54 protein-coding genes and 1 pseudogene (1 of these 55 running past the window's edge) are annotated in these 56,365 nt (G+C 67.8%); 14 read left to right on the forward strand and 41 right to left on the reverse strand.

Annotated elements, in window-relative coordinates; all coding sequences use genetic code 11:
* The 6 genes from VA613_RS12355 to VA613_RS12380 all read right to left on the reverse strand — a co-directional run.
* Window positions 1-247 carry the beginning of an FAD-dependent oxidoreductase gene (locus tag VA613_RS12355; RefSeq protein ID WP_324779317.1) on the reverse strand. The gene continues 953 nt to the left of window position 1, outside the view, so the window shows 247 of its 1,200 coding nt (coding positions 1-247); the start codon lies at window positions 245-247; its stop codon lies beyond the left edge, outside the window.
* Window positions 248-297: 50 nt separating this feature from the next.
* Window positions 298-471: a rubredoxin gene (locus VA613_RS12360; protein ID WP_324779318.1), complete on the reverse strand. Its 174-nt coding sequence runs from the start codon at window positions 469-471 to the stop codon at window positions 298-300.
* 47 nt (window positions 472-518) lie between these two features.
* Window positions 519-992, reverse strand: coding sequence for a rubrerythrin family protein (locus VA613_RS12365; RefSeq protein WP_324779319.1), 474 nt, complete (start codon window positions 990-992; stop codon window positions 519-521).
* A 148-nt stretch (window positions 993-1,140) separates the two neighbouring features.
* Window positions 1,141-1,506 carry a YidH family protein gene (locus tag VA613_RS12370; protein WP_324779320.1) on the reverse strand — a complete coding sequence of 122 codons (366 nt, stop codon included), beginning with the start codon at window positions 1,504-1,506 and terminating at the stop codon, window positions 1,141-1,143.
* On the reverse strand, window positions 1,506-2,411 hold the full coding sequence (locus VA613_RS12375; protein WP_324779321.1) for a LysR substrate-binding domain-containing protein: 906 nt from the start codon (window positions 2,409-2,411) through the stop codon (window positions 1,506-1,508). The genes VA613_RS12370 and VA613_RS12375 overlap by 1 nt, the downstream gene beginning before the upstream one ends.
* 106 nt (window positions 2,412-2,517) lie before the next feature.
* Complete coding sequence (locus VA613_RS12380; RefSeq protein ID WP_324779322.1) at window positions 2,518-4,242, reverse strand: chloride channel protein; 1,725 nt, start codon at window positions 4,240-4,242, stop codon at window positions 2,518-2,520.
* Between the two features lie 421 nt (window positions 4,243-4,663).
* Between VA613_RS12380 and katG the strand changes: the two genes are divergently transcribed.
* Window positions 4,664-6,853 (forward strand): catalase/peroxidase HPI, encoded by a 2,190-nt coding sequence (gene katG / locus VA613_RS12385; RefSeq protein WP_324779323.1) that lies wholly within the window; start codon window positions 4,664-4,666, stop codon window positions 6,851-6,853.
* 65 nt (window positions 6,854-6,918) lie between these two features.
* Here the strand turns inward: katG and VA613_RS12390 are convergent, their stop codons facing one another.
* From VA613_RS12390 to VA613_RS12400, 3 genes are all read right to left on the reverse strand, one after another.
* Entirely contained in the window at window positions 6,919-9,288 is a 2,370-nt protein-coding gene (locus VA613_RS12390; RefSeq protein WP_324779324.1) for a glycoside hydrolase family 15 protein, read from the reverse strand.
* A gap of 83 nt (window positions 9,289-9,371) precedes the next feature.
* Window positions 9,372-10,100, reverse strand: a complete 729-nt coding sequence (locus VA613_RS12395; RefSeq protein WP_324779325.1) for an HPP family protein — start codon at window positions 10,098-10,100, stop codon at window positions 9,372-9,374.
* A 19-nt stretch (window positions 10,101-10,119) separates the two neighbouring features.
* A complete protein-coding gene (locus VA613_RS12400; protein ID WP_324779326.1) occupies window positions 10,120-10,467 on the reverse strand; it encodes a TusE/DsrC/DsvC family sulfur relay protein in 348 nt (115 codons plus the stop codon).
* Window positions 10,468-10,569: 102 nt separating this feature from the next.
* Between VA613_RS12400 and VA613_RS12405 the strand changes: the two genes are divergently transcribed.
* Window positions 10,570-11,430, forward strand: coding sequence for a LysR family transcriptional regulator (locus VA613_RS12405; protein WP_324779327.1), 861 nt, complete (start codon window positions 10,570-10,572; stop codon window positions 11,428-11,430).
* A 15-nt stretch (window positions 11,431-11,445) separates the two neighbouring features.
* On the opposite strand, the gene VA613_RS12410 is transcribed toward VA613_RS12405, so the two are convergent.
* From VA613_RS12410 to VA613_RS12440, 7 genes are all read right to left on the reverse strand, one after another.
* Complete coding sequence (locus VA613_RS12410; RefSeq protein WP_324779328.1) at window positions 11,446-12,051, reverse strand: SAM-dependent methyltransferase; 606 nt, start codon at window positions 12,049-12,051, stop codon at window positions 11,446-11,448.
* Entirely contained in the window at window positions 12,048-12,758 is a 711-nt protein-coding gene (locus VA613_RS12415) for a DsbC family protein (RefSeq protein ID WP_324779329.1), read from the reverse strand. Before VA613_RS12415 ends, VA613_RS12410 begins: the two co-directional genes overlap by 4 nt.
* A 30-nt stretch (window positions 12,759-12,788) precedes the next feature.
* Window positions 12,789-13,946, reverse strand: a complete 1,158-nt coding sequence (locus VA613_RS12420) for a UbiH/UbiF family hydroxylase (protein WP_324779330.1) — start codon at window positions 13,944-13,946, stop codon at window positions 12,789-12,791.
* 67 nt (window positions 13,947-14,013) lie between these two features.
* Complete coding sequence (locus VA613_RS12425; RefSeq protein ID WP_324779331.1) at window positions 14,014-15,168, reverse strand: FAD-dependent monooxygenase; 1,155 nt, start codon at window positions 15,166-15,168, stop codon at window positions 14,014-14,016.
* Entirely contained in the window at window positions 15,165-16,466 is a 1,302-nt protein-coding gene (locus tag VA613_RS12430) for an aminopeptidase P N-terminal domain-containing protein (RefSeq protein ID WP_324779332.1), read from the reverse strand. The genes VA613_RS12425 and VA613_RS12430 overlap by 4 nt, the downstream gene beginning before the upstream one ends.
* Window positions 16,456-17,169 (reverse strand): N-acetylmuramate alpha-1-phosphate uridylyltransferase MurU, encoded by a 714-nt coding sequence (murU, locus tag VA613_RS12435; protein WP_324779333.1) that lies wholly within the window; start codon window positions 17,167-17,169, stop codon window positions 16,456-16,458. The genes VA613_RS12430 and murU overlap by 11 nt, the downstream gene beginning before the upstream one ends.
* Window positions 17,170-17,396: 227 nt before the next feature.
* Window positions 17,397-18,404 carry an aminoglycoside phosphotransferase family protein gene (locus VA613_RS12440; RefSeq protein WP_324779334.1) on the reverse strand — a complete coding sequence of 336 codons (1,008 nt, stop codon included), beginning with the start codon at window positions 18,402-18,404 and terminating at the stop codon, window positions 17,397-17,399.
* Between the two features lie 43 nt (window positions 18,405-18,447).
* Here VA613_RS12440 and VA613_RS12445 point away from each other — a divergent pair, with 43 nt between their 5' ends.
* The 5 genes from VA613_RS12445 (at window position 18,448) to VA613_RS12465 (ending at window position 25,882) form a co-directional block, all read left to right on the forward strand.
* Window positions 18,448-20,718: an LPS-assembly protein LptD gene (locus VA613_RS12445; RefSeq protein WP_324779335.1), complete on the forward strand. Its 2,271-nt coding sequence runs from the start codon at window positions 18,448-18,450 to the stop codon at window positions 20,716-20,718.
* Window positions 20,696-22,006 carry a peptidylprolyl isomerase gene (locus tag VA613_RS12450; RefSeq protein WP_324779336.1) on the forward strand — a complete coding sequence of 437 codons (1,311 nt, stop codon included), beginning with the start codon at window positions 20,696-20,698 and terminating at the stop codon, window positions 22,004-22,006. Before VA613_RS12445 ends, VA613_RS12450 begins: the two co-directional genes overlap by 23 nt.
* Window positions 21,981-23,006, forward strand: a complete 1,026-nt coding sequence (pdxA, locus tag VA613_RS12455; RefSeq protein ID WP_407702847.1) for a 4-hydroxythreonine-4-phosphate dehydrogenase PdxA — start codon at window positions 21,981-21,983, stop codon at window positions 23,004-23,006. Before VA613_RS12450 ends, pdxA begins: the two co-directional genes overlap by 26 nt.
* 256 nt (window positions 23,007-23,262) lie before the next feature.
* On the forward strand, window positions 23,263-24,057 hold the full coding sequence (rsmA, locus tag VA613_RS12460) for a 16S rRNA (adenine(1518)-N(6)/adenine(1519)-N(6))-dimethyltransferase RsmA (protein ID WP_324779338.1): 795 nt from the start codon (window positions 23,263-23,265) through the stop codon (window positions 24,055-24,057).
* Between the two features lie 79 nt (window positions 24,058-24,136).
* On the forward strand, window positions 24,137-25,882 hold the full coding sequence (locus tag VA613_RS12465; RefSeq protein WP_324779339.1) for a putative bifunctional diguanylate cyclase/phosphodiesterase: 1,746 nt from the start codon (window positions 24,137-24,139) through the stop codon (window positions 25,880-25,882).
* Here VA613_RS12465 and VA613_RS12470 read toward each other — a convergent pair.
* Entirely contained in the window at window positions 25,861-26,940 is a 1,080-nt protein-coding gene (locus tag VA613_RS12470; RefSeq protein ID WP_324779340.1) for an alkene reductase, read from the reverse strand. The two genes, VA613_RS12465 and VA613_RS12470, sit on opposite strands and share 22 nt — an antisense overlap.
* A gap of 207 nt (window positions 26,941-27,147) precedes the next feature.
* On the opposite strand from VA613_RS12470, the gene VA613_RS12475 reads away from it, so the two are divergent.
* Window positions 27,148-27,750, forward strand: coding sequence for a DUF4202 domain-containing protein (locus VA613_RS12475; protein WP_324779341.1), 603 nt, complete (start codon window positions 27,148-27,150; stop codon window positions 27,748-27,750).
* A 143-nt stretch (window positions 27,751-27,893) separates the two neighbouring features.
* Here VA613_RS12475 and gloA read toward each other — a convergent pair whose 3' ends face one another.
* The 7 genes from gloA to VA613_RS12510 are packed head-to-tail and all read right to left on the reverse strand — an operon-like array spanning window position 27,894 to window position 35,261.
* Window positions 27,894-28,298, reverse strand: a complete 405-nt coding sequence (gene gloA, locus VA613_RS12480; protein WP_324779342.1) for a lactoylglutathione lyase — start codon at window positions 28,296-28,298, stop codon at window positions 27,894-27,896.
* Between the two features lie 5 nt (window positions 28,299-28,303).
* Complete coding sequence (locus tag VA613_RS12485; RefSeq protein WP_324781251.1) at window positions 28,304-29,011, reverse strand: M48 family metallopeptidase; 708 nt, start codon at window positions 29,009-29,011, stop codon at window positions 28,304-28,306.
* Window positions 28,992-29,714, reverse strand: a complete 723-nt coding sequence (locus VA613_RS12490) for a lysophospholipid acyltransferase family protein (RefSeq protein ID WP_324779343.1) — start codon at window positions 29,712-29,714, stop codon at window positions 28,992-28,994. Before VA613_RS12490 ends, VA613_RS12485 begins: the two co-directional genes overlap by 20 nt.
* Complete coding sequence (gmhB, locus tag VA613_RS12495) at window positions 29,711-30,253, reverse strand: D-glycero-beta-D-manno-heptose 1,7-bisphosphate 7-phosphatase (protein ID WP_324779344.1); 543 nt, start codon at window positions 30,251-30,253, stop codon at window positions 29,711-29,713. Before gmhB ends, VA613_RS12490 begins: the two co-directional genes overlap by 4 nt.
* Window positions 30,254-30,263: 10 nt before the next feature.
* Window positions 30,264-32,363 carry a glycine--tRNA ligase subunit beta gene (gene glyS / locus VA613_RS12500; protein WP_324779345.1) on the reverse strand — a complete coding sequence of 700 codons (2,100 nt, stop codon included), beginning with the start codon at window positions 32,361-32,363 and terminating at the stop codon, window positions 30,264-30,266.
* Window positions 32,363-33,286, reverse strand: coding sequence for a glycine--tRNA ligase subunit alpha (glyQ, locus tag VA613_RS12505; protein WP_324779346.1), 924 nt, complete (start codon window positions 33,284-33,286; stop codon window positions 32,363-32,365). Before glyQ ends, glyS begins: the two co-directional genes overlap by 1 nt.
* Before the next feature lie 55 nt (window positions 33,287-33,341).
* Window positions 33,342-35,261, reverse strand: a complete 1,920-nt coding sequence (locus tag VA613_RS12510) for an ABC-F family ATP-binding cassette domain-containing protein (protein WP_324779347.1) — start codon at window positions 35,259-35,261, stop codon at window positions 33,342-33,344.
* A gap of 272 nt (window positions 35,262-35,533) precedes the next feature.
* Between VA613_RS12510 and VA613_RS12515 the strand changes: the two genes are divergently transcribed.
* The gene (locus VA613_RS12515) at window positions 35,534-35,686 is read left to right on the forward strand and encodes a hypothetical protein (protein WP_324779348.1); all 153 of its coding nucleotides are present in this window, start codon (window positions 35,534-35,536) and stop codon (window positions 35,684-35,686) included.
* 23 nt (window positions 35,687-35,709) lie between these two features.
* Window positions 35,710-35,841 (forward strand): hypothetical protein, encoded by a 132-nt coding sequence (locus VA613_RS12520; RefSeq protein ID WP_324779349.1) that lies wholly within the window; start codon window positions 35,710-35,712, stop codon window positions 35,839-35,841.
* Between the two features lie 88 nt (window positions 35,842-35,929).
* Here the strand turns inward: VA613_RS12520 and VA613_RS12525 are convergent, their stop codons facing one another.
* Complete coding sequence (locus tag VA613_RS12525; protein WP_324779350.1) at window positions 35,930-37,213, reverse strand: ATP-binding protein; 1,284 nt, start codon at window positions 37,211-37,213, stop codon at window positions 35,930-35,932.
* Entirely contained in the window at window positions 37,210-37,926 is a 717-nt protein-coding gene (locus VA613_RS12530; RefSeq protein WP_324779351.1) for a response regulator, read from the reverse strand. The genes VA613_RS12525 and VA613_RS12530 overlap by 4 nt, the downstream gene beginning before the upstream one ends.
* Before the next feature lie 153 nt (window positions 37,927-38,079).
* Here VA613_RS12530 and VA613_RS12535 point away from each other — a divergent pair, with 153 nt between their 5' ends.
* Genes VA613_RS12535 through VA613_RS12545 form a run of 3 tightly spaced genes read left to right on the forward strand, consistent with a single transcriptional unit; the run spans window position 38,080 to window position 39,369 of the window.
* On the forward strand, window positions 38,080-38,361 hold the full coding sequence (locus VA613_RS12535; RefSeq protein ID WP_324779352.1) for a hypothetical protein: 282 nt from the start codon (window positions 38,080-38,082) through the stop codon (window positions 38,359-38,361).
* Between the two features lie 33 nt (window positions 38,362-38,394).
* Window positions 38,395-38,976, forward strand: a complete 582-nt coding sequence (locus VA613_RS12540) for a glycine zipper 2TM domain-containing protein (RefSeq protein WP_324779353.1) — start codon at window positions 38,395-38,397, stop codon at window positions 38,974-38,976.
* 33 nt (window positions 38,977-39,009) lie between these two features.
* The gene (locus VA613_RS12545; protein ID WP_324779354.1) at window positions 39,010-39,369 is read left to right on the forward strand and encodes a hypothetical protein; all 360 of its coding nucleotides are present in this window, start codon (window positions 39,010-39,012) and stop codon (window positions 39,367-39,369) included.
* 42 nt (window positions 39,370-39,411) lie between these two features.
* Here VA613_RS12545 and VA613_RS12550 read toward each other — a convergent pair whose 3' ends face one another.
* From VA613_RS12550 to ilvA, 7 genes and pseudogenes are all read right to left on the reverse strand, one after another.
* Complete coding sequence (locus VA613_RS12550) at window positions 39,412-40,158, reverse strand: ferredoxin--NADP reductase (RefSeq protein WP_324779355.1); 747 nt, start codon at window positions 40,156-40,158, stop codon at window positions 39,412-39,414.
* Between the two features lie 146 nt (window positions 40,159-40,304).
* Entirely contained in the window at window positions 40,305-41,735 is a 1,431-nt protein-coding gene (locus tag VA613_RS12555; protein ID WP_324779356.1) for an RtcB family protein, read from the reverse strand.
* A 17-nt stretch (window positions 41,736-41,752) separates the two neighbouring features.
* On the reverse strand, window positions 41,753-42,172 hold the full coding sequence (locus tag VA613_RS12560) for an archease (RefSeq protein ID WP_407702887.1): 420 nt from the start codon (window positions 42,170-42,172) through the stop codon (window positions 41,753-41,755).
* A pseudogene (locus VA613_RS12565) lies at window positions 42,173-43,369 on the reverse strand (multifunctional CCA addition/repair protein); the annotation flags it as partial. It abuts the gene before it with no gap.
* Window positions 43,370-43,384: 15 nt separating this feature from the next.
* Complete coding sequence (locus VA613_RS12570; protein WP_324779357.1) at window positions 43,385-44,422, reverse strand: complex I NDUFA9 subunit family protein; 1,038 nt, start codon at window positions 44,420-44,422, stop codon at window positions 43,385-43,387.
* A 37-nt stretch (window positions 44,423-44,459) separates the two neighbouring features.
* On the reverse strand, window positions 44,460-46,418 hold the full coding sequence (locus VA613_RS12575; RefSeq protein ID WP_324779358.1) for a lytic transglycosylase domain-containing protein: 1,959 nt from the start codon (window positions 46,416-46,418) through the stop codon (window positions 44,460-44,462).
* Between the two features lie 78 nt (window positions 46,419-46,496).
* A complete protein-coding gene (gene ilvA / locus VA613_RS12580) occupies window positions 46,497-48,014 on the reverse strand; it encodes a threonine ammonia-lyase, biosynthetic (protein ID WP_324779359.1) in 1,518 nt (505 codons plus the stop codon).
* 74 nt (window positions 48,015-48,088) lie between these two features.
* On the opposite strand from ilvA, the gene rpiA reads away from it, so the two are divergent.
* Window positions 48,089-48,745 carry a ribose-5-phosphate isomerase RpiA gene (gene rpiA, locus VA613_RS12585; protein ID WP_324779360.1) on the forward strand — a complete coding sequence of 219 codons (657 nt, stop codon included), beginning with the start codon at window positions 48,089-48,091 and terminating at the stop codon, window positions 48,743-48,745.
* A gap of 3 nt (window positions 48,746-48,748) precedes the next feature.
* Here the strand turns inward: rpiA and VA613_RS12590 are convergent, their stop codons facing one another.
* The 8 genes from VA613_RS12590 to VA613_RS12625 form a co-directional block, all read right to left on the reverse strand.
* Complete coding sequence (locus tag VA613_RS12590) at window positions 48,749-48,943, reverse strand: DNA gyrase inhibitor YacG (RefSeq protein WP_324779361.1); 195 nt, start codon at window positions 48,941-48,943, stop codon at window positions 48,749-48,751.
* Window positions 48,940-49,695, reverse strand: a complete 756-nt coding sequence (gene zapD / locus VA613_RS12595; protein ID WP_324779362.1) for a cell division protein ZapD — start codon at window positions 49,693-49,695, stop codon at window positions 48,940-48,942. Before zapD ends, VA613_RS12590 begins: the two co-directional genes overlap by 4 nt.
* A 52-nt stretch (window positions 49,696-49,747) precedes the next feature.
* Entirely contained in the window at window positions 49,748-50,356 is a 609-nt protein-coding gene (gene coaE / locus VA613_RS12600; RefSeq protein ID WP_324779363.1) for a dephospho-CoA kinase, read from the reverse strand.
* On the reverse strand, window positions 50,356-51,207 hold the full coding sequence (locus VA613_RS12605) for a prepilin peptidase (protein WP_324779364.1): 852 nt from the start codon (window positions 51,205-51,207) through the stop codon (window positions 50,356-50,358). Before VA613_RS12605 ends, coaE begins: the two co-directional genes overlap by 1 nt.
* Window positions 51,207-52,430 (reverse strand): type II secretion system F family protein, encoded by a 1,224-nt coding sequence (locus VA613_RS12610; RefSeq protein ID WP_324779365.1) that lies wholly within the window; start codon window positions 52,428-52,430, stop codon window positions 51,207-51,209. Before VA613_RS12610 ends, VA613_RS12605 begins: the two co-directional genes overlap by 1 nt.
* A 9-nt stretch (window positions 52,431-52,439) precedes the next feature.
* Entirely contained in the window at window positions 52,440-54,152 is a 1,713-nt protein-coding gene (gene pilB / locus VA613_RS12615; RefSeq protein ID WP_324779366.1) for a type IV-A pilus assembly ATPase PilB, read from the reverse strand.
* Between the two features lie 98 nt (window positions 54,153-54,250).
* Entirely contained in the window at window positions 54,251-55,549 is a 1,299-nt protein-coding gene (locus VA613_RS12620) for an HlyC/CorC family transporter (protein ID WP_324779367.1), read from the reverse strand.
* 11 nt (window positions 55,550-55,560) lie between these two features.
* A complete protein-coding gene (locus tag VA613_RS12625) occupies window positions 55,561-56,316 on the reverse strand; it encodes a cytochrome C assembly family protein (protein ID WP_324779368.1) in 756 nt (251 codons plus the stop codon).
* Window positions 56,317-56,365: the final 49 nt, after the last annotated feature.

Consider the following 56,365-nt stretch of genomic DNA (forward strand, 5'->3'; position numbering starts at 1 on the left):
TGGCGCCGGCCAGCGCCGCGGCCGGCTTGCCGGCGGCGAGCGCGTTCGACAGCTTGGGCTTGGAGTAGAACGCACCGTCGTCCGCCGTCACGAGGGTGACCGGTACGGCCGCGTCGCGCTTGCGGATCTCCTTCAGCAGCGTGTAGCCGGCGAGGCCGGAACCGACGATGACGATCGGCCGGTCCGGGCTCGGCATCTGCGCCCCCTCCCCGTTCGGGGAGAGGATTGGAGAGAGGGGTGTCGTCATGGGATGCTCCGTTGAATCAAAGGGGGCGACGAACGCCCCCGGTCGTCAGGTCAGGCTGCGGTGACTTCGACCATCTCGAAGTCGGCCTTCGAGACGCCGCAGTCCGGGCATTCCCAGCTGTCTGGCACGTCCTCCCAGCGGGTGCCGGGGGCGATGCCGTGCGCCGGATCGCCCTTCGATTCGTCGTAGAGGTAACCGCAAACGATGCATTGCCAAGCTTTCATGATGGATCCTTTCCCGTATTCGGTGTTCAATCGATGTCGTCAATCGTTCAGGCCGCGATCGCGTCCTTCTGCGCCTGGTAGTGCTTCGCGTGCCTCTCCTCGACCTTGGCCAGCGCGGCGAAGCGCTTGGCAGCCTTGTCCAGGACGGCCTTGAACCTCTCGGCGTGCTCCTTCGATTCCGCGATCTGCTCGTCGATATCGGCGACCACGGCGCTGTTGCCCTCGATCATCGCCTCGTGGCGGAACGTCGGGTACATCTCGGTGTACTCGTGGGTCTCGCCCTCGATCGCGTACTGCAGGCACCTGGCCGGCGTCATGGTCTCGTCGGCGAACAAGAGCTCGGCGTGGCCGAAGGCGTGCAGCATCTCCTGTGCCGCGGTGTCCTCGAACACCCTGGCGGTGGCTTCGTCGCCGGCCTTGCGGCACTGGCGCGCGAACCACAGGTACTTGATGTGGGCCATCGACTCGCCGGCGAAGGCGGCTTCGAGGTTCCGGATGGTCGGGGATTGCGTGTTCTGCATCATGGGCTCCTGTGTTTGATTTGCGTTGTCGATCAAGACAGGAGCGATGTTAGAGATCACAGATTGATTTATCTAACGGATATTTTTGATCGGGACGATTGACGCCCTCGATCACGCGGGTGCGGACTGCCCCGCAGCCTCGCGGCGGCTACAGCTCGGAGAAGAGATAGGTGAGCAACGCGAAACCCAGCACCACGACCGAGAGGTTCATCGCGATGCCCGACCAGGTGCAGTAGCGCGCCGGGATCTCGACCGGCTTGAGCGTCTTCAGCACGCGGCGGAACTGGATGATGGAAAAGCCGATGACCCCCAGCGCCAGCGAGATGAAGGCGATGCCGATCCAGAACGAGGTGTCGCGCCCCGCCTGGGTCGGGTTCTGGCGCAGCACGTGCAGGAACAGACCGAAGCGCTCGAGCACGAAGCCGAACGCCATCAGCGTGAGGCCGGTGCGGTTCCATGCCATCAGCGTGCGTTCGGCGGCGAAGAAGACGCGGGGATCGTTGAGATCGGACATCAGGCAGGCTCCACTTCGGCAGGCAGGCTCGATTTGAGCGTCGCGGCCAGACGCTCGAAGGTTTCCGGAAACGGCGCACGGCGGCGCCACACGAGGCCGATGGTGCGGCCCGGGGCCGGCATCCTGAACGGCCGGATCTCGACGGCCTTGCGGCTGACCCGCGGCGCCGCATCGACCGCGAGCGCCGGCAGCAGCGTCACGCCGAGGCCCATGCCGACCATCTGCCGCAGCGTCTCCAGGCTCGTCGCGCGCACTTCCTCGCGCCGATCCTGCCGTGCCCCGCAGACGTCGAGCGCCTGGTCGCGCAGGCAATGCCCCTCGTCGAGCAGCAGCAGTTTCTCCTTCAGGAGGTCGGTCACCTTCAGGGTGTCGCGCGCCGCCAGCGCGTGCCCCGCCGGCAGGGCCGCGTAGAACGGCTCGTGGAAGACCGGCTCGACGCGCAGCGCGTCGTCGTTCACCGGCAGCGCGAGCAGGCCCGCATCGAGGCTGCCGTCGACCAGGTGCTCGAGAATCTGCGGCGTCATTTCCTCGCGCAGCAGCAGGCGCAGCCCCGGATGCTTCCTGTGCACCAGCGTCAGCGCATGCGGCAGGTAGTAGGGACCGAGGGTGGGGATGACGCCGAGGTGGAGGGTGCGCGCCATCGGGTCCTGGGCATGTTTGGCGAGCTCGCGTATCCGCTCCGCCTCCTCGACGATGTTGCGCGCGGCGGCCAGGATTTCCTTGCCGATCGGCGTCGGCGTGACGCGCTTGAGGCTGCGGTCGAACAGCGTGACGCCGAGGAAGTCCTCGAGCTTCTTGATCTGGGTGGAGAGCGTCGACTGGGTGATGAAGCAGGCTTCGGCCGCCCGGCCGAAATGGCCGTGGTCGGCCAGCGCCACCAGGTATTTCAGTTCCTGCAGGGTCATGCGCGAACGCCCATTTCGTCAGCCATCCGGGGAAACGACACGCAAGACTGTAAGCGCGAGTGCCGCATGCCTGCAAGCGAGACTCGCCGCGCGCGGCGAGACGCACTCACCGCAGGCGCTCGCGGAACGTTTCCTCCTCGAGCAGACCGCGGCTGGGCTTGAGCAGGTCGCGCAGCGACACCATGCCGACGAGATCCATGCTCGCCGCGTCCCTGACGACCGGCAAGCCTGCGGTCTCGAGCTGCGCCATGCGCCCGGCCGCCAGGCGCGCGGTCGCACCGGGCAGCAGCAGATGGTGAGGCTGCAGCGGGCGCAGATGATCGCCGCAGCGCCCGGCGGCGTGCGCGTGCGCAGCGAGGGTCTGGCAATCGATCGTGCCGATCACCCGGCCGTCGCGCGTCACCGGATAGAGGCGGTGCGGGTCGCGCTCGGCGCGGCAGCGCGCGAGGGCGTCGGCGATCGGCGTGTCGGCGTCGATCGCGGCCACGTCGGTGCTCATCAGGTCGCCGACGTGCTGCCGTTCCAGCGGGTCCACGCCATATTCGCGGAAGATGTGGAGGCCGCGGCGCGCGATCTTCTCGGTCATGATCGAACGCTTCATGGTCAGCGCAGTCAGGCCGTAGGCCACGGCGGTCGTCAGCAACAGCGGCAGGAGTGCATTGCTGTCGTGGGTGAGCCCGAAGGCGAAGACGATCGCCGTGAGCGGCGCGCCGAGCGTGCTCCCGAGCACGCCTGCCATGCACACCAGGGCCCACAGGCTCGGCGTGCCGCCGGGCAGATGGGGCGCGAGCAGCACCCCGAGCCCCGCCCCCAGCATCAGCAGCGGCGCGAGCACCCCGCCCGAGGTGCCGGAACCGAGCGCGACGACCCAGATGACCGCCTTCACCGCCAGCAGGGCGACGGCCGCCGTCAGCAGGAACCGGCCGTTGAGCAGGTCGCCGATCACGTCGTATCCGACGCCCAGCGTACGCGGTTCGAAGTAGCCGCCGATGCCGACGACGAGCCCGCCGAGCGCGGGCCACCACATCCAGTGCAGGCGCAGGGCATGGAAGAAGTCCTCGGTCCGGTAGAGCGCCAGCGTCAGCGCCGCCGCCAGTGCGCCGCACAGCAGCCCCGCGATCACGCACGAAGCGAGCGCCGCCGTCGTGACAGGCTCGGTCGACAGCGGGAACATCGGCCCCGGGGCGAACGCCAGATCGCGCAGGAACCCGGCAGTCGCGCAGGCCAGCGCGACGGGGAGCAGGCTGCGGGGACGCAGTTCGAACAGCAGCAATTCGACGGCCAGCAGGAGTGCGGCGACCGGCGTCGAGAAGATGGCCGTCATCCCGGCGCACGCGCCTGCAACCAGGAGTGTCTTCCGCTCGGCGGCGGTCAGGTGCAGGTATTGGGCGAACAGCGAGCCGAGCGATCCGCCGGTCATGATGATCGGCCCCTCGGCGCCGAACGGCCCGCCGCTGCCGATCACGATGCCCGACGAGACCGGCTTGAGCACCGCCACCCGCGCCGACATCCGGCTCTTGCCGAAGAGAATCGCCTCCATCGCCTCGGGGATGCCGTGGCCGCGGATCTTCTCGCTGCCGTAGCGGGCCATCAGGCCGATCAGGATTCCGCCTATCGCCGGCACGCCGATCACCCACGGCCCCAGCGCATGCTGCGCAGGCGTGACGTCGGCCCAGGAAAACCGCTGGTAGAAGAACAGGTTCGTGAAGAAATGGATCAGCGCGAGCAGCGCGGCCGCGGCGAGCGTGCTCAGCGCACCGATGAACATGGCGGCCGCCGACATCATCAGCAGGCGCGGGTCGACCGAATAGTCTCGCTTGGTATGCGTCATCACAGGTTTCCGGTTGGCATGGATCGATACGGGCAGGTACAAACTGAACTGAACCGGCAGGGCCCGCCGTGGTGGGCTGGCGGGAATGCCTCCTGAGCGGCGCGGGCTCGGGCGTGCGAACCGGGGAACCCGCCGGGGCAGTCTGCGCCGGACAGAATATATCACGGCACGATATATATGGTCGCACGCGCCGGCGTCTCGACGTGCGCGTCGCCCCGTCCGCCCCTCGATGCGTTGCGCCGCCCATACGGAGTGCCCGCAACCGTCCCGTGCGAGACGCGTTCTGCGCGGCGCACGTCGGGCACGAGCCATTCGATTTCATCAATCGATTCGTTTCATATTATTCAAGAGACAACGCTTCGCTCATGGTCTTAAATGCAGTCACCCTGCCGTGAAGCCCACCATCGATGGGAGAAGCGCCATGTCCGACAGCAAATGCCCCTTTCACCACGACGCCGGTCATCACAAGGCCGGGCGCGGCACCTCGAACCGCGACTGGTGGCCGAACCAGCTGCCGCTGGAGATCCTGCATCAGCATCCCCCCGCGTCCAACCCGATGGGGGCAGGCTTCAACTACGCCGGGGAATTCAGGCGCCTCGACCTCGCGGCGGTGAAGCGGGACCTCCGCGCGCTGATGACCGACTCGCAGGACTGGTGGCCGGCGGACTTCGGCCACTACGGCCCCTTCTTCGTGCGCATGGCCTGGCACAGCGCGGGTACCTACCGCACCGGTGACGGCCGCGGCGGCGCCGGGCACGGCAACCAGCGCTTCGCGCCGGTCAACAGCTGGCCCGACAACGTCAACCTCGACAAGGCGCGCCGCCTGCTGTGGCCGGTCAAGCAGAAGTACGGCAGGAAAATCTCCTGGGCCGACCTGATCATCCTCGCCGGCAATGTCGCGCTGGAATCCATGGGCTTCAAGACCTTCGGCTTCGCCGGCGGGCGCGAGGACATCTACGCGCCGGAGCTGGACGTGTACTGGGGCAACGAGAACGCGTGGCTCGACGACAAGCAACGCTATTCCGGCGAGCGCGACCTGGAAAACCCGCTGGCGGCGGTACAGATGGGCCTGATCTACGTCAACCCGGAAGGGCCCGGCGGCAACCCCGACCCGGTCGCCGCCGCGAAGGACATCCGCGAGACCTTCGCGCGCATGGCGATGAACGACGAGGAGACGGTCGCGCTGATCGCCGGCGGGCACACCTTCGGCAAGACCCACGGCGCCGGCCCGGCCTCGCACGTCGGCCCCGAGCCCGAGGCCGCGCCGATCGAGGCGCAGGGCTTCGGCTGGACGAGCAGCTTCGGCTCCGGCAAGGGCGGCGACACCCTCTCCAGCGGCCTGGAAGTCACCTGGACCACCACGCCCACCAAGTGGAGCAACAACTTCTTCTGGAACCTGTTCGGCTATGAATGGGAACTCGCCAGGAGCCCGGCCGGCGCGCACCAGTGGGTGGCCAAGGGCGCCGGCGCGACGATTCCGGACGCCCACGATCCGTCGAAGCGGCACCTGCCCACCATGCTGACCACGGACCTGTCGCTACGCTTCGACCCGGCCTACGAAAAGATCTCGCGGCGCTTCATGGAAGACCCGGACGCGTTCGCCGACGCCTTCGCGCGCGCCTGGTTCAAGCTGACGCACCGCGACATGGGCCCGCGTTCGCGCTACCTCGGTCCCGAGGTACCGGCCGAGGAACTGATCTGGCAGGACCCGATCCCCGCGGTCGACCATCCCCTGATCGGCGAAGCGGACATCGCCGCGCTCAAGGCCCGGGTGCTGGCATCGGGCCTGACCGTCTCCGAACTGGTCGCCACCGCCTGGGCCTCGGCTTCGACCTTCCGCGGCTCCGACAAGCGCGGCGGCGCCAACGGGGCGCGCATCCGCCTCGCGCCACAGAAGGACTGGGAAGCCAACCAGCCCGAGCAGCTGGCCCGCGTGCTGGAGAAGCTCGACACCATCCGGCGCGAGTTCGACGCCGGCGCGGCCGGCGGCAAGAAGGTATCGCTCGCCGACCTGATCGTGCTGGCCGGCGCCGCAGGCGTCGAAGAGGCCGCGAGGCGCGCCGGCGTCGAGGTGACGGTTCCCTTCGCTCCGGGCCGAATGGACGCCTCTCGGGAGCAGACCGACGTCGAATCCTTCGCCGTGCTGGAACCGATCGCCGACGGGTTCCGCAACTACCAGAAGGCGCAGTACAGCGTGTCGGCCGAGGAACTGCTGGTCGACAAGGCGCAGCTGCTGACGCTCAGCGCCCCCGAGATGACGGTTCTGGTGGGCGGCATGCGGGCGCTGAACGCCAACGTCGGGCAGTCGCCGCACGGCGTCTTCACGGATCGCCCCGGCACGCTGAGCAACGATTTCTTCGTCAACCTGCTCGACATGCGCACGGCGTGGAAGCCCCTGGCGGGCGAGGACGGGGTCTACGAAGGGATCGATCGCGCGAGTGGCAAACGCCGCTGGAGCGGCACCCGCGTCGATCTGATCTTCGGCTCGAACTCGCAGCTGCGCGCCCTGGCGGAAGTCTATGCCAGTGCCGATGCCCAGGAGAAGTTCGTCAGGGACTTCGTGGCGGCGTGGGCCAAGGTGATGAACCTGGATCGCTTCGACCTCGCCTGAGCGCCCACAGGCGCCGACCCGCCGCCGGCTGATGCTTCGGCGACGGGGTTGCCGACGCGGGCGCCTCAGACGAGCTCGATCGACGCCACCCCGTCATGCCACTGCCCGCTGCGCAGCGCGCGCCAGGTGAAGTCCAGGCGACGGCACCCGGCGAGCCGGGCGGCGTCGAGCTGCACGCCGTGAAGCGCGGCGCCGTGGGCGAGCGTCGGCTCGTCGGCGACCGCGTGCCAGCCGTCGAATCCGACGTGCACCATCGCCGGCTCGGGCAGGATGATCCACACGCCCGTCCCCGGCTGGCGACGGGTGAGCGGCGCGCCGCGGGTCCAGATCGTCCAGGCCGCTTCGGGCCGCACGCCACGATAGCGGGCCCAGACCGTTTCGAGGCGATCGATCGGCCGCCCTGCCGCGCGCGACGCCGCAAGCTTGATGAATTCGGCATGCGCCCACGCAAGCGGCATGGCGCCGCCGGTCGGCTCGCCGGGCCGGAACCCGGCGCGCGGCCGATCGTCCCAGACCTGTTCCGGGATCAGGCCGCGCCGCGCCATCGCGGCCATGGCCCGCAGATAAGGCAGCGGGTCGCGCCCGGCCGCGAGTTCGTAATGGCCGCGTTCGCCGGTCAGCAGCGGCCAGCCCCGCCCGCGGCCGGCCCCGTCGAACGGGCGCCCGTCCTGATGTTCGCCATAGCCGTCGCCGTTGTAGCGGTGCCAGACCGGGCCGTAGGGCGTATCGGTCTTGAGCAGCGCGTCGACCAGCTTCAGCGAATCGCACACCAGGCGATCGTCGGCGCGCCGCAGCCCCAGCCGCACCAGCTGCAGGAAGTCGGTGGCGACCTGCTCGCTCGCCGGAAGCGCGAGGTCGTAGCTGTGGTTGTTGATCGGCAGGGCGCGCTGCATGGCGCGGTCGTCGCAGAGGATGGCGGTCGGCGCCTCGCGTATGTAGTAGGCGGGCGCGCCGTGCCGCGCCCCGAGTTCGGTGTCGCGCACGACGCACCAGTCCTCCAGGCGCGCATTCCAGAAATCGGCGACCGCGAGCGGCAGCGCACGCTCCGGCTCGGGCAGCAGGGCCGCGCCGGCGACCAGCGCGGCGATGCAGACCGCCATCGTGAACGGATTGACGCCCGCGTCCTCCTCCCAGCGGTCCTGCGGGCTCGCGGGGCCGTTGAGGATCAGGAAGGCGAGCGCGCGGCGGACGCTGTCGGCGACCCGCATGCCGCCCAGCGCGTCGCGTGCGGCCAGGCTGGACGCGAGCAGCACCGGAAACGCCGTCTCGTCGAGCTGGATTCCGGCCCAGTAAGGCTTGCCGCCGAGCCACTGGTTCTGGTTCCAGTGGCCGTCGGCGTGCTGCGTCGCCATCAGGTAGCCCGACACCGCCCGCGCTTCGCCGGCGCACCCCAGCACCAGCAGGGCCTGCGCCGATTCGACCAGATCGCGCGGCCAGACCAGATGGTAGCCGCCGCGCTCCTCGCCCTGGTCGCCCCAGGGCACCGACAGGCTCGCCACCATCGCGCCGAGAAAGGTCTTGTCGCTGTGCGTCTTGAGCACCTGCGCCGAATGCGCGTACTGGGGACCGAGTTCCTCCGGCAAGCCGAGATCGCGGGCCGGGCGGCAGGCCTGCAGCCAGCCCGCCCAGGCCGCCCGTTGCTGGCTGAAGGTCTGCTCGAAGGGTTGCAGCAGCGCCGATCCGGCCAGCGTCGCGGCCGCGTGCTTCGACGTCGCGAGGCCCAGCGCCAGCGTCGCCCGCCGGGCCACCTCGGCCATCAGCGCCACGTTGCCGGGACCCGCTTCGGCATACTGCCAGGTCATGCGACCGTTGGCCGCGAAGTCCTGCCAGCCGTCGGAAACGCCGACATAACCGGCCGAGGCCGCGCCCAGGGCATCGCCGCCCTCCGGCGTCGCGCCGGCCAGCGCCAGACCGAACGGGCCCTGGCGCGCCCACAGGACGCCGCGGCCCTGATGCGTCGCCGCCGCCGCCTGGTTGCGCCAGCCGGTGCCACCGATGTGCGGCGCAAGCAGGACGTAGACGCGCAGGTCTGGAGAGGCCTCGAGTTCAAGGTCGATCAGCAGCGCATCCCGCGCGGGGTCGGGGCACAGGCGCAGGGTGAGCGTGAAGCGCGGGTGACGGTGGACGACGGTCGGCAGCGGGACGCCCGGCGCGGGAAGGCTCAGTTCATAGTCGCCGTGGCGCTTGACCTCGACCCAGAAGCCCTCATCGTCGGCGACGATGAAGCCGAGGTCGCGCACCTGCGGGATATCGATGCGCGGGTGGTAGACCTCGTTGACGATCCCGTGGCCGAGGGTGAACCACAGCCGCGACGATCCCAGCGCCGTGCCGACCAGATCCTTGTCGGACGCGGTCCAGCTCGGCGCAATGCCGGGTGCGCCGGGCGCGTGGCCGGCAGCCGACAAGGGGCGAAGGGGGCTGGGGAGTGATGGCATCGCGCGGCCGCCCTCCTGCGCGGCTGCCTCGCTGGCAACACCTTCACTTTAGCCAACTCGGGCAGGCCCGCGAGGGCCTTGCTTCAGGCCGTCTCGCTGGCCGGGGTGGCGGTCTGCAGTGCCGCCTCGTCGGCAGAGACGTGGTGCCCGAGCGCCAGCGCGTAGATGCGCTGGAGGTCTTCCTCGCTGACGTCGATGAAGGTATCGAGCTGGCTCAGCGCATACACGAGATCGCTGTGCGGAATCATGGCCTTCTCCTCCACCTCGGGATGGGCGGGATCAGGCGCGGCCCCCGCGGTCTTGCGGTGCCATATTTGCGGGTAGCGGCGCCAGGCGAAAGGGTAGTTGTACGCGATCGCCACCGCGAGCAGCACCGCCACGTTCAGCAACACGGGGTTGAACACGTAGCCGTAGCCCAGCGCATGAATCGCGTCCCCGCCCATCACCGCATACAGCGCCGTGGCCCCGCCGGGGGGATGCAGGCAGCGCAGCGCATACATGGCGAAGATCGCCATGCCCACCCCCATCGCCGCGGCCAGCAGCGGATCGCTGTCCGCCAGCCAGCGCGCCGCGGTCACGCCGGCAATGGCCGAGACGAGGTGCCCACCGAACACGGCCCAGGGCTGCGACATCGCACCGTGCGGCGCCGCGAAGAGGAGGACGGCCGAGGCGCCCATCGACGCGACGACGAGGCCGCCGGCATAGGCACCGAGGTAGATGTGGCACACCCACACCACCGCCAGCAGGCCCAGCAGCCCACCGACGGCCGATACCCAGTGCTCGCGCTCCGAGACGACGTAGGCAATCTTCATATCGCTGCGTCCCTTTCCGTCACACGTCGAGCATCAGCTTGAGCGGCTTGCGCATGCCGGCAAGGCGGCAGGCCTGCTGGCCGTAGCCGCGCGGAAACAGCTGGTACAAGGCCTGCTTGGCCGCGCGCTTGTCGCCGCCGCTGCGCGCGAGGTGCTGGATCACCTGCCGGGCTTCGGGCACGCTTTCCGTCTTGGCGTAACTGGCCCGGATGAAATCGATCACCTGCCAGTGGGCGGGCGTGAGGGACAGCCCGTCTTCGGCCGCAAGCAGGGACGCGAGCGCGGGATTCCAGTCTCCCGGCTCGAGCAAAAAGCCTTCGTTGTCGCAAGGGGGCATCAGGCTGTCCAGTTCGGCTCGGCGATTCATGGCAGGCTCCGGTTGGATGACGAGGCCTAGTTTAGGGATCTCTTATATATCCATCCAACGATAAATTTTGGTGTCTAATATCGGTCATACCGATATGAGCCCATGGACACCGAACTCGCCCGCACCTTCCTCGCCGTAGCCGCCACCGGCAACTTCGTCGCCGCGGCAAACCGCCTCCACGTGACCCAGTCGACCGTCAGCGCCCGCATCCATTCGCTGGAGACGACGCTCGGCGCGCGCCTCTTCCACCGGGGCCGCAACGGCGCCGAACTGACGCCGTCCGGCAAGCGCTTCCTGCGCCACGCCAAGCATCTGGTGCGTACGCTGGAACAGGCGCTGCACGACGTCGGCCTGCCGCAGGGCTTTCGCGACGTGTTGACGCTGTCGGGGCGCATCGCGCTGTGGGAGGGCTTCCTGCCCCACTGGGTCGACTGGATGCGGAAGGCCGCGCCGGACATCTCGCTGCGCCTGGAGATCGGCTTCGAGGAGGACATCATGCAGAGCCTGATCGAAGGCACCGTCGACATCGGCGTGCTGTATACGCCGACGTCGCGCCCCGGGCTGGTGGTCGAGCCGCTGTTCGACGAGACGCTGGTGCTGGTGACGAACGACCCCGCCCGCGGCTGGCCCGATGACGGCTACATCCACATCGACTGGGGCCCCGAGTTCCACGCGCAGTTCAGCGACCATCATCCGGACGCGCCGCCCCCCACGCTGGTCGCCAACATCGGCTGGCTCGGCGTACAGCAGCTGTTGACCTATGGCGGCAGTGGCTACTTCCCCGAACGGCTGGTGCGCCACTACATCGAGGCCGGCCAGCTGTGGGAGGTCCCCGACAATCCGCAGTTCAAGCTGCCGGCCTACATGGTGTTCCCGCGCGACGGCGAGGGCGACACCCCGACGCTCTCCATCGGCCTCGAAGGCCTGCGTACGCTGGCGCAGGAAGAGCAGCTGCGCAAGTAGCGCGCCCCCTCGTCGTCAGCGCTTCCTGGCCACCAGGTCGATCAGCGCCGACATGCCGTGATGATGGCTGCCTTCGCTGATGAAGGACTCGTGCTCGCGCAGGTGCAGGATGTCCCAGTCGGCGAACCACTGGCGCAGCAGTTCGGCGGTGTACATGTTGGCCGCGCTCGGCGGGCCGCCGGTACCGAACTCCACCTGCTTCGGTGTGTAGCCCTGCAGGACGAGCACGCCGCCGGGCTTGAGGCAGCGCCGGATGCCCGCGATGATGCGGTCGCGCTCGGGGGGCGGCGCGAACTGGATGAAGATCGCCGCCACGAGGTCGTAGGCAGCCTCGGGCCAGTCCCAGGAAAGAATGTCGGCCTGTTCGAATTCGAGCGCCACGCCCCGTTCGGCCGCGAGCTTGCGCGCCTTGTCCAGCGCGGCCGGCGAGAAGTCGACCGCATGCACCCGCGCCCCCTGCTGCGCGAGCCAAACGCCGTTGCGGCCCTCGCCGTCGGCGATCGCCAGGGCGCGCATGCCGGGACGCACGTACGCTGCCTGGCTCGCGAGAAACACGTTCGGCGCCGTGCCGAAGATGTAGTCCTCGGTCGCGTAGCGCGCCTCCCAGAAGTCGGCGCTCATTTCGCGTTGGCGGCGAGCAGGCGCTCGAGCTGTGCGGCCGGCACCATGCCGGGAACCCGCACGCCGTTGGCAAAGATCAGGGTGGGCGTGCCCTGGACCCTCAGCTTGCTGCCGAGCGCGATCGTGGCATCGACCGGATTGGCGCACTTGCCGTCGTTGCTCGGCACGGTGCCGCGCGTGATGTAGTCGTTCCACGCCTTGTTGCGGTCGGGCGCGCACCAGATCTGCTTCGACGCCTGCACCGCCTTGGGATGAAGGCCCTCAACCGGATAGAGGAAGGTGTAGACGGTGATGTTGTCGACCTTGGCGAGCTCGGCCTCGAACTTGCGGCAGAACGGGCAGTCGACGTCGGAGAACACCACCAGCTTGCGCGCACCGGTGCCCTTGACGGTCTTCAGCGCATTGTTGAGGGGAAGCGTATCCCACTTCACCGCCTGCAGCTCGTTCAGGCGCGCCTGCGTCAGGTTCGTCCGGCCTTTGAAATCGATGACGTCGCCGGCGAACACGTATTGCGCCTTGTCGTCCATGTAGATCAGTTGTCCGTCGAGATACACCTCGAACAGCCCGCTGTACGGCGTCTTCTTGACGGAGGCGATGGTGGCCCCGGGAAACTGCTGCGCGAGCGCCTTGCGGATGGCGGCTTCGTCGGCCTGCGCGGATGCGGCGAAGAGCAGGCTCGCGGCCAATGCCAGGGAAGTGAATTTCATTCGAGACTCCAGTAGGAAAAACAGAAAAGCTCAGGCCATGGCCTCGCGCACCAGCGCGGCCTTGAGCGGCGGCAGACGGTCGACGATGCGCATCCCGGCGTTGCGCAGCCAGCCCGCATGATCGTCGGCGAACAGATGGTGCAGCCCGTGCGTGACGGCCTGCATGCGCTGCACCGGCTCGGCGCGCTCGCGCGCGTAGGCCTGCAGCACGCGCATGTCGCCGCAGTGCGCGCGCCGATGCCGCGCCAGCACCGCGACGAGCGCCTCGGCGTCGCCGAAGCCGAGGTTCACGCCCTGCCCCGCCAGCGGATGCACGCCGTGCGCCGCATCGCCGATCAGCGCGACGCCGGGGGCGACCGGACTCGCCACCCGGATGAGGCGCAACGGGAACGCCGCCGCCGGCGTCAGCGGGCGCAGGCTGCCCAGCCGGTCGTGGCCGGCGGCGCGGACCTTTTCCGCCAGCGCCGCGGCCCCCAGGCGCACCAGTTCGTCCGCATGTTCAGTCCCGGTAGACCAGACCATCGACATGCGGTTCCCGTGCAGGGGCAGCCAGGCCAGGATGTCGCCGCCGAGGAACCACTGATACGCCGTGCCACGGTGCGGACGCTCGCACTCGAAGTTCGCCACGACGCCGCTCTGGCCGTAGGGAACCAGCGTCGACGCGAGCCCGGCCCAGTCGCGAATGCGCGATGCCGCGCCGTCGGCGCCGACGACCAGTTCGGCACGCAACACCGTGCCGTCCGCCAGGGTGATCCGGGTGTCGTCCCCGTCGCGCGTGAGCGATTCGATCGCGGCCGGGCAGAAGCGGTCGACGCTGCCGTCGGCCTCGATCGCCTGCCACAAGGCGTGCTGCAGACGCCCGCTTTCGAGGATCGTCGCCAGATGCGGGACGCCGGCTTGATAGGCGTCGAGCCGCACCGCGCCCGTCGTGTCGCCGGCGACGTCCATCCGGTACACCGGCTGAATGCGCGCGGCGTCGAGGCGCTGCCAGGCTCCGGTATGCTCGAGGAAGCGCTGCGGCGCGGGGCTGATCGCATAGATGCGCGTGTCCCAGGTCGCGTCGGGCAGCGCCGGTACCTGGCGTTCGATCAGCGCGACGCGGAAGCCCTGCCTGCCGAGCGCCAGCGCCGCGGCCGCGCCGACGAGCCCGGCGCCGACGATGACGGCCTGATAGCGTTCGTTATTCATATACAGGCGCGACCTTTGCCCCCTCGCCCGCAAGCGGGAGAGGGTTGGGGAAAGGGACGAAGCCAGCTCATCCGCGCGCCCCGAACATCATGCGCCGCGCAACGAAGGCCTTCAGCGGCGGCACCGCTTCGAGCGCGAGCAGCCCGAGGCCCCGCGCATGGCGCAGCGGCGCGAAATCGTTGGAGAAGGTCCGCACCAGGAAATCGGTGAAGCCGAGGCCGCCGAGCACGTCGGTGCGCCGGCCGCGCGCATAGGCGGCGAGCATCGCCGCGCTGCCGAGCGCCTCGCGCGGCGTGTCGCCGACGAGGCTCGCGAGCTCCCAGGCATCGCGCAGGCCGATGTTGAAGCCCTGGCCCGCGACCGGGTGCAGCGTCTGTGCCGCGTTGCCGATGCGCACCACGCGGTCCGCGGCCTCGCTGCCGGTCCAGGCGAGCCGCAAGGGAAAGGTCTTGCGCGGACTGGCGCCGAGGAACAGCCCCATGCGCCCGCCGAAATGCCGGTAGAGTGCCGCGAGGAATTCGCCCTCCGGCAGCGCGGCAATGCGCTGGGCGTCGGCATGGCTTGCGGTCCAGACCAGCGCGTAGCGGTCGCCCTTGGGCAGCAGCGCCGCGGGGCCCTCGGGCGTGAAGCGCTCGAAGGCGCGGTTGGCGTGCGGCAATTCGGTCTGCACGTCGCACACCACGGCCGTCTGATCGTAGTTGCGTTCGAACTTCGGCTGGGGCGCCTCGTCGCCGCGACCGCCGTCGGCGACCGCCGCCAGCGGCGCGACGAGCGTGCGGCCGTCGGCGGTGTGCAGCCGCGCGGCATCGGCGGACGACTCGACGCGATCGACCGCGACGCCGTATTCGACGGCGATGCCGGCATCGCCCAGCGCGTGCTTCAGCGCGGCGGTGAGTTCGGCATAGGGCAGTACGTAGCCCAGGGCCGGCACGCCGAGTTCGTCGGCCGCGAGCCGCGTCACGCCGAGCGCGCCGCGCTGCGAGATGTGGATGCGGGTGATCGGCGTGACGTCGGCCAGGCGCGTCCACACGCCGAGGCGTTCGAGAATGAGACGCGAGCCGTGTGCCAGCGCCAGGGTACGGGTGTCGCCGCGTGCGTCCGCGGACTGCGCCTCGAGGACGCGCGCCGCCACGCCCTGCTGCGCGAGCGCCAGCGCCAGCACCGCCCCGACCGGGCCGGCGCCGACGACGAGGAGGTCGCCCGTGTCTTGCGCAGCCGTCATCCGTGCATCCACGCCTCGATCTCCGCGACCGTCTTCGGCGGATTGGTCAGCACCTCGCAGCCGGAGGCAGTCACCACGACGTCGTCCTCGATGCGGATGCCGATGTTGTGGAAGGCATCCGGCACGTCGTCCGCCGGGCGGATGTAGAGGCCCGGCTCGACCGTCAGCGTCATGCCGGGCAGCAGCGGGCGCCACGCGCCCTTGATCTTGTAGTCGCCGGCGTCGTGCACGTCCATGCCGAGCCAGTGGCCGGTGCGATGCATGTAGAAGCGGCTGTATGCGCTCGATTCGATGAGGCCGTCGACCTCGCCCTTGAGCAGGCCGAGATCGACCATGCCCTGCGTCAGCACGCGCACCGCCGCCTCGTGCGGGCTGTTCCAGTGGTTGCCGGGGCGCACCGCGTCGATCGCCGCGGCCTGCGCGGCCAGCACCAGTTCGTAGGCGTCCTTCTGCGCCGCGCTGAAGGTGCCGTTCACCGGAAAGGTCCGGGTGATGTCGGCGGCGTAGCTGCCGAACTCGGCGGCCGCGTCGATCAGCAGGAGGTCACCGTCGCGCATCGGCTTGTTGTTGAACACGTAGTGCAGCACGCAGGCGTTGGCGCCGCTGGCGACGATCGAGGTATAGGCCGGCGCCTCGGCGCCGCCGCGGCGGAAGGCGGATAGCAGTTCCGCCTCGATCTCGTACTCGTGACGCCCGGGGCGCGTCGCGCGCATGGCGGCGCGGTGCGCGCCGGTGGAAATTTCCGCGGCGTGGCGCATCAGCGCGAGCTCGTGGCCGTCCTTCACCAGCCGCATCTCGTCCAGCCAGACGCGCGCGTCGACCATGCGGACCGGCGCGTGGACGCCGCTGCGCGCCTTGCCGCGCACCGTATTGAGCCAGCCCATGACCTGCGCATCCCACGCGGCTTCGCGGCCGATGATGTAGGCGAGCTGCGGCTGGTTCTCGAGCAGCTTCGGCAACTCCGCATCGAGCGCGTCGAACGCGAAGGCCTCGTCGAAGGCGAAGACCTCGCGTGCCGCGGCCGGGCCGTAGCGGAAGCCGTCCCAGATCTCGCGTTCGTCGTTCCGCTCGCGGCAGAACAGGATGTGGCGCGGCTGGTCACCCGCAATCAGAACGACCACCGCTTCGGGCTCGGCAAAGCCGGTCAGCCAGTAGAAATAGCTGTCGTGCCGGTAGGGGTAATGCGTGTCGCGGTTGCGCGCCACCTCGGGCGCGGTGGCGATGACCATCACGCCCTCGCCCATCTCGTCGATGACCCGCTGACGGCGGGCGCGGTAGATCGCGGAATCAGCTTGCATGCTCGTGTCTCAGTTCGTCATCCAGGGCATCCAGGCGCGCCGGCGTGCCGACGTCGACCCAGCGCCCGCCGAAATGCTCGCCGGACACGCGCCCGGCGTCGATCGCGAGCCGCAGCAGCGGTGCCAGCGGCGCCTTCTCGCCGGCCGGCGTATGGGCGAACAGCGCGCGGTGGTAGGCGCCGATGCCGGCAAAGGTCAGCCGCGCGGGGTGCGGCGTGAGCGGCGCGTCGGCGTCCTTCAGGCGGCCGCGGTCCAGCACGAAGTCGCCCTGCGGATGGTGCGCCGGATTGTCGACCAGCACCAGGTGCGCCGCGTCGCGCCCCGCCGCCAGCAGCGCCAGCGGCTCGGCAAGCCGCGAAAAATCGTATTCGCAGTAGATGTCGCCGTTCACCACGGCGAACGCGTCCGCGCCGATGAGCGGCAGCGCCGTGGCGATGCCGCCGGCGGTCTCCAGCGCGCTCGCCTCGCGCGAATACTCGATCGACACCCCGAACGCCGCGCCGTTCCCCAGCGCGGCCTCGATCTGCTCGCCGAGGTGGGCATGGTTGATGACGATGTGGGTGAAGCCTGCCGCACGCAGGCGCTCGATGTGCCAGACAATCAGCGGCTTGCCGCCGACCACCAGGAGCGGCTTGGGCGTGCGGTCGGTGAGCGGGCGCATGCGCTCGCCGCGGCCCGCTGCCAGGATCATTGCCGTTTTCATGTTCCCCTCTCGCCCTCTCGCCCGCCCACCCCTCACCGCCCACCCCTCACCCCTCACCGCCCACCACTCACCCCTCACCACTCACCACTCACCACTCACCACTCACCACTCACCACTCACCACTCACCACTCACCACTCACCACTCACCACTCACCCCTCACCGCTCACCGCTCACCGCTCACCACTCACCACTCACCACTCACCCCTCACCGCTCACCGCTCACCGCTAGAACGTATACCCCACCTTCACATCCCGATTCTCCAATCCATCCAGCAGGAACAGCATCGGCTTCAGCTCGTCGTAGCGCTCGCACACCTTGCGCAGGTAATGCATGACCAGCGGCATGTCCTTGAGGTAGCCGTCCTTGCCGTCGCGGTGATACAGGCGCGCGAAGATGCCAAGCACCTTGATGTGACGCTGCGCGCCCATCCATTCGAAGTCGCGCCAGAAGTCGCCGAAGTCCTGCCGCACCGGCAGGCGGGCCGCACGCGCCTTCTCCCAGTAACGGATCACCCAGTCGAGCTGCTGTTCCTCGTCCCACTGGATGTAGGCGTCGCGGTAGATCGACGCAAGATCATAGGTGATCGGGCCGTAGACGGCATCCTGGAAGTCGAGAATGCCCGGATTGGGGTCCGACACCATCAGGTTGCGCGAATGCCAGTCGCGGTGGACAAAGACCTGCGGCTGAGCCAGGTTGTTGGCGAGGAGGCGCTCGAACACGGTCTCGAGGACGGCCTTCTGCTGCTCCGTCATCGCGACGCCGAGGTGTTTCGCGACGTACCACTCGGGGAACAGCATCAGCTCGCGGGTCAGGAGCGCACGGTCGTATTCCGCCAGCACGCCCGGGCGGCTCGCCTGCTGGATGCGGATCAGCGCGTCGTTCGACGCCAGATAGAGCTCGCGCGCGACGCCCCGATCGGCGGCGGCTTCGTCGAGCGCCGACAGATAGGTTGTGCTGCCGAGATCGGTCAGCAGCAGGAAGCCCTGCTCCAGATCCTGCGCCAGCACCTGCGGCACGTGCACGCCCGCGTCGCCGAACAGCCGGGCGACCGCGATGAAGGGCCGGCAATCCTCGTGCGCCGGCGGCGCGTCCATCACGATATAATCGCGGCCTTTGGCAGAGACGCGAAAATAACGGCGAAAGCTGGCGTCGGCCGACGCGGGGGCGATATCCAGGGAATCCCCCCCCAACTGTCGGGCGGCCCAGTCCTGTAATGCCTGCAAACGTTCCACTGCGAACCTGCTCCGAATAACGAACCTGCGGATTTTACAACGCTTGTCCACCCTGCCCGGCTTTACGCTCGTCGCGCTGCTGCTGACCGCCGGTTCCGCGGCCGCGGACGGGCTCGTCCTCAAGAAGGACGTCGAGCTGAAGGGATCGACCGCCGCCGGCAAGGAAGGACCGCTTTTCCTGACGGCCGACCGCATCGAGACGACCGCCCCCAACGTCGTCGAGGCGACCGGTGACGTCGAGGCCCGGCAGGCGGGACAGAATTTCTACGCCGACTGGCTGCTCTACGACCTCACGCAGGACCAGGTCCGGGCGCGCGGCCATGTCCGCCTGGAACAGCCGGCCCTGGTCGTGACGGGGGATTCGCTGAAGTTCAACCTCGGCGACTACAGCGGCGAGCTCGTTCAGCCGGTCTACCGGTTCACGGCGCAGCCCGGACGCACGCGGGCCGGCCGTGCCGACGAGACCGTCACAGGCGCCGCACCGGTGGCGCCCCCTCAGCCCGGGCGCGGCCATGCGGATCGCATCGACTTCCTCAACGAGCAGCAGTGCACGCTGAAGCATGCGATCTATACGACGTGTCCGATCGGCAACGACGACTGGTTCCTCAAGGTGGGGGACCTCGACATCGACCGCAACCGCAACGTGGGAACGGCGCGCAACGCCTCGCTGCATTTTCTCGGCGTGCCGATCCTGTACACGCCCTGGGTCGATTTCCCGCTCGACAATGCGCGCAAGACCGGCGTGCTGACGCCGACCATCGGCACCACGCAACGAAGCGGCCTCGACATCCTGCTGCCGTACTACCTCAACCTGGCGCCGAACTACGACGCCACGCTCTATCCGCGGCTGATGTCGAAGCGCGGGATGCAGCTCGGTACCGAATTCCGCTATCTGCTGAGCGATTTCCATGGCGTGAACCGCTTCGAGTACCTGCCCAACGACAGCGTGGCCAACCGCTCCCGCTGGAGCGTCGCGCTCAACAACATCTACCGCATCAGCCCTGCGACCGAGGCCGGCATGCTGTTCAATCGCGTGTCCGACGACGACTATTTCCGCGACCTTTCCAACCTGCTCGCCGCGACGTCGACCACCCACCTCGACCACGAGGCCTGGCTGACCACCCGCCATCCCAACTGGACCGCGGAACTGCGCGCGCAGAGCTTCCAGACGCTGCAGGATTCGACCTCGTCCACCCCGATCCTGGAGCCTTACGCGCGCCTGCCGCAGGCGCTGCTCGGCGTCAACAAGGTCTTCGGCAACGGACTGGAATTCCACCTCGCCAGCGAGGCGACGCGCTTCGCCCACCCGACGCTGGTGGAGGGCACGCGGGTGCTGGCCTATCCCACGCTGCGCATGCCGCTCACCAATTCCTTCGGCTACCTCACGCCGCAGATCGGCTGGCACAGCACCTACTACGCACTCGACAACTCCGCGCCGTCCCAGCCGCAGCACGTCACCCGCAACCTGCCGATCCTCAGCCTCGACAGCGGCGTCACCTTCGAGCGCCCGTTCCGCTTCGCCGACCAGGATTACCAGCAGACGCTGGAGCCCCGCGCCTACTACGTCTACGCGCCCTACCGCGACCAGTCCAACATCCCGGTGTTCGACACCGCGCTGCTCGACTTCAGCTACGCGCAGATGTTCACCGAGAACCAGTTCATCGGCGGCGACCGCGTCAACGACGCCAACCAGCTGACGCTCGCCGTCACCAGCCGCTTCACCGAAGCCGCCAGCGGCCTCGAGCGGCTGCAGGTCACGCTCGGCCAGCGCTACTACTTCAGCACCCAGCAGGTGACCCTCAATCCCGGCGACCCGGTGCGCACCAGCAACGCCACCGACCTGCTTGCAGCCGTCAGCGGCCAGATCACGCGCGCCTGGCGCATCGACACCGCCTGGCAGTTCGACACCCAGACCGGCGCCACGATCCGCCAGAACCTCGCCGCCTCCTATCGCCCCGGCCCCGGACGCGTGCTGAACCTCGGTTACCGCTTCATCGACCAGACCACGGAGCAGGTCGACATCTCCGCGCAATGGCCGCTCGGCCACCGCTGGTACGGCATGTTCCGCTACAACTACTCGTTCAAGGACGCCAAGCTGGTCGAAGGCCTGGCCGGGTTTGAATACAATGCGGGGTGCTGGTCGCTGCGCGGCGTGCTGCAACGCCTTGCCACCAAGGCCGACCAGTCCACCGAGGCGTTCTTCATCCAGCTCGAATTGAACGGAATGGGCCGCATCGGCTCCAACCCGCTCGACGTTCTGAAACACTCTGTTCCCGGATACAGGCCTAGCAATGAACTTGTTCAAACGCCCTGAATGGCGCTGCCCGCAGTGGGCCCTGGCGCTGCTGCTCGCCGTGTCGACCCTGGTGCCGGCCCATGCCGCCGTCCAGGACCTCGACCGCATCGTCGCCGTCGTCAACGACGAGGTCATCACCCGCCAGGAACTCGCGACGCGCTACGACGAGGTGGTGCGCAACCTCGAGCGCCAGAATACGCCGCTGCCGCCGCGCGACGTGCTCGAAAAGCAGTTGCTCGAGCGCATGGTCACCGAGCTTGCGCTGCGCCAGCACGCCAAGGCCACCGGCATCCGCATCGACCCGACGCAGGTCGAGCGTGCCCTGCAGCGCATCGCGGCGCAGAACCACCTCGACATGGCGGGCCTGGCCGCGGCGCTGGCCAAGGAAGGACAGAGCCTCGACGGCATGCGCGCCACCATCCGCAATGAGCTGCTCATCGCCCGCGCGCGCGAGCGCGACGTCGACAACCGCATCACCGTGAGCGACGCGGAAATCGACGGCTACCTGCAGACGCAGGCCCGGCAGGGCGTGGAGACCGAATACAACTTCGCGCACATCCTCGTGGCCGTTCCCGAGAATGCCACGCCCGAACAGATCCAGGCGCGCCGGAGCCGCGCCGAGAACATCCTCGCGCAGCTCGCCAAGGGCGCCGATTTCGGCCAGCTCTCCGCGAGCTATTCCGACGCGCCCAACGCCTTGCAGGGCGGCGTGTTCGGCTGGCGGGCCAGCGGCAAGATCCCGACGCTGTTCGCCGACGCGCTCAAGCAGCTGCAACCGGGGCAGGTCAGCCCCATCCTGACGAGCGGCAACGGCTTCCATATCCTCAAGCTGATCGACAAGCGCGGGCTCGACGCCACCCTCCAGGTCACGCAGACGCACGTCCGCCACATCCTGATCAAGACCAACGAGCTCACCTCGGAGGCCGACGCCCGCAACCGCCTGCTGCAGCTCAAGGAGCGCATCGAGAACGGCGCGAAGTTCGACGAACTGGCGCGCCTGCAGTCCGAGGACGGCAGCGCATCCAAGGGCGGCGATCTCGGCTGGGTGAACCCGGGCGACACGGTGCCGGAATTCGAGAAGGCCATGAACGCCCTGAAGCCGGGCGAGATCAGCGATCCGGTGCACACGCCGTTCGGCTGGCACCTGATCCAGGTACTCGACCGGCGGACCCAGGACGTCACGCAGGAGCGCCAACGGCTGCTCGCGCGCCAGGCGATCCGCGAGCGCAAGGCGGACGAAGCCTTCCAGGACTGGGTGCGGCAGATCCGCGATGCGGCCTATGTGGAAATCCGCCCCATCGACTGAACCTTCGAGCCCGCGCGAGACCGTGCCCCTGCCGCTGATCGCGGTCACCGCGGGCGAGCCTGCCGGCGTCGGCCCGGACCTCTGCGTCGCCCTGTCACAGCAGGCGCTGCCCTGCCGGCTCTCGGTTCTCGGCGATCTCGAGGTGCTGCGCAGCCGGGCCGCCCGGCTCGGCATCGCGGTCGAATTCGAGGCCGGCGACGCGGTCCCGGCGCATCGTCCCGGCGCCCTGCACGTCCGCCATATCCCGGCCGCCTCGCGCGTGACGCCGGGTACGCTGGACAGTGACAACAGCGCACACGTGCTGGCGCTCCTCGACGCCGCGCTCGCAGGCTGCATGAACGGCTCGTACGACGCGATGGTCACGGCCCCCGTGCACAAGGGCGTCATCAACGACGCCGGCTTCGCCTTCACCGGCCACACCGAATATCTGGCCGACCACAGCGGCACCGGGCGGGTCGTGATGATGCTCGTGGGCGGCGGGCTGCGCGTCGCACTCGCCACCACCCACCTGCCCTTGCGCGATGTGGCGGATGCGATCACCGCGCCGCTGCTGGCGGAAGTCATCCGCATCCTGCACGCCGACCTGCAGCGCAAGTTCGGCATCGCGGCGCCACGCATCGCCGTCGCGGGGCTCAACCCGCACGCCGGCGAAGCCGGCCACCTGGGGCGCGAGGAAATCGACATCATCGCGCCCGTGCTCGAACGATTGCGCCACGAGGGCATGGATCTCGTCGGCCCGCAACCCGCGGACACGCTCTTTTCGCGCATCCGCCACGAACCCTGCGACGCCGTGCTGGCGATGTATCACGACCAGGGCCTGCCGGTGCTCAAGTACGCCAGCTTCGGCGCCGGCGTGAACGTCACGCTGGGCCTGCCCTTCATCCGCACCTCGGTCGACCACGGCACCGCGCTCGATCTCGCAGGCAGCGGGCGGGCCGAGGTCGGCAGCCTTTTGGCCGCGATCGAGATGGCGCTGGAGATGGCGAGCAGTGAGCGGTAAGCAGTGAGCCGATAAAAGCGCCATCCCACTCACCACTCACCACTCACCACTCACCACTCACCACTCACCACTCACCACTCACGACTCACCACTCACCACTCACCGCTTACCGCTTACCACTCACCGAGAACCCTATGCCCCCCTCTCCCCGACCCTCTCCCCCAAGGGGGCGAGGGGGCAAACGTGATGCCCAGACCGAGCGCTGCGCTTGCCCTCTCCCCAACCCTCCCCCCAAATGGGGGAGGGAGCGAAAGTGATGCCCAAAACGGTTAACCACATTCCCCGCAAGCGCTTCGGCCAGAACTTCCTCGTCGACCAAGGGATCATCCATGCGATCGTCGAGGCCGTCCGCCCGCAGCCCGGCGAGACCGTCGTCGAAATCGGCCCCGGCCTCGGCGCCCTGACCCGCCCCCTGCTGGAGCGCCTGCCGCACCTGCACGCGGTCGAGCTCGACCGCGACATCATCGCGCGCCTGCAGAAGGCGTGGCCGGCCGAGCGCCTCACGATCCACGCCGGCGACGCGCTGAAATTCGACTTCGGCAGCCTCGGCAACGACGTCCGCGTGGTCGGCAACCTGCCGTACAACATCTCCAGCCCGCTGCTGTTCCACCTGATGGCCTTCGCGCCACACATCCGCGACATGCACTTCATGCTGCAGAAGGAAGTCGTCGCGCGCATGGTCGCCGCACCGGGCGGCGCCGACTATGGCCGGCTGTCGGTCATGCTGCAGCGGCGCTTCCACATGGCGTGGCTGCTCGACGTGCCGCCCGGCGCGTTCGAGCCGCCGCCCAAGGTCGACTCCGCCGTGGTGCGTCTGATCCCGAAATCCGCATCTGAAATCGTTCCGCTCGACGAGGCGCTGTTCGCCAGGGTGGTCGCGACGGCGTTCTCGCAGCGGCGCAAGACGCTCCGGAACACCCTCGGCGCCCTGATGCGGGCGGAGGATCTTGCCGCGCTGGGGATCGATCCGGGCCTGCGCGCCGAGGCACTGCCGCTGGCCGACTACGAAGCCATCGCCCGCCATCTCGCGGCCCGGGCGCCCGCCGCCTGACGCCTGCGCGGACGCCGCCGACCTGCCTCAAGATTCGGACACCGCTATCCGTTATGGGGTGGGTCCTTCAATCATCGCTATGAACATCACGCCTGCGGGTGCGCCGACGCCAAAAATGCCATTCCTCGAGCCCGACATCGAGCGTGCGCTGCTCCGCGCCTACATCGACAGCGCGAACGACGGCATTTTCGTGCTGTGCGACGAGATGAAGTTCCACGTCGCGAACCCGGTCCTGGCGCAGTGGCTGGGAATGAGCGAGGCCGAGCTGACCGCCCATGGCCAGCGCATCCCGATCACCGACCTGTTCGGATCCGCCGCGACCGCATCGCAATTCCGTCATCAGTTTGCCGCTGCGGCCCAGGGACAGGCAGTGCGCTTCGAAGTGGAAATCCGGCCGCCACGCGGCGACACCCGCTGGGTGGAGATCGGCATGAACCGCGTCCACCTGGAAGACGGCGAGTTGGTGATCGGCATCGTGCGCGACACCACCGAACAGAAAATGCTGCAAACGGCACTGCAGCACCTTGCCAGCCACGACGACCTGACGGGACTCTTCAACCGCCGCGCGTTCCGGCAACGGCTGCGCACGCTGGTCAACGCGCAGCACGCCGGCGCCGTGCCGCATGCGCTTCTCTACGTGGATCTCGACCAGTTCAAGGTCGTGAACGACACCTGCGGCCACGCGGCCGGCGACGAATTGCTGCACCAGATCGGCATGCGCCTGAAGAAGCTGGCCGGCTCCGCCGATCTCGTCGCCCGCCTGGGGGGCGACGAATTCGGCCTGCTGCTGCACGACCGCCCGATCGAGGAGGCGATGAAGGTGGCGCGATCGCTGTGCGAGGACGTCGCCGCCCATCGCTTCACCTGGGATGGCCGGCCCTTCGAAATCACCGCCAGCGTCGGCGTCTGCGCGATCAATCGCGACATCCCCTCGGCCGAAGAGGCCTTGAGCGCGGCCGATGCCGCCTGCCACGTCGCCAAGGATCAAGGACGCAACCGTGCCCAGCTGTATTCCGAGGGCGCCGCCAGCAAGGACAAGCGCCAGGAAATGGCCTGGGTCGCCCGCTTGCAGAAGGCGCTGGAGGAGAACCGCTTCCAGATCTGGCACCAGCGCATCCTCGGTCTCCGCGACACGGACGACGCCGACGGCGTGCATGTCGAGATGCTGCTGCGCCTGGTCGACGAGAACGGCGAAATCGTCGCACCGGCTCGCTTCTTTCCCGCCGCCGAGCGCTATGGCCTGATGCCCGCCATCGACCGCTGGGTGATCCAGCATCTGTTGCTCGGCGGGGAATGCGGCCGTCCGCATCAAGGCATGCCGGCGCATTGCGCGATCAATCTGTCGGGGGCCAGTCTCAACGACGACCGCTTCCTCGTCTTTCTTGAAGACGCCCTGAGGCGCACCGCGATTCCCACCACCGCACTCTGTTTCGAGATCACCGAGACGGTCGCGGTGGCCAATTTCGCCCGCGTGCGCGAGGTGATGCAGCGTCTCCAGAATTTCGGCTGCCGGTTCGCGCTGGACGATTTCGGCAGCGGCATGTCCTCGTTCAGCTACCTGAAGAACCTGCCGGTCGATTCGCTCAAGATCGACGGCGCCCTGGTCCGCAACATCGTCGAGGATGCGGCGGACCTCACGATGGTCGAGGCGATCGCGCGGATCGGCCGCGCCCTCGGCCTGCGAACGGTCGCCGAATTCGTCGAGAGCGACGCAATCCTCGAGAAGCTGCGCGCCGTCGGCGTGGACTATGCCCAGGGGTATGCGATCCACCGGCCGGCGCCCCTGGCCGCGGATCCCGCTCCTCAGCCAGGCAGGAAGGGATAGTCCGTATACCCTCTTTCTTCGCCGCTGTAGAACGTCTGCCCATCCGGGGCATTGAGCGGCGCACCGCGGCGAAAGCGCTCGACGAGGTCGGGATTGGCAAGCAACAGGCGGCCGAAGGCGATGGCGTCGGCGGCACCCGCGCGGATTTCCACCTGCGCGGTCGCGAAATCGTAGCCGTTGTTGAGAACCAGGTTGCCGACGTAGAGCGCACGCAACCGCGCGTAGTCGAAGGGCACCCACTGCTCGCGCGGCGCGCCGCCCGTCCCCTGCAGGATGTCCAGGAACGCCAGCTTCAGGGGGTTGAGCTGCGTCACCACATACTCGAAAGTGGCCTGCGGATCGTCGTCGGCGATGTCGTTGAACGTCGTCACCGGGGACAAGCGCACACCGACGCGGTCATGGCCGACCGTCCGGCAAACCCCCTCCATCACCTCCAGTAGCAGGCGCGCCCGGTTTTCCTTGCCGCCACCGTAAGCGTCGCTGCGCCGGTTGGTCGACGAACGCAGGAACTGGTCGAGCAGATAGCCATTGCCGGCATGCACCTCGACGCCGTCGAAACCCGCCTCCATGGCGTTGCGCGCGGCGCGGGCGTAGGCTTCGACGACGCCGGGCAGTTCCGCGGTTTCCAGCGCGCGTGGCGTGACGAAGTCCTTCATTGCCGTGCCGGTATAGACCTGCCCCGCCGGCCGGATCGCCGACGGCGCCACCGGCCGCCCGCCGCCCGGCTGCAGGTCGGGATGCGAGATCCGCCCCACGTGCCACAGCTGCAGTGCGATGCGGCCGCCTGCGCCGTGGACCGCCGCGGTCACCGCCTTCCAGCCGGCGATCTGTTCGGGCGTGTGAATTCCCGGCGTGCGCGGATAGCCGTGGCCTTCGGCGCAGATCGGCGAGGCCTCGGTGAGGATCAGCCCGGCCGATGCGCGTTGACGGTAGTATTCCGCGACGAGCGGCGTCGGTACGTTGCCGGCACCGGCCCGGTTGCGGGTCAGCGAGGACATGACGATGCGGTTGGGAAGCTCGATGGCGCCGAAGCGCGCAGGCGAGAAGAGATCGCTCATAGACGGTATCCTTGTGAGGGCGCCGTGGGGGCGCGCGAGGGGTCAACGTGTGCCCGATGCGACCCTCCGCGATTCCGCGAGTTCCCGCCGGATCCCGACGGCGCGCTGCGCCTTGCCCGCAATCGCGCGCACGCGCCCCAGGCTCCGCCGAGTGCACCAGACAAGGCCGCATCGCCGGGACAACTGAATCCACCTTCAAGGACACGCATGATCGAGAACCGCGAACGCTTCGAACGCACCCTGGCCCTGTTCGATGCCGCCAATGCCGAGGATCCCAACCTGGACGAAGGCCAGCCGAAGGAGCTCCTGTACGGCCGGCGCATGTCGGAGATGCTCGCCCGCTTCGCGCCGGACGCCTCAGAAGCAGCGCAGCTGGCCGTGCGCGCCCAGCACATCCGGCGCTGGACGGTGCCGCGCAGCAGCTATCCGATGAACAAGGAGGGCTATCACGCGTGGCGCACCGGCCTCTATACCTTCCACGCCGACACCGCCGGCGAACTGATGCGCCAGGCCGGCTACGACGAAGCCATGATCGAACGCGTGAAGAAGGCGGTCGGCAAGCGCGGCATCAAGGTCAATCCCGATTCGCAGATGCTGGAGGACACGGCCAACCTCGTCTTCATCGAGCACTACATGCTGGCCTTCGCGCAGAGCAAGCCCGAGTACGACGAGGAGAAATGGCTGCAGATCATTCGCCGCACCTGGGGCAAGATGTCGAAGTCCGCGCAGGATTTCGCGCTGGCCGGCAGGATCCGGCTGCCCGAGCCGCTGGTGCCGCTGATTACGAAGGCGGTGAGCGGTGAGCGGTGAGCGGGGAGCGGGGAGCGGGGAGCGGGGAGCGGGGAGCGGGGAGCGGGGAGCGGGGAGCGGGGAGCGGACAGGATTCTCTGCTGACCGCTGACCGCTGACCGCTGACCGCTGACCGCTTACCGCTTACCACTTACGCTTGCCACTCACCCCCCACTCCACCCCGCCGTGCCCTTCTGGATGAACTCGATCGGGTAGCCGTCGGGATCCTCGATGAAGGCGATCACGGTGGTGCCGTGCGACATCGGCCCGGCCGGGCGCAGCACCTTGCCGCCTTTGGCCGCGGCTGCGTCGCACGCGGCGTAGGCGTCGTCGACCTCGATCGCGATGTGGCCGTAGCCGCTGCCGACCTCGTACTTGTCGACGCCCCAGTTGTAGGTCAGCTCGAGCACCGCCGTCTTGTCCTCGGTATCGTAGCCGACGAAGGCCAGCGTGAACTTGCCGCCGGGATAGTCCTTGCGGCGCAGGAGCTTCATGCCGAGGACGTGGGTGTAGAACTCGATCGAGCGGTCGAGGTCGCCGACGCGCAACATCGTGTGCAGGATACGCATGTTGATCAAACCTGAAACAGGGAGTGCCCCATTTTGCGCAACTCGGCACGCCTTGCCAATGCATCGGGGCACAGTTGGGCGACCTGCGCCCAGAAGCGCGGCGAATGGTCGAGATGGACGAGGTGCGCCAGTTCGTGTGCGGCGACGTAGTCGATCAGCGCCAGCGGCGCCTGCACCAGCCGCCAGTTCAGGCGGATGTGGCCGCGCCGCGTGCAGCTGCCCCACTGCGTCTGCGCGTCGGACAGGGCGAAGCGGCTGGGCGCGCGCCCCAGCCGGCGTGCGATGCGCGCAAGCCGCCAGGCCAGCAGACGTTCGGCGCGGGCAAGCAACCAGTCGCGCACCAGTTCCCCGGCATCCGCATCCAGCGGCGCGTACACACGCAGCGTGTCACCGTCCCGCCGCACCTCGTGGAAGAGCGAGTGCCGGACATCGAGCCTGAGCCGGCGCCCCAGATAGCGCAGTTCGTTCGCGGCCCCCGATTCCGCCCGCTGCATGCCCGCGTGCATGCGTGACCAGGCGCGCTGCAGCCAGTCGCGCTGCTGCCGCACGTAGGATTCGATCTCGGCACGGGGGGTCCAGCTCGGCGCATGGATGCGCACTTCCTGCGCGGTGACGGTCAGCCCGAGCGTGCGGCGACGCCGCGAACGGCGCAGCTGATACGGAACGGCAGCGTCGCCGATCTGCAGGACGCCGCTATTGGTGTGCGGCAGCAGGGGGGAGCCTCGCCATCTCGGTTTCGATCCACTGCTCGACGGCGCGCGTCAGCTCGGCCGCCGTCTTGCCTTCGGTCGGGATCGCCGGCCCGATGCGCACGGTCACCGTGCCTGGCCGCTTGACGAAGGCATTCCGCGGCCACACCTCGCCTGCATTGTGCGCGACCGGCACGATGGGCGCTCCGGTTTCCGCCGCCAGCCAGCTGCCGCCGATACCGTAACGCCCCTTCTCGCCCGGCGCGACCCGCGTGCCTTCCGGGAACACCAGCACCCAGAAGCCCTGCGCGAGCTTGTCCTTGCCCTGCCTGACGATCTGCTTCAGCGCCTCGCGCCCGGCGCTGCGGTCGATCGCGATCGGATTGAGCAGCCGGAAGCCCCAGCCGAAGAACGGCACTTTCAGCAGCTCCTGCTTGATGACGGGGGACACCGGCGGAAACAGACAGAGGAACGCGACCGTTTCCCAGGCCGACTGGTGCTTGGCGAGGATGATGGCGGGCTCCTTTGGCAGGTGCTCCAGCCCTTCGACGACGTAACGGATGCCGAGCAGCTGCTGCGCGAGCCAGATCACGATGTGGTTGTAGCCGGTGATGAGCCGGTAGCGCGCATGGGCGGAGAACGGAAAGCTGAACAGCGCCACCATGCTGAAGAAGATCGTCAAGGCGGTCTGCAGGACCGCGAAGATCGCCGAGCGGACCCAATTCATGCGGCGGCCTTGAGCAGGTGGTCGACGGCCTCGCTGAGGTCGGCGAACACGGGCGTGCCCTCCGGAAAACCGCCTGCCGCCAGCGTCTTCTCGCCCTTGCCGGTGCGCACCAGCATCGGCCGCGCGCCGACGCTGGCCGCGGCCAGCAGGTCGCGCAGCGAGTCGCCGACCGCCGGCACGCCGTGCAGGTCGCGCCCGTAGCGCGCAGCGATCTCCTCGAACAGGCCCGATTTCGGCTTGCGGCAGCCGCAGTTCATGTCGGCCGCATGCGGGCAGTAGAAGACGGCGTCGATGCGCCCGCCCGCCTGCGCCACCGCCTTGTGCATCTTGGCGTGGATCGCATTGAGCGTCGCCATCTCGAACAGCCCGCGCGCCAGTCCCGACTGGTTGGTCGCCACCACCACGCGCCACCCCTCGCGCGTCAGCCGCGCGATCGCCTCGAGGCTGCCCGGGATGGGCCGCCATTCGTCGGGCGACTTGATGAACTGGTCGGAGTCGAAATTGATGACGCCGTCGCGGTCGAGAATGATGAGCTTCATGCGCGAAAGTTTACGCTGCCAGACGCGACAAGTCCGCCACCCGGTTCATGGTCCGGTGCAGCTGGTTCAGGAGCGCAAGCCGGTTCGCCTTGAGCGCGGGATCGTCGGCGTTGACCATGACGTGGTCGAAGAAGGCGTCGACCGGCGTCTTGAGGGCGGCGAGCTTCTGCAGCGAAGCCGTGTAGTCCCCCGCTTCGAAGGCCGCGTCGGCCTGCGGGGCGATCTCGCCGAGCGCGGCGAACAGCGCCTTTTCCGCATCCTCGACGAAGCGCGCCGGGTCGGCTTTGTCGCCCACTTCGCCTTCGGCCTTTTTCAGGATGTTGCCGACGCGCTTGTTGGCGGCGGCGAGGCTCTCGGATTCGGGCAGTGCCGCAAACGCACGCACAGCAGTGAGCCGTTTCGGAATGTCGCCCAGGCGTTGCGGACGCAGACTGACGACCGCATCGACCTCCTGTGCCGAATAGCCCTGCTCGCGCAGCATCCCGGAAAGACGCTCAAACATGAATACGGCAACCTGATTCGCATCGTCTTCGGAGAAACCGCGAATGCCCGCCGCCACGAAGAGAAGTGCATCAAGATTCAGCGGCAGGTCGCGTTCGATCAGCATGCGGATGACACCCAGCGCATGGCGCCGCAGCGCGAACGGATCCTTGTCGCCGGTGGGTTTCTCTCCGATCCCGAACATCCCCACCAGCGTTTCAAGTTTGTCGGCCAGCGCCACGCACACGCCGACGTCACTGCGCGGCAGTTCGTCGCCAGCGAAGCGTGGTTTGTAGTGGTCCTCGATTGCAAAGGCGACGTCGTCGGACAGACCATCGTGCTGCGCGTAATAACGCCCCATGATGCCCTGTAGCTCGGGAAACTCACCGACCATATCGGTAAGCAGGTCTGCCTTGGCCAGTTTCGCGGCCATGCTGACCGCCGATTCGAGCCGCTCGTCTCCGAGCATCGCCGCAATCCCGACGGCAATCAGCTCAACCTTCTGGCTGCGCTCACCCTGGGTACCGAGCTTGTTGTGATACACAACTTTCGCCAGCCCCGGCACCCGATCCGCCAGCGTCTTCCTGCGGTCCTGGTCGAAGAAAAACTTGGCGTCGGCCAGGCGCGGACGCACCACGCGCTCGTTGCCGCCGATGACCGCGGATGCATCGTCGGGCGAGATGTTGGAAACGATCAGGAAACGGTTGGTCAGCCTGCCCGCCGCGTCGAGCAGCGGGAAATACTTCTGGTTCGCCTTCATCGTGAGGATCAGGCATTCCTGCGGCACCTCCAGGAAAGCCTCCTCGAACTGGCCGACGAGCACGTTGGGGCGCTCGACCAGCGCCGAGACTTCGTCCAGCAGCGCGTCGTCCTCCACCGGCGTGAGGCCGAGCGGCGCAGCGGCGGCCTCGAGCTGACGCACGATCTCGGCACGACGCTCGGAGAAACTGGCAATCACGGCGCCCTCGGTCGCCATCTGCAGCGCGTAGCAATCGGCGTTGGTCAGCGCGACGGGATTCGCGCGCGCCTCGAAGCGGTGTCCCTGCGTCATGCGACCGGCCTCGAGACCCAGCACCGACACCGGCACGACGTCGGCGCCGTGCAGCGCGACGAGACCATGCACCGGGCGCACGAAGTTGACCGTGCTCCAGCCGTCGGCCAGCTGATAGGTCATCACCTTGGGAATCGGCAGCTTCGCCATCGCGGCCTCGATGGCTTTTTGCAGGCCTTCGGCCAGCGCGACGCCCGGCGCGACGCTGTCGTGGAACAGCGCCTCGTTCTTGCCTTCGCCTTCGCGACGCAGCGACGCGACCGCGGATGCGTCAGCGCCCAGCGCAGCGAGGCGCTTCAGCAGCGCCGGCGTCGCCTGGCCGTTGGCATCGAGGCCGACCGACGCCGGCATCAGCTTGGTCGACACCGGCTTGTCGGCGGCGCGCGCCAGCACCCCGTGGACGTGGGCGCCGAGCCGGCGCGGCGAAGCGAAATTCACAACGGCCGCGCCCGCTTCGGCGAGGCCCTGCGCGACCAGGCTTTCCGCAAGCGCGGAGGCGAAGGCCTCGCCCAGCCTCTTCAGCGCCTTGGGCGGCAGTTCTTCGGTGAACAGTTCGACGAGGAGGTTTTGCGCGCTCATTACGCGGCCTCCTTCTTGGCCAGCATGGCCTGCACGTCCTCGGCCCAGTCGCGCGGCGCCATCGGGAAGCCGAGCCGTGCGCGGCTGTCGAGGTAGCTCTTCGCCACGCTGCGCGCGAGGTTGCGGATGCGCCCGATGTAGGCGGCGCGCTCGGTGACCGAGATCGCGCCGCGCGCGTCGAGCAGGTTGAAGGTATGTGCCGCCTTCAGCACCTGTTCATACGCCGGCAGGGCCAGCTGCGCGGCCATGAGTTCCTGCGCCTTCTTCTCGTGCGCGCCGAACGCCGTCAACAGGAAGTCGACGTCGCTATGCTCGAAGTTGTAGGCGCTCTGCTCGACTTCGTTCTGGTGATAAACGTCGCGGTAGGTCAGTCCCTCGGTCCAGGTGAGGTCGTAGACGCTCTCGACGCCCTGCAGGTACATCGCCAGCCGCTCGAGGCCGTAAGTGATCTCTCCGGTAATCGGCTTGCAGTCGATGCCGCCGACCTGCTGGAAGTAGGTGAACTGGGTGACTTCCATGCCGTTCAGCCACACCTCCCAGCCCAGCCCCCAGGCGCCGAGCGTGGGGTTCTCCCAGTCGTCCTCGACGAAGCGGACGTCGTTTTGCTTGAGATCGAAACCGAGTGCCTCGAGCGAGCCGAGGTAGAGCTCGAGGATGTCGGCCGGTGCCGGTTTCAGCACCACCTGGAACTGGTAGTAATGCTGCAGGCGGTTGGGGTTGTCGCCGTAGCGGCCGTCCTTGGGACGGCGGCTGGGCTGCACGTAGGCGGCCTTCCACGGCTCGGGCCCGAGCGCGCGCAGGAAGGTCGCGGTGTGCGAGGTGCCGGCGCCGACTTCCATGTCGTAGGGCTGCAGCAGCGCACAGCCGCGCTCGCCCCAGTAGCGTTGCAGGGTGAGGATGATGTCCTGGAAGGTGGGTTTCACGTCGTCTGAACGGCTTGTCGGGAAAACCGCGATTTTAGCGTGGTTGGCGGGATTTCTAGGCGCCGGCGGCTTCCAGCGCCTCGATTTCGGCCGACAATTCCAGCCAGGCCTCCTCCTCGCGCGCCAGTTCCTCGTTGAGCTGCGCAAGCGTCCCACCGGCCTCGGTGATGGCCTCGACCGACAGCGTGCCCGACAGGCGCGCCTCCAGCGCGTCCTTTTCCGCGTGCAGTTCCGCCATGCGCGCATCGAGCTTGTCGAGCTTCTGGCGCAGCGCCTTGAGCCGCCCCGCGGAGGGCGGGCGCCGCGGCGCGGGCGGCGGCGCGGCCGGTTTGGCCGCCATCTCGACCGCCTTCAGGCTGTCGCGCACGCGCTTCGCTTCCTCCAGCAGGTAGCGCTGGTAATCGTCGAGGTCGCCGTCAAAATCGGTGACGCCGCCGCGGCTCACCAGCCAGAACTCGTCGCACACGGCGCGCAGCAGCGCGCGGTCGTGGCTCACGAGCATGAGCGTGCCTTCGAATTCGTTGAGGGCGACCGCCAGCGCCTCGCGTGTGGTGAGGTCGAGGTGGTTGGTCGGTTCGTCCAGTAGCAGGAGATTGGGCCGCTGCCATACCAGCATGGCGAGCACCAGCCGCGCCTTCTCGCCGCCGCTCATGGTGCCGACTGGCTGGGCGACCATGTCGCCCGTGAACTGGAAGCTGCCGAGGAAGCTGCGCAGGTCCTGCTCGCGGGTGCTGAAGGCGCCGCTCGAATCAACGGCGACGGTGTCGCGCGCGAGGCGGATCATGTGGCCGAGCGGGGTGTCGTCGGGGCGCAGGACATCGAGTTCCTGCTGGGCGAAGTAGCCGATGTTGAGGCCCCTGCCCTCGACGATCTCACCGGAAATCGCCGGCAGCACGCGAGCGATGGTCTTCACCAGCGTCGACTTGCCCTGGCCGTTGGCGCCGAGGATGCCGATGCGCTGGCCGGCGAGCACGGAACGGTCGACGTGGCGCACGATGACGGTGTCGCCATAGCCGGCGGCGACGCCGTTCAGCGTGAGCATGGGGTTGGGCAGCGCCTGCGGCTCACGGAATTCGAACGTGAAGTCGGCGCTGGTGAGCACCGGCGCGAGCTTTTCCATGCGCTCCAGCGCCTTGACCCGGCTCTGCGCCTGCTTGGCCTTGCTCGCCTTGGCCTTGAAGCGGTCGATGAAATCCTGCAGGTGGGCGATCTTGTCCTGCTGGCGCGCGTAGGCGGCCTGCTGCAGCAGGAGCTGCTCGGCGCGCGTCTCCTCGAAGGTGCTGTAGTTGCCGCCGTAGCGGGTGAGCCGGGCGTTGTCGATGTGCAGCGTGACGTTCGTCACCGCGTCGAGAAATTCGCGGTCATGGCTGATGACGATCAGCGTGCCCGGATACTTTTTCAGCCAGGCTTCCAGCCAGACCAGGGCGTCGAGGTCGAGGTGGTTGGTCGGCTCGTCGAGCAGCAGCAGGTCAGACGGGCACATCAGCGCACGCGCGAGCTGCAGCCGCATGCGCCAACCGCCGGAGAAGCTGTCCACCGGCCGATCCAGCTCGCGCACCTGGAAGCCGAGGCCCAGGATCAGCGCCTGCGCACGCGCCCGCGCGTCGTGCGATCCCGCGTCGTGCAGCGCCGTGTAGGCGTGCGCCATGCGTTCGCCGTCGCCGCTCGCCTCGGCCGCAGCGACCTCGCGCCGCGCCTCGGCCAGCCGGGTGTCGCCGGCGATGACAAAATCGGTCGCCGAGTCGGCCGTTTCCGGCATGTCCTGCGCCACCTGCGCCAGCCGCCACTGCGGCGGCATCGAAAAGTCGCCGTGGTCCTCGTGCAGGCTGCCGTTGAGCAGCGCGAACAGGCTCGACTTGCCGGCGCCGTTGCGGCCGACCAGGCCGACTTTCTCGCCGGGATTGACCACTGCCGAGGCGTCGTCGAGCACGAGCTTGGCGCCGCGCCGGAGGCTGAGGTTCTTGAGGAGGATCATGCGGAGGAAACCTGCGACATACGCCCGCGCGGGCCAAAGCGGGATTCTACCCGAGCACGTCAGCCGTCCCGCGTCGCGCCGCCGGGTGTCCGGCGCTTCGACGCGGGGTGACGGTTTTCCGTCAACCGCCCGCGTCGACGCCGACCGCCAGCCTCACGAGGAAATTTCAAGCAATTGTTTCATATGGAATTTTTCTCGCATCCGGGCGCGCATGACGGGTGGCACAGGCATTGCACGTAGTGAGGCAAGCAACCCGCGACAAGGAGTCCATCATGAAACTGCAATTCGGCCAAAACCAACTGGTTCTCGAACTCAGCTCCTCGCCCTTCGCCTGGTTCCACGGCCAGACCGAACGCATGAGCCTCACCAGCCTGTCGCTGCTGTTCGTGCAGTTCTCGCTGTTCGCACGCCAGCCCGCCGCCTGATGCAAGTCGGAAGGACCACCAGCGTGAGCATCAACCTGTCCCGTTCGCCGCTGGGCTTCTTCAGCGGCAGCACCTGCCGCATGTCGATGTTCAGTCTCACGCTGCTGTTCATCGAGTTCAGGGTGCTGCGGCGCACGTCGGTGCACTGCACCTGAGGCCCCGGCCAACCCGGCGTCTCCCTCTCCCCACCCCTCTCCCGCCAGCGGGCGAGGGCGCGAACCAAAGCTGCGCCGCCCGGAATCATCAACGGCGAATTTCCAGCACCGCCTCCAGCCCGCCGTGCGGGCGGTTGTGCAGCAGCACCTTCAAGCCATTCGTCTCCGCCAGCTGGCGCACGATCGCCAGCCCCAGCCCGGTCCCGCCGGTTGCCTGCGAGCGTGACGTCTCCAGCCGGTAGAAGGGCCGGAACACCTTTTCCAGTTCGTCGTTCGGGATCCCCGCACCGGAATCGCGGACGATGACCCGCACCACGTCGTCGGCGCATGCCAGAACGAGCTCGACGGGCGTGCCGCCGCCATAGCGCTGCGCATTCTGCACAAGGTTCGACACGATCTGCCGCACCGCCAGGCGCCCCGCCACGACCATGCAGGGTGCGGCGCCGCTCCAGGCGATTCCGGCATCGCTCGCCGTTTCCTCCAGCAGGCCCGCGAGATCGAAGCGCGCCTTCGGCTCCGCCTGGGTCGTGCGCGCCAGTTCGAGGTAGCCGGTAATCAGCTTGTTCATTTCGGCGAGATCGCCGACTGCACGATTGATCCGCGCCGGGCTCGGGTCGTCTCGCAGCATTTCCAGGTTGAGCTGCAGGCGCGTCATCGGCGTGCGCAGATCGTGTGAAATCCCCGCCAGCAGCGTCGTCCGGTTGTCCAGCAGCGCCCGCACCTCGGCCGCCATCGTATTGAAGCGACGGGCCAGCTCGGCCAGTTCGGCCGGGCCGGTTTCCGGCAGGGGCTCCGGCAGCTCGCCGGCGCCGACCTGCCGCGCCGCGGCAGCGGCGCGCCCCAGCGGAACGGTGAGGCGGCGCACCAGAAACACCGCGGTCAGCAGGCTCAGCAATGCGCCCAGGCTGATGACGGCGATGGCGGCGAGCGGCGGCTTGACCGCGTAGCGATCGGGAAAGAAGCCGACATGCAGGTCGTGCCCGCCCAGCGGGATGTCGAGCCAGACCGCCCGCGTCCCCGGCACGCCGTGCAGCACCACGTCGTCATTGATGCGGCGGCCCAGCGCTGCCTCGATCTGCGCGCGGAAGGCGAAATGCGGCGCGTCCGCGGTCGCTGCGACGCCCTGCGCCGTCAGGCGCAGGCCATGGCGGCGCGCCAGTTCGCGCTCGAACGCCGCGCGCGTCGGCGGCGGCAGCTCGACCCAGGTCTGCGCCGAAAGGACGATCAGTCCGGCGAGATCGTCGGCCGAACGCTCGGCGACCGGGACGATGAGCGTGCGGTAAACGACCCAGAACGCCGCGGCCTGGAACACGACGAAGGCGAGCGCCAGCGTCAGCGCGGTGCGCGCGAACAGCGAACGGGGCAGCTTCACCCTTTGCCCTGCGGCACGAACAGATAGCCCTGCCCGCGCTGCGTGCGGATGTAGGCCGGATTCGCCGGGTCGTCCTCGATCTTCTTGCGCAGCCGGTTGACCCGCACGTCGATGCTGCGGTCGAACGGGTCGCGCTCGAATCCCCGCAGCTGGTCCATCAGCCAATCGCGCGAGAGCGCACGGTTGGCGTGGGTGACGAAGATCTCCAGCAGCTCGTATTCGCCCCCGGTGAGCGGAATTTCGGCATCACCACGGGTCAGGGTGCGCGCATCGAGATTGACGCTGAACGGGCCGAAGCGGACGAGCCGCGGGTTTTCCCCTCCAGCCGAGCCAGGCGTGCCGCGATCCTGGCGCCGCAGCACCGCCCGGATGCGCGCCAGCAGTTCGCGCGGATTGAAGGGCTTGGGCAGGTAGTCGTCCGCGCCGACCTCGAGGCCGATGATGCGGTCGATGTCCTCGCCCTTGGCCGACAGCATGAGGATGGGCGGGAAACCGGGCTGGGCGCGCAGCCGCCGTGCGACCGAAAGGCCATCCTCGCCGGGCATCATCCAATCGAGCACCAGGAGGTCGGGCAAGCGCGCGGCCAGCAGGCGTTCCAGCCCTGCCGCGTCGGCCGCGGTCTCGACTGCGTAGCCCTGGCTCGTGAGGTATTCGGCCACCAGCTCGCGGATGCCCGGATCGTCGTCGGTCACGTAGATGGTGTGCGTTTCCATGCGCAAACTATAGCAGCGCCATTGCGCGCCCCTTACCCATCCCGTTACACACTGTTACAAAATCACGCCTGCGCGAAACAGTGCGCTTACTTTCCTCAACCACACTGCGAAGCGTGGCCGGCCGACCCGCCGCCCACGGAAATGGAGACCACGATGGACACACGATGCACGCGGATTGTCGGGCTGGCCGCACTGGGACTGGTGATCGCCGCCCCGGTTCAGGCAGCGCCGCATTTCACCGACCCGATGTTCCTCGTGGCTGCGCGTGACCGCGGCGAAGAGATTCGCCAGGACCGACGCGACGAGCGGCGCGATGAACGCCGCGGCCTGCGCCGCGACGTCGAACGCGAAGGACCGCAAGGCTACGGCTACGGCTACGAGCGGCGCCAGCAGCAGCGCTTCGAGGACGACCGCCGCCAGCGTGACCGTCGCTGACCGCCCCCTATTCGAGGCAACCAGGAGAGAAGCATGAAAGTCCGCACTGTCAAACACGCCGCCCTGCTCGCCGCCTTGCTCGCAGCGAGCGGCACGGCCCTCGCCAGCCCGGGCTGGGGCGACGGGTTCACCGCACGCGCCCGGGTGATTTCGAGCACGCCGATCTACGACACGATCAACGAGCCACACCGCGAATGCTGGACCGAAACGGTCGGCTACGAGACCCGCAGCTATCGCGACGGCAGCGGTGGCGGCGCGATTCTCGGCGCCATTGCCGGCGGGCTCCTCGGCTCGACCGTCGGCAAGGGCGACGGCAGGGTCGCCGCCGCCGCGGTGGGCGCCGCCACGGGCGCCGTGGTCGGCGACCGCTGGAACGGCGGCGGCACGCGCTACGAAGAAACGCGCCCGCGCCAGGTCGAGCGCTGCCGCGTCCGCGACGACTACCGCCAGGTGATCAGCGGCTACGACGTGCGCTATCGCTTCCAGGGCCGCGTCTACGCCACCCAGCTGCCGTACGATCCGGGAAGGTGGCTGACGCTCAACGGGAATTTCGATGTGATCGACGACCCGCGTGACGGGCGCCGGGACGACCGTTACAACCGGTGGGACAACTGACGTCCTCGTCGCGAACCTGAAAGGAGACGAATCATGTTGCGCAAACTGCTGACCGCTGCCGCCCTGCTCGTTGCGTCAGGCGCGAGCTTCGCCCATGGCGGCGACTATGGCTACGGCCGCGTCATCTCGGTCGAACCGAGTTTCACGATCTCGTTCGGCACGCGCGCGCCGGACGGCTTCCGGGTGCTCTACGAATCCGGCGGCTACCGCTACTGGACGCATACGCCCTACTATCCCGGGCGCACCATCGTGGTTCCTGCGCCCTACCCTGTGGAGCGGGTCTATTACGGCGGCTACCGGCGCGATTGGGATGACCGCCGCTGGGACGACCGGGGCTGGCGACGCGAGCGCTGGGAGCATCGCCACCGCCATCATGACGACGACGATGACTGAACCCGCGATGCCCGCCGGCCATAGCGGCGCCTCGCGCCCGAATCACTCGTGGTGAACGACGAAGGCGAGTTCGGTGGTGAAATTGCCGATGCCGCGGTGGTTGGTCAGGGTCCAGCCGGCGTCCTTCAGGTGATGCGTCAACTGACGCGTCATCTCCGGATTGCCGCAGATCATGACGCGGTCGTGCGCGGGGTCGGGGGCAGGCAGGCCCAGGCGCCGCGACAACTCGCCGGAGCGAAACAGATCGCCGCCGCGTTCCGGCGTCGGGAAAGCTTCGCGCGTGACCGTCGGGACGTAGCGCAGCTGCGGGTTGGCGAGCGCCTCGATCTCCGATCGATACGCCAGCTCGGCGACCGTACGGACCGAATGCACGAGCACCACGCTCTCATAGTGCGCATAAAGTCGCGGGTCGCGGATCAGGCTCATGAACGGGGCAAGCCCGGTGCCGGTCGCGAGCATGTAGAGGGTGCGTCCGGGCAGTACGTGATTGCGCGTCAGCGAGCCGGTCGCCTTGCTGTTGACCCACACGCTGTCGCCGGGGCGGATGTTCACGAGATGGCTGGTCAGGGGCCCGTCCGGCACGTGGATGCTGAGAAATTCCAGATGGTCATGGGCCGCCGTCGACACGATCGAATACGCGCGCGCCACCAGCTTCCCTTCACGCTTCAGGCCAATGGTGACGAATTCGCCGTTCTCGAACACGAAATCCTGCGGCCGGCTGAGGGTGAAGCTGAAGGTCCGCTCCGACCACGGCCGGACCGATTGCACGGTTTGTTCGCTATAAGGCATGGGATGTCCTGACGTCTGAAGGGCGATCCCGGCAACGCGGGACGCGGTTGCGCACCTGCCGGACTTGAGCGGTTCGACGCCGCGCCACGGCGACAGTTCCACCCCGCCGCACGATTCCCCTTCTCGGGTTGGGGCGACCGTCCTGCTCACCCCTTGATGCAGACCAGCGGCTTCAGCTTCGCGACCTTGCGCGCCAGACCTGCGCGATCGGCTGCGTCGACGACCGCGCTGACGTCCTTGTAGGCGCCCGGCGCCTCCTCGGCCACGCCGCGCAGCGAGGGGCTGCGGATCAGCACCCCCTGGCTCGCCAGTTCGTCGACCAGCGCACGGCCGCGCCACTGGCGCGTTGCCTGATGGCGGCTCATCGCGCGCCCGGCACCATGACAGGCCGAGCTGAAGGCGCGCGTCCTGCCCGCCTCGGTGCCGACCAGGATGTAGGACGCCGTTCCCATGCTGCCGCCGATCAGCACGGGCTGGCCGACATCGCGAAGGTCGGCAGGCAGCGTCGGATGCCGGGGGCCGAAGGCGCGCGTCGCCCCCTTGCGGTGGACGTAGAGCTGGCGCGTGCGGCCGTCGACCGTATGCGGTTCGAGCTTGCAGGTATTGTGCGAGACGTCGTAGATCAGGCCCAGGTGCGTGCCGGGAAAGACATCGGCAAAGACCTCGCGTGCAAGATGGGTGATGACCTGCCGGTTGGCGAGCGCGCAGTTGATGGCCGCGCGCATGGCACCCAGATAGGCCTGCCCGAGCGGTGACTTGATGGGCGCGCAGGCGAGTTCGCGGTCGGGGAGCTCGATGCCGAAGCCCGGCGCGGCGACCACCATCTGCCGCAGGAACTCGGTGCCGATCTGATGCCCAAGCCCGCGCGAACCGCAGTGGATGCTCACCACCACCTCGCCGACGCGCAGCCGCAAGCGGTCGGCCGCCTGGCTGTCGTAGATTTCGGCGATTTCCTGCAGTTCGAGGTAGTGATTGCCGGATCCGAGCGTGCCGATCTCGTCGCGCTGGCGGCGCTTGGCATGCTCGGAAACCTCGCCCGGCTCGGCGCCCGACATGCAGCCGTGCTCCTCGATGCGCTCGAGGTCGGCCGCGCTGCCATAGCCACGCTCGACCGCCCAGCGCGCGCCGCCGCGCAGCATCGCATCCATCTCGTTGGCGTTCAGGCGCAGCTGGCCGGTGCTGCCGACACCGGCCGGAACATGCGCGAACAGATGGTCGGCGAGACGCTGCTTGCGCGGTTCCACCTCGGCGGCCGTGAGTCCCGTATGCAGGGTGCGCACGCCGCAGGAGATATCGAAGCCCACGCCGCCGGCCGACACGACGCCGCCCTCGTCGGCATCGAACGCCGCCACGCCGCCGATCGGGAAGCCGTAGCCCCAGTGCGCGTCGGGCATGGCGTAGGCCGCCTCGACGATGCCCGGCAGCGTCGCGACGTTGGTGAGCTGTTCCAACACCTTGTCGTCCATCTCGCGGATCAGGCCCGCATCCGCGAAGATCACCGCCGGCACGCGCATCCCGCCGACGGGCTCCACGCGCCATTCGACTTCCGACACCTGGCTGAACCGGGCAAGGTCCATCTCGGCCCCCGTATCTTCTAGACGTCCACCACGCACTGGGCGAGCCAGCGATCCGACTCGTCCTCTCTGACTCTCAGCTCAGTATAGGTGGCGCCCTTGATCTCGACGGCCGGCTGGTGCCGTGCCGGATCGACCGTCTCGCCCCACGCGGTGCCGTGCAGGCGATGGCCTTCGAGGTTCACCTCGAAGCGGGCGAACAGCATATGGCGCGCCGCCATTTCGAGGACCAGCGCATTCAGCCAGTCGACCAGCAGCATTTCATTGTCCGGGGCTTCACACTGGACATCAACCGCCTCCCTCGGCACCACGCCGGCCGGGTCGGTCACCACCGCGGTCATCGCCAGCGCGGCCTGTTCGAACGCCGCGGCGAGCGTCGGCCCGATGCCGCGCACCCCGATGTCGGCCCCGTGCGGGAAATGTTGCCAGTGCGGCCGCAGTGCGCCAACCGCCTCGGCCCGCGCCTGGAACACGGCCTCCCGGATGTGCGCAGGTGCGACGCGCTTCGCCACGGCACCCGCATCGACTGCCTGCGCCGCACGCAACGCCTGCCGCAGATGATCCAACGCCGGGAAAGGCCTTTCCTCGTAGCCCGGCCGCCCGCGAAAATCGCACTCGCACGCCTGCAGGAATTCCTCGAAGCGCGCTGGCCGGCGAAACGCATCGACACGCTCAAGCAGTTCGACGAGCGTGCCGGGGCGCAGCTCCAGCGCACGGTGCACCATGCCATGCTCGCGCGCGACCGCGACGGCGAGCTCGCGGCATTCGGCCGGCACGCGAATGCGATCGCAGAGCGCGCGCACCAGGTCGACGGCCCGGGCTTCGTGGCCGACATGACGGGGCCAAAGCTCCGGTGGCGTCGCCCCCTTGCCGAGATCGTGCGTCAGCGCCGCGAAGCGGACCGGGAGGCTCAATCCCTGCTGCGCGGCCCAGTCGACGACACGCATCACGTGCACGCCGGTATCGATCTCGGGATGGTGCTGCGCGGGCTGCGGCACTCCGAACAGGCGATCGATCTCGGGAAACAGCCGGGCCAGCGCGCCGCACGCGCGCAGCGTCTCGAACATGCGCGAGGGTCGCGCCTCCATGAGCCCGCGCGCGATCTCCTGCCAGACGCGCTCCGGCACCAGCGCGTCGACTTCGCCGTTGTCGACCATCTGGCGCATCAGGGCATGCGTTTCGGGCGCGACCGAAAAATCGGTGAAGCGCGCGGCAAAGCGAGCCACCCGCAGGATGCGCACGGGATCTTCGGCGAAGGCTTCACTGACGTGACGGAACACCTTGTCGGCCAAATCCTGCCGGCCACCGTAGGGATCGACGAGCGTGCCGTTCTCGTCCTCCGCGATCGCGTTGATGGTGAGATCGCGCCGGCGCAGGTCCTCCTCGAGCGTGACGTCCGGCGCGGCATACACGGTGAATCCCTTGTAGCCGCGTCCCGATTTGCGCTCGGTACGCGCAAGCGCGTACTCCTCGCGCGTCCGCGGATGCAGGAAGACAGGGAAGTCCTTGCCGACCGGGAGAAACCCTTGCGCAACCATGTCGTCCGGGGTCGCGCCGACCACGACGTGATCGCGATCGGCCACTGGCAGTCCCAGCAACCGGTCCCGCACGGCGCCGCCGACGACATAGCTCTTCATGGCGGCGCGATGGAATTACCGGTGTGCGCTCTCGCGATAGTCCTCGTACCGGGCGCGCGGCGTGTCGGCACGCAGGTACTCGGGGGCGATCGCCTCGAGCGAGGCCGGCTGGAAGGCAAACACCGCGGGCCAGCCGCCGCTGCACACGTTGTCGGTGGTCATGGCGTAGTAGTTGTCGCGCGTCATCAGCTTCCTGCCAGGCTTGAACTCGAGCGCCCATGCCTGGAAGTACGACATCCAGGGGCCGAGCGCGACGATGCTGCGCTTCTTGCCGATGACGTTGCCGACGTAGGCCACGAGTTCGCCCAGCGTGTAGGTCTTAGGGCCGCAAAGCGGGTACGTCTGGCCGAAGGTGGCGGGGTTGTCGAGGCTGTCGGCGAAGGCGTGCGCGACGTCTTCCACGTAGACGGGGGCGAAGCGGCTCCCGGCTGCCGCGAGGGGCACGACCGGAAAGGTCTTGAGCAGGCGCGCGAACATCGACAGGAAGGAATCGCCCCGGCCGAATATCACGGACGGGCGGAAGATCGTGACGTCGAGGCCGTAGCCATGGATGAACTTGGGGCCGTTGAGGTACCAGTTCTCGTGCTCGCTGTGGCGCATGCCCGCCTCGCGCACCAGCGCTTCGCCGATGCCCTTGGAACGCTGGTAGGCGGAGCGTGAATTCGGATCGGCTCCCAGCGCGCTCATGTGCAGCAGGCGGTGCACGCCCGCCTCGCCCATGGCGTGGATGAGCTTGCGCACCAGCTCGACATGGACCTTCTGGAAATCGCCCCGCCGCGCGCTCGGCAGGTCGATGCGGCCGACCTTGTCCTCGTGGAGGATGCCGACCAGGTTGATGACCGCGTCCATGCCGCGGAAATTCTGGATCAGGGCCTGCTGGTCGTGGACGTCGGCCTCGACCACCTCCACCGTCGGCAGCAGGATCAGTTCCTTGGCCATCTCGCGGCGGTGGGAGAGCACGCGAACGTGGAGCCCGCGCGCGGCGAGCTGGCTGACCAGCTGGGTGCCGACGAAGCCGGACCCGCCGAGGATGCAGATGCGTTGAATCTTCATGTCAGGACTGGAAACGGAGTGGGAAGCAAGGCGGATTCTAATCGTCCGGCTGTTCGACTTCCAGCGAGGTATCCGGCTCCGTCGCCGGTACGGCGATCTTGCGCGCCGGAATCATGCCCAGCCGGTCGGTCAGCAGCGAGGACGGCTGGCCGAAGCGGGCAGCATAGTACATGGCGTTGCTCATCACCTTCTTCACGTAGTCGCGCGTCTCGGCGAACGGGATGGCCTCGATGTAGACGGCGGCCTCCATGGGCTGCGTGCCGCGCCAGCGCTGGGCTCGCGCGGGGCCGGCATTGTAGGCTGCGGTCGCCAGCACGGGCGAGCCGTCGAGCGAGGACTGCACGTGCTTGAGATAGTAGGCGCCGAACTGGATATTTGTGGCCGGGTCCCGCATCTCGTCGACATGGAAGCGCCGGATGCCGAGCCGCTGGGCGATCCAGCGTGCGGTGGCCGGCATGATCTGCATCAAGCCCGAGGCGCCGACGCTTGAGCGTGCCACGTTCACGAAGCGGCTCTCCTGCCGCATCAGGCCGAAGACCCAGGCCTCGTCGATGCCGTTTTCGCGCGCGGCCTTCTGCGCCTCGGCGCGATACGGCGCCAGGAAGCGCAACTCGAAGTCGTGCAGTTCGCGCGTCCGCTCCGCCGTCTTGATCGCGCAGTCGTACCACCCTGCCCGCCGGGCGAGTTCGGCAGCCGCCAGCAGCTGGATATCCGAGAATTCGCGCGTCGCCCAGTCCCACTCGAGGGTGGCGTCGTAGCGCAATCCCAGTTCATGCAGCGCCATCGCACGCACGATGCCCGCCTGCCGGGCGACGGCGGCGATATCGTCGCCCCCCGCCTTGATGTTGATGGCCGGCGCCTGCATCACCGGCCCCAGCTCTTCCTGCGCGAGCTGCCCGTAGTAATGATGCTCGCGCGAGAGCGGCAGCAGCAGCGCATTCGCCGCCGCACGCCGGCCGTTTTCCAGCAGGGCGCGTGCCAGCCAGTAGCGCCAGGCCGGCTGCTGGCGGGTGGCGTCGCCCATGCTCTCGATGGCGCGCTGCACCGTTTTCCAGTCCCCCGCCAGCAGGGCGGCGCGCACCCACCATTCACGCTGGAAGTCGCTCACCGCGACGTCCCCTGCCTGCCGGAACCAGGTCAGCGCGCCGGCCTCGTGGCGGCGCGCGGCCCAGGTCGCAAGCCGCGCCCAGGCGGTGCGCAAATCGTCCGCATTGAGCTGGGAGGCGAACTTGCGCAGGGCGCGCTCGGCCGCCGCGGAGTCGCGACGCGCCAACTGGTCGAGCGCGTAGAGCGCGATCTCGCGATCGCCCCGCTGCCCGAGGTCGAGGCTTGCGCCGTTCAGCAGGCGCGCGGGGTCGCGGGTGGCCTGATCCAGCCGCACAGGGGATAGCCGCTGCGCCTCCGGCAGTGCGCTCGCAACGGACTTGGCCACGCCCGGGTTGCCGGCTTCCAGGGCCAGCCGGATGCGTCGCCAGATGTCGGCCTCACCGAGGAGGCCGGCCTCCATCAGCTGCTGAAACAGCGGGCTGCAGGCGGATGGCATGTCGCGTCCCGTGTACCACAACGCGATTGCCTCCTTCTCGTGGCTGCGATTCCCCAGCGCCCATTCCGCCCGATAGGCATAGCAGCGCAGCATGGTGTCCGGCTTGACGAGGCGCACGTACTCGCCGAGGTACGCCGGCCACGCCTGGCGCGCGCCGAGCGACTTCAGCCAGTCGGCGCGCACGGCCTCGGCCAGGCGGCTGCCCGGGTAGCGCGCCAGGAAGTCGGCGATGCGCGCATCGTCGGTGCGGCCCGACAGCATCAGCTGCCAGTATTCGACATAGGGCGCCAGGACATGGTCGGGGGGAACGTCGCGTGCCGCCCGTGACAGTTCGGTGGGCTTGCGGGCGGCATAGGCCTCCTGCGCGCGCTGCACGGCGTCATCGCCCGGCGCCGCCCACACGGCCGTCACACTCATCACGGCCAGCAGGAAAAGAAGAACGGATCGAAGCATGGTGCGAGGGTAACATGCGCCCGCCATGCCGCCCGGGACAGGCAGCGGCGGCGGGGCCTTGCGGCGCGGGTGCCGGCTTCAGTGCAGGAACAGCCGGTACGCCGGATTGCGGGACTCGTCCCAGTAGCGGTAACCGAGTTCGTCGAGGAAGGTCCTGAACGCCGGCTTTTCCTTGTCCGGCACCTGGATGCCGACCAGCACCCGGCCATAGTCGGCGCCATGGTTGCGATAGTGGAACAGGCTGATGTTCCAGCCGCGGCTCATGCTTTGCAGGAACTGCATCAGGGCGCCCGGCCGTTCAGGGAATTCGAAGCGGTAGAGGGCTTCGTTGACGACTTCCGGCGCGCGGCCGCCGACGAGGTGGCGCACATGCAGCTTCGCCATTTCGTTGTCGGTGAGGTCGATCGCCTCGAGACCGTGGCGCTGCAGCAGCTCGACTACGCGCGCACTTTCGCCTGCACCGGGAACCGACAGCCCGACGAACACGCGCGCCACCTTGGGGTCGGAATAGCGGTAGTTGAACTCGGTGATGTTGCGCGCCCCGAGCAGGGCGCAAAACGCCTTGAAGCTGCCGGGGGTTTCCGGAATGGTGACAGCCAGCACGGCCTCGCGCTTCTCGCCCAGTTCGGCGCGCTCGGCGATATGGCGCAGGCGGTCGAAATTCATGTTGGCGCCCGACGCGATCGCAACGAGCGTCTTGCCCCTGAGCCTGTCGCCGGCGATTGCGGCCTTCATGCCCGCAATCGACAAGGCGCCGGCCGGCTCGAGGATGGAACGCGTGTCCTCGAAGACGTCCTTGATCGCCGCACAGATCGCATCGTTGTTGACGCGGATGATTTCGTCGACGTAGCGCTGCGACAGGCGGAAGGTTTCCTTGCCAACCTTCTTCACCGCGACCCCATCGGCGAAGATGCCGACGCGCGGCAAGGTGACGCGTGTGCCCTTGCAGAGCGAGCGCGCCATCGCGTCGGCGTCGTCGGGCTCGACGCCGACGATCTTGATTTCGGGCCGCAGCCGCTTGATATAGGCGGCGATGCCGGCGATCAGGCCGCCGCCGCCGACCGGCACGTAGACCGAGTGGATCGGCCCCGGGTGCTGGCGCAGCAGTTCCATCGCCACGGTACCCTGGCCTGCGATCACGTCGGGATCGTCGTAGGGATGGACGAAGGTCGCCTTGGCTTCCTTGGCGATCTGGTTGGCGTGGGCCCAGGCATCGTCGTAGCTGTCTCCATGCAGGATGACCTGCGCGCCGCGCGCGGCCACGGCGTCGATCTTGATTTTCGGCGTGGTCACCGGCATGACGATGATGGCGGTCGCGCCGAGTTTTTGCGCCGCCAGCGCCACGCCTTGCGCGTGGTTGCCGGCCGACGCCGCCACGACCCCGCGCGCAAGCTGTGCCGTCGTCAATTTCGCCATCTTGTTGTAGGCACCGCGACACTTGAACGAAAACACCGGTTGCAGGTCTTCGCGCTTCAGCAGGATGCGGTTGTTGAGGCGGGACGACAGATTGTGCGCCTCGTCGAGCGGCGACTCGATCGCCACGTCGTAGACGCGCGAGGTCAGAATGCGTTCGAGGTAATCGTCAGGTTGACTCATGGCGGCGGGGGCGTTTGTAAAAAAGGGGCGATGCCGCTATCTTAGCGGGCTGCATCCAAATCGACGAAACGATCATGACTCAGGACGAAATGAAGCAAGCCGTGGCGCGTGCTGCGGTGGATTATGCCAAGGGCGGCATCATCGGGGTAGGCACCGGCTCGACCGCCAACCATTTCATCGACGCGCTGGCCGAGGTGAAGGGCCGCATCGACGGCGCCGTCGCCAGCTCGGAAGCGACCGCCACGCGCCTGAAGGGCCACGGCATCCCGGTGCTGGACCTGAACAGCGTCGGCGAACTCGAGATCTACGTCGACGGCGCCGACGAGATCACCGAACACTTCGCCATGGTCAAGGGCGGCGGCGGCGCGCTGACCCGCGAGAAGATCGTGGCCGCGTGCAGCAAGCAGTTCATCTGCATCGCCGACGAAAGCAAGCTGGTCGGGGTGCTCGGCACGTTCCCGCTGCCGGTCGAGGTAATCCCGATGGCGCGCTCCTACGTCGCGCGGGAACTGGTGAAGCTGGGCGGCCAGCCGCGTCTGCGCGAGGGCTTCACGACCGACAACGGCAACCTCATCCTCGACGTGCACGGCATGTCCATCGTCGACCCGGTATCGCTGGAAACGGCAATCAACCAGATCGTCGGCGTGGTAACCAACGGCCTGTTCGCGCGCCGTGGCGCCGACGTGCTGCTGCTCGGCACGCCCTCCGGCGTCAAGACCTACAAGAAATAATCCTCACTGCGACTGCGGGGGCCCGTCTTCGGGCTCCTGCTCCTCCGCCGGCACCCGGTATTTCTCGGTTGCCCACTGCCCCAGATCGATGAGCTTGCAGCGCTCGCTGCAGAACGGCTTCCATTTGCTTTCCGCCGTCCACGGAACCGCCGCACCGCACGTCGGGCAGGTCACGACGGGCGGCTTGGCCGGCTTCACAGGGTGCAGAAGGTCAGGTCGAAATCGACCGACACATCGGCGCAGGTCCGCATCGCCCCCGGTCCCGCATGCACGAACCGGATGTTGAGCATGTACTTGTTCGCGGACATCTCGGGCACGCAGGGCAACTCGTCGACGAGCGTCACGCGGATGAGCTGCGGGTTGCGCGATTCGAGCATGCGCTGGTAGGTGCCGTTCTTCGCATGCTGGAGTTCCGGCTGGCCGCTGTCGCGCAACAGGCCCAGCACGATGCCGACCGCGGAACGGATCGAGGAAAACGGTGCCAGCCACTGCTGCAGCTGCCTGACGCGCACGTCCGCAGCCTGGTGCAGCCAGTAATGGTAGGAGGGCAGGTCGAACTCGCACATACCGCCCGGGATGGCGGCGCGCTGCTTGATCGCCATCAGCCAGTCGTCTTCACGCAGATGCTGTCCGACCTTCCCTGGAAGCTGGTACATGCCCTGGTGGGCCGCTTCGATCGCGGCGAGAACCTGCTCGAGCGTCGCGCCCTGCACGTGCGGGTTGCCGCGCAATGCCGCGAGCACCGCCTTCTGCCGGTCGAGTTCCTGCAGCAGGTCCGACTTGAGGTCGGCACGCGCCGCCACCTCGGCCATCTCGAACAAGGTCAGCAGGGCGGCATGATGCGCGTGGGGATCGGGCGACGCGGCGTAGGCGTCGAAGCGATCGAACAGATCTTCGAGCCGCAGCAGCGTACGGATGCGTTCGCTGAGGGGATATTCGTAGTGGATCACACCGCGACGCGTGGGTTGGGTTCAGGCGATTGTCGCCGATCCATGCGGAAAATCAAGACGAGCATGCCGCTGCCAGCGCGAGATAGCGCAGATGAAGGGCGGCGATCGCCGCGTTCAGCTCGGAGGGTGTCGCCGTGTTGACGATCACGTCGTCCGCGGCGGCGAGTCGAGCCGCCCGACCGGCCTGGGCAGCCAGAATCGCCTTCACCTCGTCCGCAGCGAGGCCGCTGCGGGTCATCACGCGTGCGATCTGCAGCTCTTCCGGGCAATCGATCACCAGCACGCGATCCAGCGCATCCCGGTAGGCGCCCGTTTCCACGAGCAAGGGGATGACGACCAGCGCATAGGCGGCGTTCAGGGTTGCGAGCGTCTGCTCGACGATCTTCCGGATGCGCGGATGCAGGATGGCTTCCAGTTGGCGACGGGCGGCGGGGTCGGCGAACACGCGCCGGCGCAGCACCGCACGATCGAGCGTATCGCCCGCCTGCATCACCGACTCGCCGAATGCGGCACGGATCGCCCCGAGCGCCTCGCCGCCCGGGGACGTGAGCTGCCGCGCGATCACGTCGGTATCGACGACCGGCACGCCGAGTTCGGCAAAGAGGTCGGCGACCGTGGACTTGCCCGAACCGATGCCGCCGGTCAGGCCAACGGTGAACATCAGAATTGTGCGAGGTAGGCCCGCGTCAGGTCGGCGCCGAAGAACAGCGCGACCAGCCCGCCACCCGCCAGATAGGGGCCGAACGGAATCGGCACGCGCCGATCATGCTTGACCAGCACCACCATCCCGATGCCGATCACTGCGCCGACAACAGAGGACAGCAGCAGGGTAACGGGCAGCATCTGCCAGCCCAGCCAGGCGCCGATGGCCGCCAACAGCTTGAAGTCACCGAAGCCCATGCCGTCCTTGCCGGTCGCCAGTTTGAACAGCCAGTACACGGACCACAGCAGCAGATAGCCGGCGACGGCCCCGACGACGGCATCGGGCAGGCTGGTGAACCGGGCATCCAGATTGAACAATAGGCCTGCCCACAGCAGCGGAAGCGTGAGGCTGTCGGGCAGCAGCGTGGTATCCAGGTCGATGAACGCCAGCGCAACCAGCGCCCAGACCAGCAGCAGCGCCCCGGCGGCCTGCACGCTCCAGCCCCATTTCCAGGCGACGGCGGCCGAAAGCAGTGCCGTCAGGAGTTCCACCAACGGGTAGCGGGCACTGATCGGCGTGCCGCAGCCCGAGCAGCGCCCTCGCAGCCACAGCCAGGACAGCAGCGGGATATTTTCCAGCGCCGTGATCTGGTGGCCGCATTGGGGGCAGGCCGAACGCGGCACCCAGAGGTTGTAGCGGTGCGCCTCCGGCGCGGCTTCTCCGCGCAGTTCGGCGCATTGCGCCTTCCACTCGGCCTCCATCATTCTGGGCAGGCGATGGATGACGACATTCAGGAAGCTGCCGACCAGCAGGCCGAACAGGAAAACCAGCCCCGTGAAAAGGGCTGGCGCCGCCAGCAGCAAATCCATCAGCCGACCACCGAACCCATCTTGAAGATCGGCAGATACATGGCGATCACCATGCCGCCGATCAGGGTGCCGAGCACCACCATGATCATCGGCTCCATCAGGCTCGACAGCGCCTCGACGGCGTCGTCGACCTCCGCCTCGTAGAAGTCGGCGACCTTGCCCAGCATCGAATCGAGCGAACCCGACTCCTCACCGATGGCCGCCATCTGCAGCACCATGTTGGGGAAGCGCCCGGTATTCTGCATCGCGACCGTCAGGGCCGTGCCGGTCGCCACCTCGCCGCGGATCTTGTTGGTCGCCTCGACGAAGACCTGGTTGCCCGACGCCCCACCGACCGATTCCAGCGCTTCGACCAGCGGCACGCCCGCCGCAAACATCGTCGCCAGGGTGCGGGTCCAGCGGGCGATCGTCGCCTTCTCAATGACCGGGCCGAAGATTGGCAACTTGAGGATCAGCTTATCCATCGTCATCTGCATCTTGCGCGAACGCTTCCAGGCCTGGAAGAAGGCATACAGACCGCCGCCGATCACGCCGAAAATGACCCACCAGTACTTCACGAAATAATCCGAAATCGCCATCACCACCAGGGTCGGCGCCGGCAGGTCGGCACCGAAGCTGCTGAAGAGATCCTTGAACGCCGGAATCACGAAAATCATGATGATCGCGGTGATGACGAACGCGACCACGATAATGGAAACCGGATAGAACAGCGCCGACTTGATCTTGCTCTTGATGGCGAGGATCTTTTCCTTGTAGACCGCGAGACGGTCGAGCACGCCCTCGAGAATACCGGCGGCTTCGCCAGCGCCCACGAGGTTGCAGAACAAGGCGTCGAAATACCGAGGATGGCGGCTGAAGGCTTGTGTGAGGCTGCTACCCTTCTCGATATCGGCCTTGATCTCGAGCAGCAGGCGCTGCATCGAGGGATTGGAATGGCCGCGCGCGACGATCTCGAACGCCTGCAGCAGCGGCACCCCGGCCTTCATCATGGTGGCCAGTTGACGCGTGAACAGCGTGACGTCCTTGTCAGTAATCTTCTTCGCACTGCTGAACAGAGCACTCTGCTTCCGGACCTTGGTGACGGTGATGCCCTGCTTGCGCAGTGTCGAATTCACCATGGCTTCGCCGCCGGCCTGTAGCTGCCCCTTGACCTTCTTGCCGCGCTTGTCCATGCCCTCCCACAGGAAGGTTGCATTCTTGACTGCCTTTGCCGCTGTAGCCATAAAAATCCCTTAGATATTGGTGACCGCCTCGACCTCTTCCAGCGAGGTGAGGCCGGCTTTCACTTTCAACAGTCCCGCCTGCCGCAGGTCGAGCACCCCTTCGCGGCGCGCCTGGTCGGCGATGTCGGCCTCATTGCCGCCCTTGAGGATGATGCGCGTCATGTCGTCGGTGATCGGCATCACCTGGTAGATGCCGACCCGCCCCTTGTAGCCAGTACCGCCGCAGATGTCGCATCCTACGGCCTTGTAGGGCCGCCAGGTGTCGTCGAGCTGCTCATCGGTGAACCCCGCCGCCAGCAGCGTTTCCCGGGGAATGTCGGCAGGCTGCTTGCACGAGCAGAGACGCCGCCCGAGGCGCTGCGCCGTGATCAGGATCACGGAGGAAGCGACGTTGAACGGCGCCACGCCCATGTTGAGGAGGCGCGTGAGCGTGCCGGGGGCATCGTTGGTGTGCAGGGTCGACATCACCATGTGGCCGGTCTGTGCCGCCTTGATGGCGATATCGGCGGTTTCCAGGTCGCGGATTTCGCCGACCATGATCACGTCGGGGTCCTGGCGCAGGAAGGACTTCAGTGCCGCCGAAAAGGTCAGGCCCGCCTTGTCGTTGACGTTGACCTGGTTGATGCCGGGCAACTGGATTTCCGCCGGATCCTCGGCAGTCGAGATGTTGACGTCGGGCTTGTTCAGGAGGTTGAGGCAGGTATAGAGCGACACGGTTTTGCCCGAACCGGTCGGACCGGTTACCAGCACCATCCCGTAAGGACGCTGGATGGCGCTCATCAGCGCCTCCTTCTGCCACGGCTCGTACCCCAGCGCCTCGATCCCGAGTTGGGCACTGGACGGATCGAGAATCCGCATGACGATCTTTTCACCATACAGCGTCGGCAGCGTGCTGACCCGGAAGTCGATCGCCCGGTTCTTCGACAGCACCATCTTCATGCGCCCGTCCTGCGGCACCCGCTTTTCCGAGATGTCCAGCCTCGACAGCACCTTGATGCGCGATGCGATCTTGTCCTTGATCGCCATCGGCGGCTGCGCGACCTCGGAGAGAATGCCGTCGCGGCGGTAGCGAATCCGGTAGAACTTCTCGTAGGGCTCGAAGTGGATGTCGGAGGCGCCGATGTTGATCGCGTCCAGCATGATCTTCTGCAGATAGCGCACCACCGGTGCATCGTCGATCTCGATGCCCGGCGCATCCTGCTGGGCCGCGCTTTCCTCGTCGGCAAAATCGAGTTCAAGGTCTTCCGCGTTCAGCACGGCGAGGGTATTGTCGTTCGCCTCGCCAACCTTCTCGATGAACTTGCCGAGCTTGTCGTCCTCCACGACCACAGGCTCCACCGTCTGGCCGGTCTGGAACTTCACCTCGTCCAGCGCCTGCAGGTGAGTCGGGTCGGAGGTCGCGACGTACAGCTTGTTGCCGCGCTGATACAAGGCCAGCACGCGCCGCTTCTGGACAAGCTTCGGGTCGAGCAGCCCCTGCGGCAGGCTGTCATGATCCATGGCGTTCAGATCGAGATACGGAAAGCCGAACGAGGCCGCCGCGAACTCGGCCACCTGGTCAGCCTTGAAGCGGTGCCCCTTGATCAGTTCGGTCACAAAGGACTCGCCGGACTGGCTCGCCCGTTTCCAGACCCCCTCGGCGTCGTCCTCGGAGAGCCAGCCATGGTTGACCATGGCACGCGCCAGTCCGGTAAGGTTGGTGGTGTTTGTCACAGCTGCCATCGCTTGGTTCCTGACAAGTCCCGCGTCAAATTATCGTTCACGCCGCGCCCGCCGGCAGCGGGTATGGCGAATCACAGGCCTTAACGGCGATTTCTCGCCTAAGTTGAGGGCCCCTCGGAAGCATGCCCCTCCGCGGCCGGCACATAGATCCGCGCCACCTTGACGGCGCGATCCTGGGTTTGCACGATCTCCACCGGCACCTCACCCAGCTTGAGGCTCACCCCGGCCTCCGGAATGTCCTCGAATTGCTCCAGCAGCAGGCCGTTCAGCGTCTTCGGCCCGTCGAGCGGGAGTGCCAGGCCGAGCTTGCGGTTCAGGTGGCGCAACAGGACGCTCCCCTCGACAAGCCAGCTGCCGCCCTCCTCGCGCCGCAGATAGCCGGTATCGGAGGGGGCCTGCGTGGTGAATTCACCCACCATCTCCTCGAGCAGGTCCTCCAGCGTCACCAGCCCCTGCAACTCGCCGTACTCGTCGACCACCAGCGCCAGCCGTCGCCGGCTCGACTGGAAATTGCGCAGCTGGGTGAACAGCGGCGTGCCCGCGGGGACGAAGTAGGGAGCCTCGAGGTTGGCCCTCAGGATGTCGGGGTCAAGCTCCTCTCCGGTCAGGGCATGCAGCACCCGGCGCACATGCAGGACGCCGAGCAGGTTGTCGAAGGACCCCGCCTGCACCACGAGCCGCGTATGGTGGCTGGTGGCGATCTGTTGGCGGACACGCTCGGGCTCGTCCTCGAGATCGATCACCTCGATCTGGTTTCGCGGCGTCATCACGTCATCGACGGTGATGTCCTCGAGCTCCAGCAGGTTCATCAGGATCCGGTGGTGCTCGTGCGGCAGCCGGCCGGACGACTCCAGCACGATGGTGCGCAACTCCTCCAGCCCCAGGCTGTTGCCCTGCCCCGGCTCCGGTTTGCGGATCCGCAGCAGCTTCAGGAGGGCCTGGACGAAGAGATTGACGAACCAGACCACCGGGTATGCCAGCTTCAGCAGTGGCGCGAGCACGAGCGTCGCGGGATAGGCGACACGCTCGGGAAAGGACGCGCCCACCACCTTGGGCGTGACTTCGCTGAACACCAGAATCAGGAAGGTCAGCAACAGCGTCGCCACGAACAGGACGATCTCGCCGTTGCCGAACAGGCGGATCGCCAGCACCGCCGAAAGCGTGGCCGACGCCGAATTGACCAGATTGTTGCCGAGCAGGATGACGCCCAGCAGCTTGTCGGTCTGGGCCAGCAGTGCCTGCGCCCGCATCGCGCCCCGCACCCCGGATTCCGCCGCGTGGCGCAAGCGATAGCGGTTGATCGCCATCATCGCCGTCTCCGCCGCGGAAAAGAAGGCCGAGGTCAGCAACAGAACGGCCAGTGCCGCAAACAGCGTGCCGGTGGAAAAGCTGTCCAATCAGCCCTGCCTCAGCGCCGGAGGATGATTTCGAGCACGAACTGCGTGCCCAGATACGCCAGCAGCAGCAGGGTGAAGCCGGTGATTGTCCAGTAAAGCGCCGTGCGGCCACGCCAGCCGCGGAAATGCCGCCCCAGGAGCAAGCCGCCGAACACCAGCCAGGAGAGCACGCCGAACACGATCTTGTGGGAAAACTGCAGCGGCGTCCCGAACAGTTCCTCGGAAAAGAAGACACCGCTGAACACCGCCAGCGTCAGCAGCGCGAACCCGACACCGATGGTCCGGAACAGCATCGCCTCGAGCGTCAGCAGGGGCGGCGTCCCGCTTTGCAGGAAGGCGCCGCGATGCAACTGCTTCTCGAGCATCGTCATCATCACCGCGTGCAGGGCCGCCACGGCCAGCAGGCCGTATGCGAGGAAGGACACGACCAGATGCGCGCGCAGGACCAGCGCCTGCGAATCGGGAATGGGATGGGTTTCGGTTAGAAAAGCCATTCCGAGCACCGACACGCCCGCCAACCCGCTTACCCATGATTGCAGACGCGCCAGCGGCGCGCCCTGGCTGGCCAGCCAGTACGTGACCGCGGTCAGCCACAGGATCGTCGACAGGGAATTGCCGAAGCCGAGCCGGATATCGCCCTGCCCCAGCACCGAATTGAAGATCAGCGCGCCGTGCGCCAGCAGCGCCAGCGGCGTCAGCAGGCGCACCGAGGCGGACGAGGGTGCGCGCTGCAGCCGCCAGGCGATCCAGCCATAAAGCGCGCTCACACACAAAGTAGCCAGCAATAGCGGGGACATTCGTTAAAATGGAGATTCG

Origin of the sequence: Thiobacillus sp. SCUT-2, from assembly GCF_035621355.1 — a bacterium.
Taxonomy (GTDB): Bacteria; Pseudomonadota; Gammaproteobacteria; order Burkholderiales; family Thiobacillaceae; genus Thiobacillus; species Thiobacillus sedimenti.

Excerpts from the sequence above, each read along its gene's own strand:
- VA613_RS12360 (WP_324779318.1), bottom strand. The coding sequence starts at position 471 with ATGAAAGCTTGGCAATGCATCGTTTGCGGTTACCTCTACGACGAATCG.
- VA613_RS12365 (WP_324779319.1), bottom strand. The coding sequence starts at position 992 with ATGCAGAACACGCAATCCCCGACCATCCGGAACCTCGAAGCCGCCTTC.
- VA613_RS12370 (WP_324779320.1), bottom strand. The coding sequence starts at position 1,506 with ATGTCCGATCTCAACGATCCCCGCGTCTTCTTCGCCGCCGAACGCACG.
- VA613_RS12375 (WP_324779321.1), bottom strand. The coding sequence starts at position 2,411 with ATGACCCTGCAGGAACTGAAATACCTGGTGGCGCTGGCCGACCACGGC.
- VA613_RS12380 (WP_324779322.1), bottom strand. The coding sequence starts at position 4,242 with ATGACGCATACCAAGCGAGACTATTCGGTCGACCCGCGCCTGCTGATG.
- katG (WP_324779323.1), top strand. The coding sequence starts at position 4,664 with ATGTCCGACAGCAAATGCCCCTTTCACCACGACGCCGGTCATCACAAG.
- VA613_RS12390 (WP_324779324.1), bottom strand. The coding sequence starts at position 9,288 with ATGCCATCACTCCCCAGCCCCCTTCGCCCCTTGTCGGCTGCCGGCCAC.
- VA613_RS12395 (WP_324779325.1), bottom strand. The coding sequence starts at position 10,100 with ATGAAGATTGCCTACGTCGTCTCGGAGCGCGAGCACTGGGTATCGGCC.
- VA613_RS12400 (WP_324779326.1), bottom strand. The coding sequence starts at position 10,467 with ATGAATCGCCGAGCCGAACTGGACAGCCTGATGCCCCCTTGCGACAAC.
- VA613_RS12405 (WP_324779327.1), top strand. The coding sequence starts at position 10,570 with ATGGACACCGAACTCGCCCGCACCTTCCTCGCCGTAGCCGCCACCGGC.
- VA613_RS12410 (WP_324779328.1), bottom strand. The coding sequence starts at position 12,051 with ATGAGCGCCGACTTCTGGGAGGCGCGCTACGCGACCGAGGACTACATC.
- VA613_RS12415 (WP_324779329.1), bottom strand. The coding sequence starts at position 12,758 with ATGAAATTCACTTCCCTGGCATTGGCCGCGAGCCTGCTCTTCGCCGCA.
- VA613_RS12420 (WP_324779330.1), bottom strand. The coding sequence starts at position 13,946 with ATGAATAACGAACGCTATCAGGCCGTCATCGTCGGCGCCGGGCTCGTC.
- VA613_RS12425 (WP_324779331.1), bottom strand. The coding sequence starts at position 15,168 with ATGACGGCTGCGCAAGACACGGGCGACCTCCTCGTCGTCGGCGCCGGC.
- VA613_RS12430 (WP_324779332.1), bottom strand. The coding sequence starts at position 16,466 with ATGCAAGCTGATTCCGCGATCTACCGCGCCCGCCGTCAGCGGGTCATC.
- murU (WP_324779333.1), bottom strand. The coding sequence starts at position 17,169 with ATGAAAACGGCAATGATCCTGGCAGCGGGCCGCGGCGAGCGCATGCGC.
- VA613_RS12450 (WP_324779336.1), top strand. The coding sequence starts at position 20,696 with ATGAACTTGTTCAAACGCCCTGAATGGCGCTGCCCGCAGTGGGCCCTG.
- pdxA (WP_407702847.1), top strand. The coding sequence starts at position 21,981 with ATGTGGAAATCCGCCCCATCGACTGAACCTTCGAGCCCGCGCGAGACC.
- rsmA (WP_324779338.1), top strand. The coding sequence starts at position 23,263 with ATGCCCAAAACGGTTAACCACATTCCCCGCAAGCGCTTCGGCCAGAAC.
- VA613_RS12465 (WP_324779339.1), top strand. The coding sequence starts at position 24,137 with ATGAACATCACGCCTGCGGGTGCGCCGACGCCAAAAATGCCATTCCTC.
- VA613_RS12470 (WP_324779340.1), bottom strand. The coding sequence starts at position 26,940 with ATGAGCGATCTCTTCTCGCCTGCGCGCTTCGGCGCCATCGAGCTTCCC.
- VA613_RS12475 (WP_324779341.1), top strand. The coding sequence starts at position 27,148 with ATGATCGAGAACCGCGAACGCTTCGAACGCACCCTGGCCCTGTTCGAT.
- gloA (WP_324779342.1), bottom strand. The coding sequence starts at position 28,298 with ATGCGTATCCTGCACACGATGTTGCGCGTCGGCGACCTCGACCGCTCG.
- VA613_RS12490 (WP_324779343.1), bottom strand. The coding sequence starts at position 29,714 with ATGAATTGGGTCCGCTCGGCGATCTTCGCGGTCCTGCAGACCGCCTTG.
- gmhB (WP_324779344.1), bottom strand. The coding sequence starts at position 30,253 with ATGAAGCTCATCATTCTCGACCGCGACGGCGTCATCAATTTCGACTCC.
- glyS (WP_324779345.1), bottom strand. The coding sequence starts at position 32,363 with ATGAGCGCGCAAAACCTCCTCGTCGAACTGTTCACCGAAGAACTGCCG.
- VA613_RS12510 (WP_324779347.1), bottom strand. The coding sequence starts at position 35,261 with ATGATCCTCCTCAAGAACCTCAGCCTCCGGCGCGGCGCCAAGCTCGTG.
- VA613_RS12515 (WP_324779348.1), top strand. The coding sequence starts at position 35,534 with ATGAAACTGCAATTCGGCCAAAACCAACTGGTTCTCGAACTCAGCTCC.
- VA613_RS12530 (WP_324779351.1), bottom strand. The coding sequence starts at position 37,926 with ATGGAAACGCACACCATCTACGTGACCGACGACGATCCGGGCATCCGC.
- VA613_RS12535 (WP_324779352.1), top strand. The coding sequence starts at position 38,080 with ATGGACACACGATGCACGCGGATTGTCGGGCTGGCCGCACTGGGACTG.
- VA613_RS12540 (WP_324779353.1), top strand. The coding sequence starts at position 38,395 with ATGAAAGTCCGCACTGTCAAACACGCCGCCCTGCTCGCCGCCTTGCTC.
- VA613_RS12545 (WP_324779354.1), top strand. The coding sequence starts at position 39,010 with ATGTTGCGCAAACTGCTGACCGCTGCCGCCCTGCTCGTTGCGTCAGGC.
- VA613_RS12550 (WP_324779355.1), bottom strand. The coding sequence starts at position 40,158 with ATGCCTTATAGCGAACAAACCGTGCAATCGGTCCGGCCGTGGTCGGAG.
- VA613_RS12555 (WP_324779356.1), bottom strand. The coding sequence starts at position 41,735 with ATGGACCTTGCCCGGTTCAGCCAGGTGTCGGAAGTCGAATGGCGCGTG.
- VA613_RS12570 (WP_324779357.1), bottom strand. The coding sequence starts at position 44,422 with ATGAAGATTCAACGCATCTGCATCCTCGGCGGGTCCGGCTTCGTCGGC.
- VA613_RS12575 (WP_324779358.1), bottom strand. The coding sequence starts at position 46,418 with ATGCTTCGATCCGTTCTTCTTTTCCTGCTGGCCGTGATGAGTGTGACG.
- ilvA (WP_324779359.1), bottom strand. The coding sequence starts at position 48,014 with ATGAGTCAACCTGACGATTACCTCGAACGCATTCTGACCTCGCGCGTC.
- rpiA (WP_324779360.1), top strand. The coding sequence starts at position 48,089 with ATGACTCAGGACGAAATGAAGCAAGCCGTGGCGCGTGCTGCGGTGGAT.
- coaE (WP_324779363.1), bottom strand. The coding sequence starts at position 50,356 with ATGTTCACCGTTGGCCTGACCGGCGGCATCGGTTCGGGCAAGTCCACG.
- VA613_RS12605 (WP_324779364.1), bottom strand. The coding sequence starts at position 51,207 with ATGGATTTGCTGCTGGCGGCGCCAGCCCTTTTCACGGGGCTGGTTTTC.
- VA613_RS12610 (WP_324779365.1), bottom strand. The coding sequence starts at position 52,430 with ATGGCTACAGCGGCAAAGGCAGTCAAGAATGCAACCTTCCTGTGGGAG.
- pilB (WP_324779366.1), bottom strand. The coding sequence starts at position 54,152 with ATGGCAGCTGTGACAAACACCACCAACCTTACCGGACTGGCGCGTGCC.